At 65.0% G+C, this 53,566-nt stretch carries 64 protein-coding genes and 3 tRNA genes (2 of these 67 running past the window's edge); 46 read left to right on the top strand and 21 right to left on the bottom strand.

Translation table 11 applies throughout. The features are described 5' to 3' along the window. From D7252_RS13910 to D7252_RS14005, 20 genes are all read left to right on the top strand, one after another. On the top strand, nucleotides 1-796 hold the 3' portion of the coding sequence (locus D7252_RS13910) for a major capsid protein (protein ID WP_120775929.1). Its footprint begins 161 nt before the window's first position; 796 of the gene's 957 nt are visible here — the last part of the coding sequence; its start codon lies beyond the left edge, outside the window; the stop codon is at nucleotides 794-796. A gap of 17 nt (nucleotides 797-813) precedes the next feature. Then, a complete protein-coding gene (locus D7252_RS13915) occupies nucleotides 814-1,125 on the top strand; it encodes a hypothetical protein (RefSeq protein WP_120775930.1) in 312 nt (103 codons plus the stop codon). Nucleotides 1,126-1,144: 19 nt separating this feature from the next. Beyond that, nucleotides 1,145-1,540: a hypothetical protein gene (locus D7252_RS13920; RefSeq protein WP_120775931.1), complete on the top strand. Its 396-nt coding sequence runs from the start codon at nucleotides 1,145-1,147 to the stop codon at nucleotides 1,538-1,540. Nucleotides 1,541-1,578: 38 nt separating this feature from the next. After that, the gene (locus D7252_RS20600; RefSeq protein WP_374225789.1) at nucleotides 1,579-1,938 is read left to right on the top strand and encodes a DUF6093 family protein; all 360 of its coding nucleotides are present in this window, start codon (nucleotides 1,579-1,581) and stop codon (nucleotides 1,936-1,938) included. Between the two features lie 136 nt (nucleotides 1,939-2,074). Next, nucleotides 2,075-2,338 carry a hypothetical protein gene (locus D7252_RS19845; protein WP_147406745.1) on the top strand — a complete coding sequence of 88 codons (264 nt, stop codon included), beginning with the start codon at nucleotides 2,075-2,077 and terminating at the stop codon, nucleotides 2,336-2,338. Then, nucleotides 2,335-2,754, top strand: a complete 420-nt coding sequence (locus D7252_RS13935; protein ID WP_120775934.1) for a hypothetical protein — start codon at nucleotides 2,335-2,337, stop codon at nucleotides 2,752-2,754. The genes D7252_RS19845 and D7252_RS13935 overlap by 4 nt, the downstream gene beginning before the upstream one ends. Then, nucleotides 2,751-2,948 carry a hypothetical protein gene (locus tag D7252_RS13940; RefSeq protein WP_120775935.1) on the top strand — a complete coding sequence of 66 codons (198 nt, stop codon included), beginning with the start codon at nucleotides 2,751-2,753 and terminating at the stop codon, nucleotides 2,946-2,948. The genes D7252_RS13935 and D7252_RS13940 overlap by 4 nt, the downstream gene beginning before the upstream one ends. A gap of 3 nt (nucleotides 2,949-2,951) precedes the next feature. Beyond that, nucleotides 2,952-3,467 carry a hypothetical protein gene (locus D7252_RS13945; RefSeq protein ID WP_120775936.1) on the top strand — a complete coding sequence of 172 codons (516 nt, stop codon included), beginning with the start codon at nucleotides 2,952-2,954 and terminating at the stop codon, nucleotides 3,465-3,467. 125 nt (nucleotides 3,468-3,592) lie between these two features. After that, nucleotides 3,593-4,186, top strand: coding sequence for a hypothetical protein (locus D7252_RS13950; protein ID WP_120775937.1), 594 nt, complete (start codon nucleotides 3,593-3,595; stop codon nucleotides 4,184-4,186). A 62-nt stretch (nucleotides 4,187-4,248) separates the two neighbouring features. Continuing rightward, on the top strand, nucleotides 4,249-4,479 hold the full coding sequence (locus D7252_RS13955) for a hypothetical protein (RefSeq protein WP_120775938.1): 231 nt from the start codon (nucleotides 4,249-4,251) through the stop codon (nucleotides 4,477-4,479). A 26-nt stretch (nucleotides 4,480-4,505) separates the two neighbouring features. Continuing rightward, nucleotides 4,506-7,379: a phage tail tape measure protein gene (locus D7252_RS13960; protein ID WP_120775939.1), complete on the top strand. Its 2,874-nt coding sequence runs from the start codon at nucleotides 4,506-4,508 to the stop codon at nucleotides 7,377-7,379. After that, nucleotides 7,379-8,119, top strand: coding sequence for a hypothetical protein (locus tag D7252_RS13965; RefSeq protein ID WP_120775940.1), 741 nt, complete (start codon nucleotides 7,379-7,381; stop codon nucleotides 8,117-8,119). Before D7252_RS13960 ends, D7252_RS13965 begins: the two co-directional genes overlap by 1 nt. Before the next feature lie 14 nt (nucleotides 8,120-8,133). Continuing rightward, entirely contained in the window at nucleotides 8,134-9,207 is a 1,074-nt protein-coding gene (locus D7252_RS13970; RefSeq protein ID WP_147406746.1) for a hypothetical protein, read from the top strand. Next, the gene (locus D7252_RS13975) at nucleotides 9,207-10,226 is read left to right on the top strand and encodes a hypothetical protein (RefSeq protein ID WP_120775942.1); all 1,020 of its coding nucleotides are present in this window, start codon (nucleotides 9,207-9,209) and stop codon (nucleotides 10,224-10,226) included. Before D7252_RS13970 ends, D7252_RS13975 begins: the two co-directional genes overlap by 1 nt. A 163-nt stretch (nucleotides 10,227-10,389) precedes the next feature. Further along, nucleotides 10,390-11,055, top strand: a complete 666-nt coding sequence (locus D7252_RS13980) for a hypothetical protein (protein WP_147406748.1) — start codon at nucleotides 10,390-10,392, stop codon at nucleotides 11,053-11,055. Between the two features lie 19 nt (nucleotides 11,056-11,074). Further along, nucleotides 11,075-11,449, top strand: coding sequence for a hypothetical protein (locus D7252_RS13985; protein WP_120775944.1), 375 nt, complete (start codon nucleotides 11,075-11,077; stop codon nucleotides 11,447-11,449). A 183-nt stretch (nucleotides 11,450-11,632) separates the two neighbouring features. Next, complete coding sequence (locus D7252_RS13990) at nucleotides 11,633-12,037, top strand: hypothetical protein (RefSeq protein ID WP_120775945.1); 405 nt, start codon at nucleotides 11,633-11,635, stop codon at nucleotides 12,035-12,037. Then, the gene (locus D7252_RS13995; RefSeq protein WP_120775946.1) at nucleotides 12,034-12,372 is read left to right on the top strand and encodes a holin; all 339 of its coding nucleotides are present in this window, start codon (nucleotides 12,034-12,036) and stop codon (nucleotides 12,370-12,372) included. Before D7252_RS13990 ends, D7252_RS13995 begins: the two co-directional genes overlap by 4 nt. 14 nt (nucleotides 12,373-12,386) lie before the next feature. Next, nucleotides 12,387-12,848: a hypothetical protein gene (locus D7252_RS14000; RefSeq protein ID WP_120775947.1), complete on the top strand. Its 462-nt coding sequence runs from the start codon at nucleotides 12,387-12,389 to the stop codon at nucleotides 12,846-12,848. Nucleotides 12,849-12,857: 9 nt separating this feature from the next. Beyond that, a complete protein-coding gene (locus D7252_RS14005; protein ID WP_120775948.1) occupies nucleotides 12,858-14,462 on the top strand; it encodes an SGNH/GDSL hydrolase family protein in 1,605 nt (534 codons plus the stop codon). A 55-nt stretch (nucleotides 14,463-14,517) separates the two neighbouring features. Here D7252_RS14005 and D7252_RS20115 read toward each other — a convergent pair whose 3' ends face one another. The 4 genes from D7252_RS20115 to D7252_RS14015 all read right to left on the bottom strand — a co-directional run bounded on the left by D7252_RS20115 (nucleotide 14,518) and on the right by D7252_RS14015 (nucleotide 16,645). Next, nucleotides 14,518-14,661 (bottom strand): hypothetical protein, encoded by a 144-nt coding sequence (locus D7252_RS20115; protein ID WP_183055303.1) that lies wholly within the window; start codon nucleotides 14,659-14,661, stop codon nucleotides 14,518-14,520. After that, entirely contained in the window at nucleotides 14,658-16,097 is a 1,440-nt protein-coding gene (locus D7252_RS14010) for a hypothetical protein (protein ID WP_120775949.1), read from the bottom strand. Before D7252_RS14010 ends, D7252_RS20115 begins: the two co-directional genes overlap by 4 nt. A gap of 29 nt (nucleotides 16,098-16,126) precedes the next feature. Next, entirely contained in the window at nucleotides 16,127-16,249 is a 123-nt protein-coding gene (locus tag D7252_RS20430) for a hypothetical protein (protein ID WP_259461104.1), read from the bottom strand. An 81-nt stretch (nucleotides 16,250-16,330) separates the two neighbouring features. Next, nucleotides 16,331-16,645 carry a hypothetical protein gene (locus tag D7252_RS14015; protein ID WP_120775950.1) on the bottom strand — a complete coding sequence of 105 codons (315 nt, stop codon included), beginning with the start codon at nucleotides 16,643-16,645 and terminating at the stop codon, nucleotides 16,331-16,333. A gap of 60 nt (nucleotides 16,646-16,705) precedes the next feature. Here D7252_RS14015 and D7252_RS14020 point away from each other — a divergent pair, with 60 nt between their 5' ends. Continuing rightward, nucleotides 16,706-16,936, top strand: a complete 231-nt coding sequence (locus D7252_RS14020; RefSeq protein ID WP_215110953.1) for a DUF3263 domain-containing protein — start codon at nucleotides 16,706-16,708, stop codon at nucleotides 16,934-16,936. Between the two features lie 9 nt (nucleotides 16,937-16,945). Then, on the top strand, nucleotides 16,946-17,128 hold the full coding sequence (locus tag D7252_RS14025) for a hypothetical protein (RefSeq protein WP_120775951.1): 183 nt from the start codon (nucleotides 16,946-16,948) through the stop codon (nucleotides 17,126-17,128). A gap of 236 nt (nucleotides 17,129-17,364) precedes the next feature. On the opposite strand, the gene D7252_RS14030 is transcribed toward D7252_RS14025, so the two are convergent. From D7252_RS14030 to orn, 5 genes are all read right to left on the bottom strand, one after another. Beyond that, nucleotides 17,365-18,585 carry a site-specific integrase gene (locus D7252_RS14030; protein WP_120775952.1) on the bottom strand — a complete coding sequence of 407 codons (1,221 nt, stop codon included), beginning with the start codon at nucleotides 18,583-18,585 and terminating at the stop codon, nucleotides 17,365-17,367. Beyond that, nucleotides 18,578-18,781, bottom strand: coding sequence for a hypothetical protein (locus tag D7252_RS14035; protein ID WP_120775953.1), 204 nt, complete (start codon nucleotides 18,779-18,781; stop codon nucleotides 18,578-18,580). The genes D7252_RS14030 and D7252_RS14035 overlap by 8 nt, the downstream gene beginning before the upstream one ends. 184 nt (nucleotides 18,782-18,965) lie before the next feature. Beyond that, nucleotides 18,966-19,271, bottom strand: a complete 306-nt coding sequence (locus D7252_RS14040) for a hypothetical protein (RefSeq protein WP_183055304.1) — start codon at nucleotides 19,269-19,271, stop codon at nucleotides 18,966-18,968. Between the two features lie 467 nt (nucleotides 19,272-19,738). Next, nucleotides 19,739-19,814 (bottom strand) — tRNA-His (locus D7252_RS14050). 36 nt (nucleotides 19,815-19,850) lie between these two features. After that, on the bottom strand, nucleotides 19,851-20,477 hold the full coding sequence (gene orn, locus D7252_RS14055; RefSeq protein WP_120775956.1) for an oligoribonuclease: 627 nt from the start codon (nucleotides 20,475-20,477) through the stop codon (nucleotides 19,851-19,853). 60 nt (nucleotides 20,478-20,537) lie between these two features. Here orn and D7252_RS14060 point away from each other — a divergent pair. Then, nucleotides 20,538-20,610, top strand: a tRNA-Arg gene (locus tag D7252_RS14060). Nucleotides 20,611-20,666: 56 nt separating this feature from the next. On the opposite strand, the gene D7252_RS14065 is transcribed toward D7252_RS14060, so the two are convergent. After that, entirely contained in the window at nucleotides 20,667-20,936 is a 270-nt protein-coding gene (locus tag D7252_RS14065; RefSeq protein WP_120775957.1) for a hypothetical protein, read from the bottom strand. Between the two features lie 206 nt (nucleotides 20,937-21,142). Between D7252_RS14065 and D7252_RS14070 the strand changes: the two genes are divergently transcribed. The 4 genes from D7252_RS14070 to D7252_RS14085 all read left to right on the top strand — a co-directional run bounded on the left by D7252_RS14070 (nucleotide 21,143) and on the right by D7252_RS14085 (nucleotide 24,495). Continuing rightward, the gene (locus D7252_RS14070) at nucleotides 21,143-21,673 is read left to right on the top strand and encodes a single-stranded DNA-binding protein (RefSeq protein ID WP_120775958.1); all 531 of its coding nucleotides are present in this window, start codon (nucleotides 21,143-21,145) and stop codon (nucleotides 21,671-21,673) included. A gap of 76 nt (nucleotides 21,674-21,749) precedes the next feature. Then, complete coding sequence (locus D7252_RS20120) at nucleotides 21,750-22,250, top strand: DUF6993 domain-containing protein (RefSeq protein WP_308162500.1); 501 nt, start codon at nucleotides 21,750-21,752, stop codon at nucleotides 22,248-22,250. A gap of 63 nt (nucleotides 22,251-22,313) precedes the next feature. Further along, entirely contained in the window at nucleotides 22,314-23,993 is a 1,680-nt protein-coding gene (gene ettA, locus D7252_RS14080; RefSeq protein WP_120775959.1) for an energy-dependent translational throttle protein EttA, read from the top strand. A gap of 7 nt (nucleotides 23,994-24,000) precedes the next feature. Further along, the gene (locus D7252_RS14085) at nucleotides 24,001-24,495 is read left to right on the top strand and encodes a thioesterase family protein (protein ID WP_120775960.1); all 495 of its coding nucleotides are present in this window, start codon (nucleotides 24,001-24,003) and stop codon (nucleotides 24,493-24,495) included. Nucleotides 24,496-24,540: 45 nt separating this feature from the next. Here the strand turns inward: D7252_RS14085 and D7252_RS14090 are convergent, their stop codons facing one another. Then, a complete protein-coding gene (locus D7252_RS14090; RefSeq protein ID WP_120775961.1) occupies nucleotides 24,541-25,437 on the bottom strand; it encodes an acyl-CoA thioesterase II in 897 nt (298 codons plus the stop codon). Nucleotides 25,438-25,488: 51 nt separating this feature from the next. Between D7252_RS14090 and D7252_RS14095 the strand changes: the two genes are divergently transcribed. After that, the gene (locus D7252_RS14095; protein ID WP_120775962.1) at nucleotides 25,489-26,154 is read left to right on the top strand and encodes a hypothetical protein; all 666 of its coding nucleotides are present in this window, start codon (nucleotides 25,489-25,491) and stop codon (nucleotides 26,152-26,154) included. A gap of 5 nt (nucleotides 26,155-26,159) precedes the next feature. Here D7252_RS14095 and D7252_RS14100 read toward each other — a convergent pair whose 3' ends face one another. The 4 genes from D7252_RS14100 to pepN all read right to left on the bottom strand — a co-directional run bounded on the left by D7252_RS14100 (nucleotide 26,160) and on the right by pepN (nucleotide 31,981). Further along, nucleotides 26,160-27,818, bottom strand: coding sequence for an FAD-binding dehydrogenase (locus D7252_RS14100; RefSeq protein ID WP_120775963.1), 1,659 nt, complete (start codon nucleotides 27,816-27,818; stop codon nucleotides 26,160-26,162). Next, nucleotides 27,815-28,264: a globin gene (locus D7252_RS14105; protein ID WP_120775964.1), complete on the bottom strand. Its 450-nt coding sequence runs from the start codon at nucleotides 28,262-28,264 to the stop codon at nucleotides 27,815-27,817. Before D7252_RS14105 ends, D7252_RS14100 begins: the two co-directional genes overlap by 4 nt. Continuing rightward, nucleotides 28,261-29,334, bottom strand: a complete 1,074-nt coding sequence (locus D7252_RS14110) for a mechanosensitive ion channel family protein (protein ID WP_120775965.1) — start codon at nucleotides 29,332-29,334, stop codon at nucleotides 28,261-28,263. The genes D7252_RS14105 and D7252_RS14110 overlap by 4 nt, the downstream gene beginning before the upstream one ends. Before the next feature lie 94 nt (nucleotides 29,335-29,428). Then, nucleotides 29,429-31,981 carry an aminopeptidase N gene (pepN, locus tag D7252_RS14115; protein ID WP_120775966.1) on the bottom strand — a complete coding sequence of 851 codons (2,553 nt, stop codon included), beginning with the start codon at nucleotides 31,979-31,981 and terminating at the stop codon, nucleotides 29,429-29,431. Nucleotides 31,982-32,105: 124 nt separating this feature from the next. Here pepN and D7252_RS14120 point away from each other — a divergent pair, with 124 nt between their 5' ends. The 6 genes from D7252_RS14120 to D7252_RS14145 all read left to right on the top strand — a co-directional run bounded on the left by D7252_RS14120 (nucleotide 32,106) and on the right by D7252_RS14145 (nucleotide 38,571). Then, complete coding sequence (locus D7252_RS14120) at nucleotides 32,106-33,290, top strand: ferrochelatase (protein ID WP_120775967.1); 1,185 nt, start codon at nucleotides 32,106-32,108, stop codon at nucleotides 33,288-33,290. Between the two features lie 37 nt (nucleotides 33,291-33,327). Beyond that, entirely contained in the window at nucleotides 33,328-33,813 is a 486-nt protein-coding gene (locus D7252_RS14125; RefSeq protein WP_120775968.1) for a ribose-5-phosphate isomerase, read from the top strand. A 1-nt stretch (nucleotide 33,814) separates the two neighbouring features. Beyond that, nucleotides 33,815-34,813, top strand: a complete 999-nt coding sequence (locus D7252_RS14130; RefSeq protein WP_120775969.1) for an Fpg/Nei family DNA glycosylase — start codon at nucleotides 33,815-33,817, stop codon at nucleotides 34,811-34,813. Between the two features lie 98 nt (nucleotides 34,814-34,911). Beyond that, nucleotides 34,912-36,396, top strand: coding sequence for a sodium:alanine symporter family protein (locus D7252_RS14135; RefSeq protein ID WP_120775970.1), 1,485 nt, complete (start codon nucleotides 34,912-34,914; stop codon nucleotides 36,394-36,396). Between the two features lie 40 nt (nucleotides 36,397-36,436). Beyond that, nucleotides 36,437-37,078, top strand: a complete 642-nt coding sequence (locus D7252_RS14140) for an FMN-binding negative transcriptional regulator (protein ID WP_120775971.1) — start codon at nucleotides 36,437-36,439, stop codon at nucleotides 37,076-37,078. A 137-nt stretch (nucleotides 37,079-37,215) separates the two neighbouring features. Then, entirely contained in the window at nucleotides 37,216-38,571 is a 1,356-nt protein-coding gene (locus D7252_RS14145; RefSeq protein ID WP_120776982.1) for an amidohydrolase, read from the top strand. 69 nt (nucleotides 38,572-38,640) lie between these two features. Here the strand turns inward: D7252_RS14145 and D7252_RS14150 are convergent, their stop codons facing one another. Beyond that, entirely contained in the window at nucleotides 38,641-39,126 is a 486-nt protein-coding gene (locus D7252_RS14150) for a Dps family protein (RefSeq protein WP_120775972.1), read from the bottom strand. A 128-nt stretch (nucleotides 39,127-39,254) separates the two neighbouring features. Here D7252_RS14150 and D7252_RS14155 point away from each other — a divergent pair, with 128 nt between their 5' ends. The 3 genes from D7252_RS14155 (at nucleotide 39,255) to D7252_RS14165 (ending at nucleotide 40,277) form a co-directional block, all read left to right on the top strand. Beyond that, nucleotides 39,255-39,791, top strand: coding sequence for a gamma carbonic anhydrase family protein (locus D7252_RS14155; RefSeq protein ID WP_120775973.1), 537 nt, complete (start codon nucleotides 39,255-39,257; stop codon nucleotides 39,789-39,791). A gap of 30 nt (nucleotides 39,792-39,821) precedes the next feature. Further along, a tRNA-Ile gene (locus tag D7252_RS14160) sits at nucleotides 39,822-39,895 on the top strand. A 121-nt stretch (nucleotides 39,896-40,016) separates the two neighbouring features. Further along, nucleotides 40,017-40,277 carry a DUF6458 family protein gene (locus D7252_RS14165; RefSeq protein WP_120775974.1) on the top strand — a complete coding sequence of 87 codons (261 nt, stop codon included), beginning with the start codon at nucleotides 40,017-40,019 and terminating at the stop codon, nucleotides 40,275-40,277. A 44-nt stretch (nucleotides 40,278-40,321) separates the two neighbouring features. Here the strand turns inward: D7252_RS14165 and D7252_RS14170 are convergent, their stop codons facing one another. The 3 genes from D7252_RS14170 to D7252_RS14180 form a co-directional block, all read right to left on the bottom strand. Continuing rightward, nucleotides 40,322-40,639 carry a hypothetical protein gene (locus D7252_RS14170; RefSeq protein ID WP_120775975.1) on the bottom strand — a complete coding sequence of 106 codons (318 nt, stop codon included), beginning with the start codon at nucleotides 40,637-40,639 and terminating at the stop codon, nucleotides 40,322-40,324. A gap of 169 nt (nucleotides 40,640-40,808) precedes the next feature. After that, nucleotides 40,809-41,738, bottom strand: coding sequence for a helix-turn-helix domain-containing protein (locus tag D7252_RS14175; protein ID WP_120775976.1), 930 nt, complete (start codon nucleotides 41,736-41,738; stop codon nucleotides 40,809-40,811). A 45-nt stretch (nucleotides 41,739-41,783) separates the two neighbouring features. Next, nucleotides 41,784-42,509, bottom strand: coding sequence for a 3'-5' exonuclease (locus D7252_RS14180; RefSeq protein ID WP_120775977.1), 726 nt, complete (start codon nucleotides 42,507-42,509; stop codon nucleotides 41,784-41,786). Between the two features lie 65 nt (nucleotides 42,510-42,574). Between D7252_RS14180 and D7252_RS14185 the strand changes: the two genes are divergently transcribed. Beyond that, complete coding sequence (locus D7252_RS14185) at nucleotides 42,575-43,474, top strand: alpha/beta fold hydrolase (RefSeq protein WP_120775978.1); 900 nt, start codon at nucleotides 42,575-42,577, stop codon at nucleotides 43,472-43,474. Here D7252_RS14185 and D7252_RS14190 read toward each other — a convergent pair. After that, nucleotides 43,446-43,919, bottom strand: coding sequence for an Lrp/AsnC family transcriptional regulator (locus tag D7252_RS14190; protein ID WP_120775979.1), 474 nt, complete (start codon nucleotides 43,917-43,919; stop codon nucleotides 43,446-43,448). The genes D7252_RS14185 and D7252_RS14190 overlap by 29 nt on opposite strands. Nucleotides 43,920-44,091: 172 nt before the next feature. Between D7252_RS14190 and pdhA the strand changes: the two genes are divergently transcribed. Genes pdhA through D7252_RS14205 form a run of 3 tightly spaced genes read left to right on the top strand, consistent with a single transcriptional unit; the run spans nucleotide 44,092 to nucleotide 47,596 of the window. Beyond that, a complete protein-coding gene (pdhA, locus tag D7252_RS14195) occupies nucleotides 44,092-45,207 on the top strand; it encodes a pyruvate dehydrogenase (acetyl-transferring) E1 component subunit alpha (RefSeq protein WP_120776983.1) in 1,116 nt (371 codons plus the stop codon). A 2-nt stretch (nucleotides 45,208-45,209) separates the two neighbouring features. Beyond that, the gene (locus tag D7252_RS14200; RefSeq protein WP_120776984.1) at nucleotides 45,210-46,220 is read left to right on the top strand and encodes an alpha-ketoacid dehydrogenase subunit beta; all 1,011 of its coding nucleotides are present in this window, start codon (nucleotides 45,210-45,212) and stop codon (nucleotides 46,218-46,220) included. Then, nucleotides 46,217-47,596, top strand: a complete 1,380-nt coding sequence (locus D7252_RS14205; RefSeq protein ID WP_120775980.1) for a dihydrolipoamide acetyltransferase family protein — start codon at nucleotides 46,217-46,219, stop codon at nucleotides 47,594-47,596. Before D7252_RS14200 ends, D7252_RS14205 begins: the two co-directional genes overlap by 4 nt. Here D7252_RS14205 and D7252_RS14210 read toward each other — a convergent pair. Beyond that, the gene (locus tag D7252_RS14210) at nucleotides 47,589-48,212 is read right to left on the bottom strand and encodes a TetR/AcrR family transcriptional regulator (protein ID WP_120775981.1); all 624 of its coding nucleotides are present in this window, start codon (nucleotides 48,210-48,212) and stop codon (nucleotides 47,589-47,591) included. The two genes, D7252_RS14205 and D7252_RS14210, sit on opposite strands and share 8 nt — an antisense overlap. Before the next feature lie 112 nt (nucleotides 48,213-48,324). On the opposite strand from D7252_RS14210, the gene D7252_RS14215 reads away from it, so the two are divergent. The 5 genes in view from D7252_RS14215 to D7252_RS14235 are tightly spaced (at most 10 nt apart) and all read left to right on the top strand, a layout consistent with a single transcriptional unit that may run on beyond the window. Next, a complete protein-coding gene (locus tag D7252_RS14215) occupies nucleotides 48,325-49,878 on the top strand; it encodes a carboxyl transferase domain-containing protein (protein ID WP_120776985.1) in 1,554 nt (517 codons plus the stop codon). A 5-nt stretch (nucleotides 49,879-49,883) separates the two neighbouring features. Next, nucleotides 49,884-51,791 carry a biotin carboxylase N-terminal domain-containing protein gene (locus D7252_RS14220; RefSeq protein ID WP_120775982.1) on the top strand — a complete coding sequence of 636 codons (1,908 nt, stop codon included), beginning with the start codon at nucleotides 49,884-49,886 and terminating at the stop codon, nucleotides 51,789-51,791. Continuing rightward, nucleotides 51,791-52,942, top strand: coding sequence for an acyl-CoA dehydrogenase family protein (locus tag D7252_RS14225; protein ID WP_120775983.1), 1,152 nt, complete (start codon nucleotides 51,791-51,793; stop codon nucleotides 52,940-52,942). Before D7252_RS14220 ends, D7252_RS14225 begins: the two co-directional genes overlap by 1 nt. Nucleotides 52,943-52,952: 10 nt before the next feature. Beyond that, entirely contained in the window at nucleotides 52,953-53,438 is a 486-nt protein-coding gene (locus D7252_RS14230) for a MaoC family dehydratase (protein ID WP_120776986.1), read from the top strand. Beyond that, nucleotides 53,435-53,566 carry the beginning of a CoA ester lyase gene (locus D7252_RS14235; RefSeq protein WP_120775984.1) on the top strand. It continues 684 nt past the right edge of the window, so only the first 132 of its 816 coding nucleotides appear in the window; the start codon lies at nucleotides 53,435-53,437; its stop codon lies off the right edge, out of view. Before D7252_RS14230 ends, D7252_RS14235 begins: the two co-directional genes overlap by 4 nt.

Below are 53,566 nucleotides of genomic sequence, written 5' to 3' on the forward strand. Positions count from 1 at the left end.
TGTCGCGTTCCGTTCCGTCAACGAGGCCTACACCGAGTCCACCGGCACTGTGGTGCAGGCGACTGAGTCGCTTGTCATCCTCGGTGGTGACGCGGACGTGGACACGTTCATCCAGCGGACCCGCTCGGACCTGAACGACCAGCGTGCCATCCAGACTCGCCTCAAGGTGAAGGCCGCGTCCTACAAGTTCCAGGACACATTCTTCAACGGCGATGTCGAGGTCGACCCGAAGGGATTCGACGGCCTCAAGAAGCGCCTCACTGGCGCCCAGGTCATCGACGCCGGCACGAACGGCATCCCGATCGTCGGCTCCAGCAATACGGACATCTTCGCGTTCATGGACAAGCTCGACGAGCTGATCGCCGCGGTTCCCGGCATCACTGCCGAGAATGGCGCGATCTACGCACCCCGCGCACTGCGCGCGAAGGTGCTGTCCGCCGGACGCCGCGTCGGTGGCACGGATACGGTCGTGGAGGATCTGACCGGGAAGCGCATCGCGACCTGGAACGGCATTCCGCTGCTGGATGCTGGCGACAACCTCGCAGGCACCCCGATTCTCGCGAACAACGAGACCCAGGGTTCCTCGAGCCTCGCCGGATCGATCTACGCCGTTCGCTTCGGTGAGGACGAGACCGATGGCGCTGTCACCGGTCTGACCAACGGTGGTGTGGATGTCCGTGACCTCGGTGAGGTCGACGACAAGCCCGCCTACCGCACCCGCCTCGAGTTCTTCTGCGGCCTCGCGACCTTCGGCGGCAAGGCCGCTGCGCGTCTCCGTGGTGTCCTCAACGGCTGACCCGGAAGGAACCGAGCATGGCAGTCACGAAGAAAACCGAAGAGACCACGACTCTCGATTCGAATGTCACGAAGCCGTCCGTCACCACACCTGGTGACGGACCGGCCGACACGACCGACCCGACCGAAATCGCGGTGTCTGTCACACCTCAGCCCGGTGCTGAGGCAATCGCGGTTGGCACCGTCAACGCGGTGAAGCCGGTCAAGAAGACCGTCGCCGAGCGTGAGGGGTCCAACGACCGCACCGAGAAGTACGAAGCGGTGAAGCCTGACGGCACGAAGGTGACCGTCACGCGCAACATCGAGACCGGCGAAACGTCGGTCAAGTAACGAAGGAGAGGGGGCGCTCGTGGACAATCCAGTAACTCTCGAAGACGTTCGCGGTTCGATCGAGCGTCCCCTCACTCCTGACGAAGAACGCGTCGTTCCCACATGGCTGGGCGTGGCATGGCGTGAACTAAACCGCGTCGTTCCCGGCATCTCGCTGCGCAACGCTCTTCCTGACACGGACCCGACGTATCTCAGCGCGGACGACGTTGGCGATGTGATCGTGGCGATGGTGGAGCGCAAGGTTCGTCACCCGGATGGCGTTTCTCAGTGGAACGGTGACGACTACGGCGAGAAGGTCGACCCGTCCATGGCATCCGGGCGCATCTACGTAACGGAGAAAGAGCGCGAGTCGCTCATGCCCGCGGCTCCTACTTATGGGGACGGGATTTACTCGATTCCGTTGTCGACCCGCTGATGTTTACCTCGTCCAAGCTCGCCTCTGCGCGTCACAAGATGGAAGGTCTCATGGAGACCACCATCATCATCCGCCGATCAGGCCCACCGGTACGCGATCCTGCCACCGGAACCATGATTCCCTCCATCACAACCATCTACACCGGTCCTGCGCGTGTGCGGTTCCCAACGGGTCAGCCTCGTGACGTCGACCAGTCAGGTCAGCGCGTCACGGAGCAGTCACCAACCGTGTGGGTGCCAGTTCATGCGTCTGGCATTCGACCTGATGACGTCGGTGAGGTGACAGCGAACCCGCATGCACCGGAGGACGTGGGGCTGAAGTTCCGTGTCGCTGGTGTTCACGCGCAGACGCATTCGACGTCACGCCGACTCCCGGTGGAGGTACTGACCTATGCCTGAATCGGATGCAGCAGATTTCTCGAAGCTTGCACGCGATCTTGGCGAGGTGCCGGAACGGTCTGGCCGCACCCTACGTCAGGCGATTGAGGTCACTGCACGCCATGTGCGCGACACGGCCCGCGAGAACGCAACCGGTATGGCGCACGCCCCCGCTTTCCCGTACTCGATCACCTACGACATCGAGGGCAGCGGCAGCCGTTCTGCTGGCTCGCAACTCTCAGCGGAGATCGGCCCGGACAAGGACCGTCCGCAGGGTGCTCTCGGCAACCTGATCGAATTCGGATCGGTGAAGAACCCGCCGCAGGGCATCATGCACGGAGCTCTGCAGGAGAACGAAGCCGACTTCGAACGTGGCGTTGATCGTGCGATCGAGGATGCTCTCAAGGCGGTGGGGCTATGACGCCGGCTGATCTCATCGAGCGTCACGTAGAAGCTGTCCTCGCTCGCATCCGAGCCGACGCGCAATTGTCCGATGACGTGTTCGAGGGTGACGTGACAGGCGACCCGGAACGCTACGTGAACGTCTGGCACGACACGGGGTTCTTCGAGCCTCGTTCGATCCTCGGCGAACATCAGGACGTCGACATCACGTTCACGATCCACTCCGTTGGCGACAACCGCTGGCAGGCGACGTGGGTTGACGGGCGTGTTCTCGCTGCACTCAACGATGTGGTGCTCGAGGTTCCTGGCCGGCGTTGCTGGAAGCTGCAGCCGGCTGGTTCTCAACCCGTCCAGAAAGACGACGACGTACAGCCGGTGAAGTTCTTCGCGGTGCGCCGGTTCGTCCTGCATTCAACGCCTAAGGAGACCCCATGACCACCCATTACATGAGGGTGAAGAACAAGGCCACCGGGCACGAGTTCGACATCCCCGCGCAGAGTTTCGACCCAGAGAAGTACTCGAAGGTCGATCCGAAGCGATACCCGGAGACGACGCGCCCGCGTCGTCCCAAGCCGAACGTCCTCAAGGCCGGTCGGAAAACCGCCCCCGTGAAAACCGACAAGGAGTAACCCATGAGTCTCACCATCCCAGCGGGTGTTCCCAGCATGGGGACGCGCCGCGTCGTCTTCATCCCCGGAACTGTCGCGGACATCGATGCCATCACTGTCACCGAGGTCACGGCAGGAGAGAACGTCTCCTGCTACATCATGAGGTCGAGCGGTCTGAACAAGTCGCTCACTCAGAACAAGATCGTCGACTCGCGGTACTGCTCAGCGCAGGATTTCCAGCGGTTTGGGTCGAAGTCGAAGGACATGAGCCTTGGATACTCGACCAACCTGGGTTCCCCCGAGGACGATGCTGCCCGCCTCGCTCTCGTCGAGGGCACTGACGGAATCCTGGTCGAGCTGTTCCAGGTCGATGAGGATTCCGACACGTTCGACGTCGGCGACTGGTATCAGGCCACCCCGATCAGCCTGGGTGAGCAGTTCTTCCCGCCTGTTGAGGACAACGCGATCGACCGCATCACGCAGGAAGTCGCTGTGTCCGGTGCGTGGACCCAGCTCAAGCAACTCGTCGCAGGCGCGTAACAGATCCCAGGGTGTCCCGGTTTTCACGGGGCGGGACACCCTGGCCTCCCCGTGAACCCCCGTGACCTTTTCTCTTAGGAGCTTTCCCCGTGTCTAACCTTTTGTCCCGTCTCGAATCCGGCCGCATGCCCTCCGAGGATGTGCGTATCTGCCTGGACAAGAATCTGCTCGGTGAGCGTGAATCACTGCTCGCCAACGTGGCGCGCTCTCAGCGCCATAATGCCAACGATGCACGCATGGCAGCACCCGCTGTCGATAAGGACGCACAGGCGCGTCTGACCGCTGTGGAGGATGCTATCGGTGCAGCGTCGATCACGCTGCGCATCACGGGCGTTGATCGGCTCAAGTACAACTCGTGGCTACTCGCGTGCCCACCGCGCAAGGGGAAGGTTGGCGAGTCGTTCGACCCGTCGAAGTTCTTCATGCTCGCGGCGAAAAACAGTGCCAAGTACGTGGACGAGTCTGGCGATGAGCACGACATCAGCCCGGATGAGTGGAAAGAACTCGACAAGACGATCACCGATGGGGAGCATGACCGGATTGCTCAGGCCGTCCTGAATGTGAACCGCACAGCCGGGGCGCAGTCGATCGATTTTTTAGGCTCAGGCTCCGCGACGACACGCGACTCCTTCGGGATCTCCGTGTCGCCCGAAGCCTCGGCATCGCGCCGCGGCGACTCTGGGGCTGGGAGCCGGAAGAAGTCCACCGCGAAGAAGTAGACGCGGAGGGTCGGAAGGTTGTCACGGTTACTCGCGAACCGGAGTTCGATGACGAGCAGTACATGATGCTCGCCGCGCTTCAGGAGCATGAGTCGAGCCTTGGCCCTCATGGTTTGCCGCTCGATGAAACAACGTCTCCGCTCGCTGACCCGGACAACCCGGAGAGGCAGTGGGAGTACGGCGTGCGCGTGATCCGTGATTTTGCGACGTCTGCCGTCGAGGCGCGCGAGTCCGACTTCAAGGACGACCCGTCACGCGCGCGCATCTTTGCCCCGTACCGGATTGACCACTAGCAACTGAACACGATCCGGGAGGTGTCATGGCAGACCGGACAGTGAAAGTCAGCTTGATCCTGCAGGCGCAGTCGTACCTGCAGGGTATGGACGAGGCCGGACGGAAGACAACGGAGCTCGGTTCGAAGACGGAGAAGCTCGCTCAGCAGCAGCAGTCATTCCAGACTCTCGGCACGGCGGCTCTCGGGTTCGGTGCGACGCTCACGGCGGTCACCGGTCTTGCAGTGAAGGCTGCGACGGACTGGGAGTCGTCGTGGGCTGGTGTCACGAAGACTGTCGATGGTACGGCAGAGGAACTGTCGGCTGTTGAGGAAGGTCTGCGCGAGCTGACGGGCGTTCTGCCGGCGACTCATTCTGAGATCGCTGGTGTCGCTGAGGCGGCAGGACAGTTGGGCGTCCAGACGGGCAACGTTGTCGCGTTCACGAAGACGATGATCGACCTCGGAGAGACGACGAACCTTTCCGCCGATCAAGCGGCTACGTCGCTCGCCCGGTTCATGAACGTCATGGGCACCTCGCAGGATCAGGTTTCCAATCTGGGTTCGGCTTTGGTCGGGCTCGGGAACAACTATGCGACCACCGAATCCGAGATCCTCGAGATGTCGATGCGTCTTGCTGGTGCTGGCCGTCAGATCGGACTGACTGAGGGCGAGACGCTGGGCCTTGCTACGGCGCTTTCAAGTGTGGGTATCGAAGCTGAGGCTGGCGGCTCCGCTATGTCGAAGGTCATGATCGATATGGCCGCGTCCGTCGAAGAGGGCGGCGAACGGCTTGAGATGTTCGCTTCCACGGCTGGCATCTCGGCGCAGGCGTTCGCGGATCAGTGGAGGGCTGCACCTTCCGAAGCGATGGCCCTGTTCGTGAAGGGTCTCGCCAACGCCGAGGCGCAGGGTTCTTCCGCACTGGGCGTTCTCGCAGAGTTGGGAATCACCGAAGTTCGGATGCGTGACGCGTTGCTGCGTTCATCCGCGGCGGCTGACATCTTCTCCGAGGCGATGGCGCAGGGAAACTCTGAGGTTGAGGCGAACAACGCTCTGACGGAAGAGGCAGCGAAGCGGTACGAGACTGCAGAGTCGAAGATCCGCATCGCTGGCAATGCGATCAAGGATGCCGCGATCGACTTTGGGGCTGTGTTCTTGCCTGCTCTGGCGGCGGCATCTGAGGCTGTCGCAGGTTTCGCGGGCTTCATGGGTGATCTGCCGGAGCCGTTGCAGGCCGCGGCGGGCATCATGGTCGCAGTTGCGGGCGGTGTCGCTCTTGTGGGTGGGGCCGCGCTGTTGGCCGTCCCACAGGTCGCGCTGTTCAAGACGTCGCTGACCACTCTGGGCATCACGGGGGCAGTTACCCGCGGGAGCCTCGGGCGCATGACCGCGTTTCTCGCCGGACCATGGGGCATTGCCATGGTCGCGGCCGGCACTGTTGTGACTGGCTTGGCTGCGGCACAGGAAGCCTTGACGACCTCAACCGAAGAGTTCCAGAACGTGCTGCAGAACGCCGATTCCGGCAAGGACATTCTTGCGGCTTCCGACAACGCCCTCATCTCGCAACTGGATCTAGCAACGGGAAGCGCAAAGTCCTTCAAGACGGCGTTGGACCAGATTGCAACCAACCAGTTCCTCGCGGGCGTGGGTGGCAGTGCAGCCCTCCGTTCCTCACTGCGGGACATCGGCACAGAGCTCGGCACTCTGGCTCAGTCGGATCTTCCGGCAGCACAGCGGGCGTTCCAGTTGCTCGCAGAAGAGTATGAACTCAACAACGACGAGCAGTTGCAGTTGCTCGATGCGATGGGTCCGTACAAGAAGGCGTTGATCGATCAGGCTAACCAGCTTGGCGTCAACGTCACGGGCATGTCGGATGCGGAGAACGCTCAGGCGCTTCTGAATCTGGCGATGGAGCAGGCGCCGGACGCTTCGGCTGAAGCTGACGCCGCACTGGCCGAGATGCAGGCTGCTGCCGAAGAGGCTGACACGGCCTTGCAGGGAACCGCTCAGGCGCTTGCCGACATCGCCGGGAATGCGCTGACGATGGGTGAGGCGAACGATGCCGCCCTATCGGCGTTGAATGCACTCACTGAGGCAGCTGAGGCTGAGGGTGCGGCGCTCGATGGGACGAACGACGCATCCATTCGACTGCGTGACTCCGTACGCGAGGTTGAAGAGTCTCACCGGCTATCAGCGGAAGCGATCATCCAGAATGGCGGGACTGTCGCTGAGGCTGCGGCCGAGTGGGACAAGGGCCGTGAGGCTGTCGTCGGGATGCTCGAGGCGAAGGGCATGGATCGGGAAGAGGCGATCCTGTGGGCTGACCAGCAGTTGGGGTCTGCGTCTCAGGTGAAGGCGGGCATCGATGAGGTGTACCGGGCGTGGCTGAATCTCCCAGAGAACAAGGAGACGAAGTACGCGGTTGAGGCGGCAGAGGCTGAGGCGAAACTTCAGGCCTTGAAGGAATCCCTCGCAGGGATCCCTTCGTACAAGTCGATCACGCTCGAATCGTTCACCGTGGGCAACTTCGACGTGTCCATTCCTGGCACCACGAACGCGACCGGTAACTACTACCGGGGTGGGAAGGTGAAGGAGTTCGCGGCTGGTGGGTTTGCGTCAGGGATCTACCCGGCTACCAGTGGCGGCATTCACAAGTTCGCCGAGGCTGGTCACGATGAGGCTTTCATCACCATGGACCCGGCGCACCGGTCGCGATCGTTGGATATCCATGCGGAGGTCGGACGGCAGTTGGGCGCGTTCCAGCCGGCACCGTATTCGGTGGGCGCGTCAGGTTCTGCTCCGGTTGAGCGGCGTCCGATCAACAACACCCAGAACATCTACGCCCAACCGGGCATGAGTGAGGGTCAGGTCGCGTCGATCGCGGTCGACAGGTTTGATCGAGCACTCAGGGAGGCGTGATGGAACGCATTCACTGGGCGGGTCTGACGTTCGAGGGCACAGGTCGCGACGAGACGTACACGATCGAATCTGATTCGGTGCGTGGCTGGCTTGTCGACGGTGTGGATATGCGGATGGAGCAGATCGAGCGTCCCGCCGATCATGGTTCCTTTTCGCTACCGGGCTACCTCACGGGACGTTCAATCTCGTGGGGTGGCCTGATCCTCACCGACAACCCGCAGGAGCAGGATCATGCGATGCGCCGGCTGTCTGGTGCGGGCGCGGGTGGTCTCATCGGTCAGATCTCGGTGGAGAACGCGGGCAGTCGCTGGGCAAATGTTCAGCGTGCCAGCGAGTTCGACATGAAGATGCTGTCGTACGGGCGGGTGGCGAGTTACCGGGTGCAGTTGTGGGCTCCGAACCCGCGCATCTTCGGCGAGGTTCGCGAGTACAGCGGAGGTATTCCGGCTGTCCATTACGGCAACTTCCCGGCGACTCCGCGTCTCCTTGTTGGTGCTGGTTCTGGTGGCTATACGGTCTCGGGTCCAGATGGGCGGCTGATCGTTGTTGCTACGGCGCCGGCTGCAGCTCATTACATCGACTTCATTAACGGCGGCTTGTATTCGGCTGCTGGTGTGCGTCAGATCAACGCGATCACGACGTATCAGCCATGGTCGATTCCGCCTGGTCTTCCGGGTGTGACGGCGACGATTTCGGGTTCTCGTTCGTTGACTCAGCGGGTCACTGATACGTACATCTAGCTTGAGGGGGCCGCATGGCTGAGCTTCAGGCGTACTCGTGTGAGTCGATTTCAGGTGCGGTCCTTGATCGCATTCCGACGTCCGCATGGTCGTACAATCGTTTGCTTTCGGCGGGTGGGGACGGGTCTATAACGATCCCTCTCGATGGAACGTTCACACGGGCACAACTCGACAATCTGACGATGGAGTGGGCACGCCTGATCGTTCTTGAGCGCAATGGGGTTGTTGAGTTCATCGGCTACCCGTTGGGTGAGAAGTATGTACGCGGTCAGGGGCATATCACGCTCGAGTTGCAGGATGTGTGGAAGCTTCTGGATCGCCGTGGCGGGTGGAACCATAGCGCCCCGAACGTCGAGGACTGGTCTATCACACTCGAGGCCAGCCTTGCTGCTATTGGTGCGGGTGTAATCAACCGGGCACGTTTGGGTCCGGAGCTTCCGGCGATGGGCTACCCGGTCACTTTGGATGGGAACTATCCGGGTCCGACTGTGACGCGTTCTCTTTATGGCTACAACGTGGAGACTGCGGGTGACATTTTCTCAGATCTGATGGCTGAGGGTTTGGATGTCTATTTCAAACCGCGGTGGCACGGTGGCGGTCAAGCTGATTGGCTGTACCGTTCGGGTCCGGCTTGGTCGTCGGGTGTCACGCATGAGTTCTTTGTGACTGCTGAGGCTTCGACGGTTGTTGGGTTCTCGGCGTCTTCGGATGCTTTGCGGGTGACGAACAATGCCCGCTATTTGGGCGAGGGTTCTGAGCAGGACATGCTTGTTCGTTCGGAACGCAACATGGCATCCCCGTATCCGCTGCTTGATCGTGCGACGTCGGCTAAGCATGTGAACAATCCGGCGCAACTTTCGGCTATGGCAGCGAATGACCTGGTCATGTATAGCGGCCCGACGCGGCAGTGGGATTTCACAATCGATGCTGACATCCCTGTTGATGTGGGGGATGCTGTGCGTTTGCATTTCGATGGCGACCCGTGGATTGCGGATGGTTGGCATCAGCGGCGGGTGGTGAAGGTTAGTGCGCGTGTTCCTGGCCCTGATGTCAAGACGATTGGCGTTCAGCCGACTGGGGGTGCCTGATGGGCGTTGATCACCCGGGCCGGGGCATGTCTATCGCTGAGTTGAAGCGCGACATCCGCCGAGAATCCAAGGCGACCATCCGGAACGCGTCTGTTGGCGGCGATGGCATTCGCATTCATGGTGGCGGGTGGCTGCGAATCGAGAATGGCGGGCTTTCTGTCACTGGGTCCGGTGTTGTTTCGGGGACGTTGACTGTCTCTGGTCGCCTTGAGGGTGATGGCACACTCGAATGGGATGGTCCGTCCTATTTCAACGGGACGACCACGGTTCGCGGGAACTTCGGCACTACGGGCAGTGCGATCATTGCAGGGTCTACGACGATCTCGGGTGACCTGGATGTCACGGGAAACGCAACCTTTGGTGGGTCGCTGGATATTGATGGTCCTACTCAGATTGACGGCGCGACCACTCTGAACTCCACGTTGACCGTCTCGACTGGGCAGATCAAAGCCGGCGCCGTGACGATCACGCCGTCGGGTGGCGGGTCCGTGAAGGTGGGGACGGTCACTGTTGATGGTGGTGGTTCAACCGGTGGTCGCGTGTATTCGTCTGACCAGTTGGAGCTTACGGGCGCGAACGGCGTTCGTACTGGTGGAACCCTGACGACTAGCGATGTGATCGCTTTGGGTGTCATCACTGCGGCCGAGTTGAACGTGGTTGGCCCGAAGAACTTTCGGATGCCGCACCCGTCAAAGCCTGGATTCTGGTTGCGTCACGGGTCGACTGAGTCTCCGGTTTCGGGGACTGAGTACACGGGGCGCGCGAAGATCGGCGCGAACGGTTCGGTAGTTGTCGACCTGCCTGAGTACTTCGAGGCGTTGAACAAGCCCGCGAATCGCACCGTGCAACTCACCCCGATTGGTCAGCCTTTCGCGGTTGGTGCCGGCGATGTGCTCAACGGCAAGTTCACCGTGTACGGCACACCGGGACGAGACGTGTTCTGGCTGGTGAAGGCTGAACGGTTCGGCGGGGACTTCCTGCTTGAAGAAGAGATCCCGGCAACTGAGGAGGAAGCATGATTCCTGAATCCATCCCGGATCACGATGCGCTCAGGGCCATCCTGAGCGCCCCAGACGGGCCTCCACGACTCACTCTGGACATTGGTGGAAGCGCTGACCTAGACGGTGACGGTGTTGTGACGGTCCGCCTGGACGATGGCGGCGAGCTCCTCTTTGAGGACGCATGATGGGCGGCGCTGTGCAGAGGATTGTGAACCTCGGCGGTGGGCGGGGCTTCCTCCGCGAAAATGCGGCGAAGTCGCTGCATCGCATCGATAAGCGCATCGGTCACCGCTGCCAGATCACCGAAGCTCTCCGATCATGGGCGCAGCAGAACGAGCATTGGCTCACCTACAAGCGCAACGGCCACCCGATCGCGCTTCATCCGGACACACCGAGCGTGCATCAGAAAGGCGAAGCTGTCGACTCCGACGAGCTGCAGCGCTTCATCGCGATTGCCGCAGATCACGGTTTCATTCGCACGGTCTACCGCTGGGTCAACGGCGTTTGGACGCTCGTCGAACGCTGGCACTTCGAATACTTCACCGAGCGCGACAACCACCGCCATGAAGTCATCACACTCGTGCAGACCTCGTCGGGCGCGTGGCACCTACCCAACCCCATCGGCCCCAAGACCAAGCCCAAGCCGAAACCAATCGAGTCCGAGGAGGACGACATGGAACCGCTCTACCTGTACAGCGAAGCTCACGACCGGGCTTTCATGATTCATCCGGTCACCGGCAAAAAGCGCGCCCTGCCAACCGCGGAGTATGAGGCAGCGAAGGCTGCGGGGCGTAAGTTCGCGCGCGGGCTGACGAAGGCTCAGGTCGACCAGATCCCCAACGGCTGATCGCCCAGGAGGGGGAACCATGGACGCTCTGACAGAAGTGGCGGAGACGTTCGAACTCCCCGGCATCTGGAACCTCACGCCGTACGGAGCTGTGCTCGGCTTGCTGGTGATTCTGTACTGGCTGCTCGCTACGGGGCGTCTCGTTCCCAGGAATGCACATGAGCGGGAGCTGGCCGCTCGCGATGCCGCACATGCCACGAATCTTGCGCTGGCGAACAAGCGTGGCGACGAATGGAAAGAGACCGCCCAACAAGGGCATGTGGTCATCAAGGAGCAGTCGGGGCAGCTCGGCAAGTTCGCTGATGCCGCCCGCGCTCCCGCCGAGTTCTTCGGAACCGTCATACGGGAAGGCGGTGGCGATCGTGTGGCGCAAACGGACAGCCCCAGCACCTAAACCGGTAATCACCGTCCCGAACGACATTCACGAGGCTGTGCAGCTCCGTGAGGAGAACCGCGCCGAGCTGGTAAATCTTCGCCGGAAGGCACCCCTGATTGAACGTTTGACGGGCGTCCAGATCGAACGCCTCGGCAAGAACCACTACCTCGAGACCTTGTACCAGCGAATGGAGGGGGCATCGTGAACAACATCGCCATGACCGCCACCCTCACCACAATCCTGACGCTGCTGTGCCTGGCGTACGTGATCTTCGCGTACCGATACGCACGGTATTCGCCTGCGTTCGAGTCATGGCAGGGCATCACCCTGTTCTCGCAGAAGCTCACGATGGCAGCCCTGGTCGGGTTCTTTGTCATCGACACGCTGGCCCCGGCGAGCTACCCAGGCCGGTACTCGATCCTCGTGGTGCTGCTCACCCTGCTTCTCGTCGAAGCATGGGCCACTCTCGCCGGCCTGCTGCACGTCCAGCGCGCCCGCCACCCCGTACCGAAGCGTCAGGGCGCCGGCTACGCGCCACCCGAAGACATCGAGAAGACCGACCCGAAACGGGTCACCACCATTCACCCCGACAAGGAGAAATCATGAGCAAGTACGCCAACAAGCAGTTCTGGATCGACACGTTCGACCGTGCGGTTGCAACGTTCTCACAAGCGGCGGTTGCAGCACTGACGGCCGATGCGATCCCCGGCCTCTTGGACATGGATCTCACTGCGGTTCTTTCCGTGTCCGGACTGGCGGCGGCAGTGTCTGTCCTCACTTCGGTTGCATTCCGGGGAACGACGAACGACACGGCCGCAGTTGTGATGGCCCAGCCAAGCGGTGAGGGCGTGACGTACAAGTCGGGGGAGATCACGATCACTGGGCCTCTGACCGCGAACGGGTCTGGCACCTTCTCTGGTCCCGCCGAACCCGAGCACTGACCCGAGGAGTACCCATGCCCACCTACGCATACACGGGCACGCTGGCCGATATCGGCCTCGGTGCCCTCACGGCGCTCATGCCGCGCATGGCCGTGCACCCGGAGGTGGAGGCATTCGGCCCTGACGGTCTCATCTCGGATGTGCCAGTGCCGGTGACCGTTGATCCGGTTACTGGTGCTTTCACGATGAACTTGATTCCGTCCGGTGATCTGACACCCACAACGGGCGGGTCTCCTGGCGTGGATTACATCATCGAGGTTGCTCGGTTCGAGCAGACCATCGACGGCACCTACTACGCCGGAACTGACGTCTGGAAGTTCACCGCCGTGGCGGGCGGCGGCAACATCGGTGGGATGAAGGGCGGCTCGCTGCTCGCCGTATGGATTGGTCCACCGTGGCCCCCTGCCCCGCTTCCCGCTGGCCTCTACATCGACACACTGCCCCCGAACCCGTGGGGCGTCGTCACCCGAGCTTAGGAGAATCACATGGCACTTCCCGTAGGGGTGACCCAGTTGGGCACATTCGGTGGCGCTCCCGGCGAGAAGGGCGACCCAGGTTCTATCGACTATGCAGAGGTCGAGGTAATCGCCCCGGACGCTGAGTCGTATGTCGAGATGGTGGGAACGGCTTCAAGCCGTGGCGCCATTTTCCATCTGGCCCGTCCGATCGCGAGCCCTGTTGCGGTTGGCAACGATGTGGCCTTCTCGGAAGCTATTAGCACGCCCACGACCGAAACCGCACAGGCGCTGGCGGCGCGTTACGCTGACGTGTACTCGTCACAGTTGCGTTCGGACCCAGGGATGTCTCGGTTCGCTGGAAAGTTCGCCATGGGTCTGCCGTGCACGTTGCAGATCGCCGGCGACTCGACCGGCAACGACGTGAACGAGTGGGCCTACAAGCTCATGCAGGCGATCGCGGCTCTCGCGCCGAACGCCCGCCTCGAGTACCAGCTGTGGGCCGACGCGACGAAGAACTATCCGACGACGCAGGTGATCCAGGCGGGCACATACGTCCCGCCGTTCGACGGACAGGCGGTGCTTGACACCTTCACCCGAACTGGCGCGCTGGCCGGGTCGGTCGCCGACACTGGACAGACGTGGACAACGAACGGAACCGGAGTGTGGACGCTCGACGGGTCGAAGGCGGTCCTCACGAACAGTGCGGTAGGCGCGGTGCACACTATTGATTCGGGGAAGCGCGGCGAGATGACGTCACGCGCTCTCGCTGTGGAGATCGACACGTCGCCCGGAGCGGTCGCGAAGCAGTTCGCCGTGTATTGTGCGTACGCGACGAACAGCGATCATCTGTGGGTGTACATCAACGTCTCCACGACCGGGGTTGTCACGTGGGGCATCTTCAAGCGGGTCGGCGGCACTGCGGCTCTGATTGCGACCGGCGGCGCCCTTGGCCTCACCCCGAATGCGGTCAACACGTTCGACGTCGAGATCGGAATTAGTGGTAGCACGGTCACGGCAATCGCCAACGGCGTCACCACGACGACCACGCTGAGTGCCACAGAGGTCGAACTGTTCACGTCCGGCAACGCCCGTGGCGGCATCGGCAGCCCCGGCGCAGCGACAGGGTTCAAGGTCGCGGGTTTCTCGATTCACGCGCACGAACTCATGGGTCAGGGGCAACTTATCCGGTTCCGGAACGGCTCGTATCCGGGCGCGTCGATCGCCTATCACCAGACGAACCTCGACGCGGTAATCCCCACCGAGCCGGATGTTGTGTACGTGTCACTCGGACACAACCAGAATGTCATGAGCCCGGTGAACTTCGTCGCGGCGATGGATGCTTACTGGACGTCCGTCAAGGCGAAATATCCGACAACCAAGCCCGTCGCGGTGCCGCAGAACCCGCAGTTCCCACCACTTCCGGCCGCACCGTTCCATGCTCCGCGTGCGGCGGCGCTGCGTGCGCACGCCTTCGAGAAGGGTTGGGGATACATGCCCGTGTTCGAGGCATTCTGGTCGCTACCCGACCACGGCCAATCGCTCATCATGCCGGACGGCGTGCATCCACTCGACACCGGCTCGCAGCTCTGGGCCGATGTCGCGATCGCGCACTTTATCGGCAACGCTCGCTGACAAGAAGACCCCCACCTAGCCTTCGGGCGGGTGGGGGTCTTTCGTTGTATCTGAACTACCAGGCGTGAACATCGTTGTAGGCGTCCGCGTGCTCGATCGAGCAGAAGGCCATATCCTTTTCGATCTGCGCGCCGCACTCAGCGCAACGCGGCTGCAACCAAGCAGTCATGGCGCGGACGAAACGCTCAATCGGAGTCATGATGATGATCGTACCGGGCGTCGCTTGATCGCGCCATGCTTCACCCGTCGCTCTGCCCATGTCTTGGGATTGGCGAGGGGCGTTTCTGCGTTCTCGCGTGGATACAGCGCGAGGAGGACGATCAGGAGGCCGAATCCGTAACTGAGGATCGCGCTGAACGGGCTCCCGTTCGCAAGCGAGAACACGGGCAGGAGACCGGCCGATACGACGAGCGCGGGAGGGAGGCCGCGGCTCGCGCTGTCCACAAGGAATAGCAGCACCACGAGGACTGCCGCCTCGATGATGATGCCCGCGAAGCCGAGGTTTGCGTAACCGTCAGCGAACAGGCTGGCGTTCATCTGCACGTCTGGGCGTCCGATCATGACCGCGCCAACGTGGAAGCCAGGGGAGGTGTCGTATGGTGCGGTGACGAACGGGCTGAGGAACGAGTAGTCCCACAACGCCCACGCACCCCCGTCGTACACCTCACGGTAGAACGGCATGAGATACCCCGCAGTCATGAATGTGCGGGCGACGAGCACGTCGACGACACCGAGAGGCACGATGCGGTCAATGGCGATCGCCAGCCATGCGAGAGCCGCGGCACCGAAGACGACCATTGCGCCGAGAACACTGGTGCGCTTCTTCAGCAGGAACACCAGCAGGAGGCACAGGGGGATCGAGATGAGAACCGTCTTGTATCCGGTGGTGGAGTAGATCAGCAGTTGACCGACGATGCCGAGGGCGAACAGCCAATACTTCCTCTTCAGCAGCCCAAACGCCATGAGGAACGGGTTGATGACGTTGCCCTGGTTGGTGATGAGGTATCCAAGCAGCGGAACGGTGGGGATGACTTCGTCTCGGTAGGAGAGCCGAATGTCGTAGATCTCGAACACGGAGACGATGTTGAATGTGAGCCCGAAGATCGCCGCGAGGTACACGTAGGTGATGACGGAGATCGAGCCTACGACGGTCCAGAAAAGGCCGGAACCACTCGCCTTCACCGGGACCAGCAAGGCGGCGTCCCGGCGCAAGATCAATGCGACACCGATCCACACCGCGGAGCAGAAGAGTGCGAACATGAAAGTGTCCTCGGGTGGTCGGCCGCCACCGTAGAGAGGCAACGTGGTGACTGGAACCAGCAGCGAGGCGTACAAGAACCACACCGCGTACTGAGAGAACTTTCGCGCCGTGTAGGGGAGGAACGCGGATACGCCGAGCAGCAGCGCATATGAGATGAGCATCCACTGCGGGTCGGGCTCGCGGTAGATCCACCCGAGGTATCCGAATCGAGGGGCCATGAACTCCGAGTACGTAACTCGGAGTGCCTCGATATAGACCGCGAGCGACACTGCGAAGAGGGCGAACACTGACGCCCGCTGAAGCAGCGTCGACCGCGCGACCTGTGAACGGACATGGGCGTCGTTGATCGCGCGCGTTGATCGCGTGGAAGACATGAGCTTGATTCTAAGGGCGGGGCCGGCTGCTACTTCTCGTCGCGAGCTGCCATCCAACGCTTCACGGTGTTACGGATGGCGCGTTCGCGGAGGTATGTGCCGATCGAGTCGAACACCGCGATGCCGACGACTGCCAGCGTGATCAGAACCATGATCGCGACCATAAGGGGCGATTCAGTCCAAGTCGCGGCATCCATATGTGCAGGGTACACCGCCAGCCTCTCCCCGCCGCTTCAGCCGAGGCTGCTGTGATTGAGCACGCCCGGAGTCCGATGATGTGGCGACTCGAACCGTTTCCGCCCGAGTGTGATCCACGGTTCGAGTCCGGGCAGTTCCCGCAGCGCCGTGCACAAGATCCGGGTGTAGTCGTCTTCGAAGTACCCGACCCACGCGCCGACCGATTCGGTGAGTATGTCGACCCGGTCTCCGGCCGTGGCGCGCAACTCGGCAATCACCGGTCCCGGGTCTGTCGTGTACCGGTTGCGGGAACAGATCGCGTCGAGGTGGACGGTGAGTGCGACGTCGGGGGAGAGTCCTCGTGATGGCATGACCGGATGCTACGCGACCACACCGACACCGATGTCCGACCCCTCATGGATCATGTACGGATGGACCCCACAGCCCTCCTCGCCTTCGAAACCCGACACCCGTACCAGTCGTCAGCGAAGAACGAACGCATCCGCCGCGAACTCGGCATCACCGAAGTCCGCTACTACGTTCTGTTGGGCCGTGCAGCGCGATCTGCGGAAGGAATCGCCGCACACCCGGTCACCGCACGACTTGTCAGGGAACGGGCCGCACAGAGGGCACAGCAGCGGGAGAGGCGTTCGGCCGCGTAAGGTGCAGCCATGACCAAGAACTCCTACACAACCCTTGCGTGGGCCGGCGTCGGCGCCGGACTCATCCTGTTCGTGTTCAACGTTGCTGCCATGCAGCATCCCAACGTGATCCTCACCTGGGTAGCAGTCGCCCTCGTGGTTCTAGGTATCTGGGCGGCATCACGCGCGAAACGGTTTGAGCGGGACGACTGAGACTGGTGAGACGCGCAGAGAAGCCCCCGCCTCAACACGGCGGGGGCTTCTTCTGCGTATACGGGAGACCTCGTTGTCTCGGTTGTGCTGGGTGCTGATGCTTCTTGCCGTTGGCGGGGTCGTCGTTGACCCCTCATCATCTTCTGGCGATCATCACGACCCGCCGGCCCGAGTAGTTGCTGTCTGCGCTCATGAGACCATTATGTGTCTGTAATTACGGTCATGTCAAGTACGTTTTACGAATCGGCGTGTTCAGTGATCGCTAGAGGCATCCGAACATCGGCGAGAGTCACGTCAATCGCCATCGCCATCTGCTCGTGAGCATCCGGGACAAGGTGCCCGTACACCCCCACGGTGGTCGTGATCGACTCATGCCCCATGCGCGCCTGGATATGGGGGAGCGGCTTCCCTTGAGCGATCAACCACGATGCGTGAGTGTGTCGCAGATCGTGCACAGTCGGCTCCCGACGCAAAGGCTCGAGGCCCATCGCTCGACACCGCTCCACATCGGACGCATCCGCAACCGCCTTCCGCCACACCCGCGTGTAGAACGCGCCGTGCCACATGTGTCCACCCTGCGGTGCGGGGAAGACCCACTCATCCGACTTTCCCGGTTCGCCCATGATCCCCAAGACATTCGCACTCAGCGACACCGAGCGCCGCGACTTAGACGACTTCGGGTAACTCAGGACCGGGGCGCCCTTCGACTTCTTCCACGCGCGCGTGACTCGCACCGTTGGGGGATTGCCGTGGAGGTTCACGTCCCCCCACGTGAGTGCAGTCATTTCACCCCAGCGCAGACCGGTGCCGGCGAGAAACAGCACTACACGCTGATACCTCGCCGGGAGCATGTGAAGGATCGTGGAGAGCTCACTAGGAGTGAGGAACACGTTCTCCCGCTTCACGCCCCGAGTCACACGCATCTTGAACGCGGGGTTATCCGTGCGAAACCCTTCCTCGACAGCAGACTTGAACACCGCGGACAGAAGCGCGTGGTAGTTCCTCACCGTCTTGGCCGACACCAGTTTCTGATCAGCGGCCGGCTTGTGTCGATCACGCCACACGGGTTGACGTTCCTGCCATGCCAACCACGAGCCGACGTCGGGTTTCGTGATGAGGTCGATCGGCACGTCACCGAGCATCTGCAGCCAGGATCGCTCAGCGACAGCCTCGTAGCCCTCCCGCGTGCCTTTCTCCACACCGGTCAGTAGACCACTGTCGGGGGAGAGGTAGCGGTGGGTGTACTCGCGGAGGGTTGGCGTGCCAGCATCGCGGTTCATGCGCGACTTTCGAACCTGCTCGGCAGCTTCCCACCCGACGCGCTCGACCAGCTTCTTGTAGTCCTCGGCACCCTTGTGCTCGAGGAACGTGGTCTGCTTCATGCGGCCCTTGTAGCGCACCTGGACGCGCCAACGCACCTCGCCAGACTTGAGGGTGCGGGAAGAGACGCTAGCCATGGTCGCCGGATGCCTCAATAGCGACTAGCGCGCTCTCTGCGATCTCTAGCAGGTTCACAACGCCGTCGATCAAGAGTGAGTCGTCGGAGTCATCCGGGAGCGTGAACGGGCCATCGTGGCGATCCTCGTACTGTCGCTCGATCTCGGCGCGGATCGCTTTCGCAGTCGCCGTGACGATCTCCTCGCGAGTATTCATGGCCTCTTCCTACCCTGGGGATCGGACACGAGGGAACCATGTTCGATGATTGCCTGAGCGACGCCCCGACCGACTCGAAGCGCAGCAAATGTGTCCGCAGTATCGATGACCTCATCGAGAACGTATGAGGATGAACCAATGGTCAGGCGAATACTGACGGCTTCAGTCGCCACAGCCTCGATACTCACTGTCGGTCCCCGAACCCCGCGGCATGCTCAACGAAAGCCACCTGTGCGGCGCGAGCGGCTTCGGAGAACGAGCCAAAGCATTCACTCTCATCACCATATTGCTCGAACGTCCAGTGGTCACTCCGGCCCTGCGCCGCGCAATCCTGGTGTTGTTCGATCTTGACGGTGGCCTCGGCGCTCACTGTGATACTCGCGCTGCGGGTTGCGTGTGTGGCGTGCACGGACATCTTGAGCTCGCCATCGTCCGTGATGGTCGACCTCAAGTGGTCCGATACCGTTCGTTCGAAGTCGTCCATGGTCACTCCCCATTCCTACGCTGGGGGTCGGACACTGAACCGGTTGCAGGGTCGTGCATGTCGCAGCAACCCTGGTAGTTCATCGATGCGCAGATCTCGGCATCGAGCGCGCGCAACCCCTCGAACGCGCGGATCTGCTTGCTCCTGCGCCACTGGTCGCGGAGGTGTGGGCCGTCCAGCCACCCAAGAAAGGTGCGCCGGGCACGTCCGATGCCGATCCGGACAAGAAGACGAGTCCATCGGGGTGCCTGAACGGGGGTCATTCTGAGACCTCCGTGCCCTGCGGATGGAATCCGCACGTACAGCAGGGCAGATGCCGCGCACAGTGCGTTCCGTACATGCTTATGCACTCGGGTTGCGTCAGCATGGTTTCGCCACTCATGATCACTCCCTCGATTGAGGCGTGATCCGAAGCGATGTAGGCGGGGATGTAGGCGGCGGGGGTTTCATCCCCCGCCTGCCCTACTCCCTACTGGGGTGAGTAACGGGACTCGAACCCGCGACATCCGGCACCACAAGCCAGCGCTCTACCAGCTGAGCTATACCCACCATGTGCCCACCGGAGCGGGCAACCAGATGAGTCTATTACATGTTGGGAGTGAACTCCGACACCGTGCGCGATGCGATCTCGCGGGCGTCGTCGCTCGAGGGGCCCGGCTCATCGACGAAGACCGCGTGACGGTAGTACCGGAGTTCACGGATCGATTCCAGAATGTCGGCGAGAGCGCGGTGACCGCCGTCTTTCGAAGGAGCTTGGAAGAACACTCGCGGATACCAGCGGCGCGACAGCTCCTTGATGCTCGACACATCGACGTTTCGGTAGTGCAGCCACTGATCGACCTGCGGCATGTACTTGGCGAGGAACATGCGGTCGGTGCCGATCGTGTTGCCCGCGAGAGGTGCCTTGCGCTCCAGCGGCACGAACCGCCGGATGTAGGCCAGTGTCTGTGCTTGGGCCTCTTCAAGGGAAACGCCCTGCGGGATCTCGTTGATGAGGCCGGATGTCTCGTGCATGGTGGTGACGAAATCGTTCATGTTCGCGAGTGCGGCATCACTCGGGCGGATCACCGCCTGAAAGCCCGGGTCGATGGGACGCAGTTCGAAGTCGGTGATGACGACGGCGATTTCGACGAGTTCGTCGACGGCGAGGTCGAGTCCCGTCATCTCGCAGTCGATCCATACGAGACGATCGTTCTCGGACGCAGATACCATGCCGCCATACTATCGACGGGCCCGACATCGGCTTCGGGGCGCGGTACGGTAGAGGTATACGCCTCCGTAGCTCAGGGGATAGAGCAGGAGCCTTCTAATCTCTTGGTCGCAGGTTCGAATCCTGCCGGGGGCGCTTATTTCCTCGCCATTGTTCGTCCGGTCGAAACTCTGGTCGCGGGAAGCCGCAGCCTACGAGTATCGGAGTGCCGCAACGGCGTCGTCCGGTCGCCAGAACTCGCCGACGAGGCGGAAGGTGCCGGTGGCCAGATGCAAGCGCTCCGCCCGATACCGCAGGCCGAGCGGGTCGGCGACGATGCGCAGGTGGCCCAGCACGCGCTCTGTCCGGTCTTGGACGCGCCACAGGTGATCGGCGGCCCGGACGAGGTGTTCGCGCGGGGAGGAGAGCCGAGGCGTCGCGTAAGGAACCTCGGGCAGGTAGGTGGTCTTGCTGTCAGACATCGGAACTCCTTTCTGCTTTCGAACATATGACCGACCACCGACATTCTGACCACCTCGGCCGCCCGGACGTTTAGCGACCACTTCTGCACAAGATCACCCGGAGCCGCTGTATCCACCGGTGTCGCATTCGCGGCCGGAGTCGCGTGACGCCGCGGCCCACGATGGATCGACCCGGGCATCTCGTTCGGGCGTCGAGAGGAGCGAACATGATCGATACCGTGACCATCGTGGGCCGCGTGGCCACCGACCCCGTCCAGGGGCAGACCGGGGGAGGCATCCCGGTCACCAACTTCCGTATGGCCAGTACCCACCGGCGCTTCGACACCGCGACGCAGACGTGGATCGATGCCGGCACCAACTGGTTCTCTGTGGCGGCGTTCCGTCAGCTCGGCGAGCATGCGAAGACCTCCCTGCGCACCGGCGACGGCATCATCGTGACCGGGCGCCTGAAGATCCGCACCTGGGAGAACAACGGCAAGCAGGGCACGAGCGTCGACATCGACGCGGATGTGATCGGGCATGACCTTCGTTGGGGCACGACCGCCTATCGCCCGCGGCGGCGTACCGATGCCACCGAAACTGCGGAGGACACCGCTGCGGAGACAGACATCGATCACACCGCGGATGATGAAGCGGACGCGCGAGACGCGACGGAAGACGAGGACCTGCCCGATCTCGATCTCTCGTGGGCGGTGCCGTCAGCAGACGAGGAACGCGCCCACACCGCCGGGGCCTGAGCCATCGCAGTCGATGGCGGGCGCACGCTCATACCGGGCGCCGCGGACGGGACGAGGGGGGCCGTAGACTCGGCACGTGCTTCGTCGACCGGCTTCCTCGATCCTGCGTCCGATGATGTCGCTGATCGTGGGCTCTGCTGCTCTGCTCGCCCTGACCGGTTGTATCTCCGCGCCCGCGCCTTCCGCCACGCCGTCCGTCTCGGCCTCAGGGGCCGCGTCGCCGGGCACGGAGTCGGCGCCGCCGACACTCGTTCCGAGCGGCAGTGCCTCCGAGAACCTCGCCGTGTTCACGGCGGTCGCAGAAGAAGTCTGGAGTTCGGAGGATCGAGGTTCGGGCCGTGCGTACGTCGATGCGCTGACCGCGGCGGGATTCGAACGCACTGCTATGCAGGTCACGCAGGACCAGTCGACGGTGGGGAACCCTGCCGAAAGCCTGCAGTTCTCTGTGCGGTGGGGTGAGGACGAATGCCTCATCGGTCAGGTGGGTCCGTCGACCGGCGAAGTCGTGACCGTCGTGATGCCGCAACTGGCAGAAGGGCGTTGCCTGGTCGGCTCGACTCGGCCGATCGACTGGTGACAAAGGTGCGGGCGGGTAGGCTGGAGTGTCGATCTTCGACGACAACAGAAGGAGCGGTTTTCGGTGGCTGAGTACATCTACTCGATGGTGCGTGCACGCAAGGCTGTGGGCGAGAAGCTCATCCTCGATGACGTCACCATGGCGTTCCTTCCCGGTGCCAAGATCGGCATGGTCGGTCCGAACGGCGCCGGAAAGTCGACGATTCTCAAGATCATGGCAGGACTCGACACCCCGTCGAACGGAGAGGCGAAGCTCTCGCCCGGGTTCTCGGTCGGCATCCTGATGCAGGAACCGGAGCTCGACGAGTCGAAGACGGTGATCGAGAACATCCAGGACGGCATCGCGATCAAGGCGAAGGTCGATCGGTTCAACGAGATCTCGGCGCTCATGGCCGACCCCGACGCAGATTTCGATGCTCTTCTCGCGGAGATGGGCACCCTGCAGGAAGAGATCGACGCGGCCGACGGATGGGACCTCGACTCGCAACTGGATCAGGCGATGGATGCGCTGCGCACTCCGCCGGCCGATGCCGCGATCGCGCCTCTCTCCGGTGGTGAGAAGCGTCGTGTCGCCTTGGCGAAGCTGTTGCTTCAGAAGCCCGACCTGCTGCTCCTCGACGAGCCCACCAACCACCTCGACGCCGAGAGTGTCCTCTGGCTGGAACAGCACCTCCAGGCGTACAAGGGCGCGGTCATCGCCATCACACACGACCGGTACTTCCTCGACCACGTCGCCGAGTGGATCGCCGAGGTCGACCGCGGTCGCCTCATCGGCTACGAGGGCAACTACTCGACGTACCTGGAGAAGAAGGGCGAGCGCCTGGAGATCCAGGGAAAGAAGGATGCCAAGCTCGCCAAGCGTCTCAAGGAGGAGCTGGACTGGGTCCGTTCCAGCGCCAAGGGCCGACAGACCAAGTCGAAGGCTCGACTCGCACGCTACGAGGAGATGGCATCCGAGGCCGAGCGCACCAGAAGGCTCGACTTCGAAGAGATCCAGATCCCTGCCGGCCCTCGCCTCGGCAGTGTCGTCATCGAAGCCAAGAAGCTGAAGAAGGGCTTCGACGAGCGTTCGCTGATCGACGGCCTGAGCTTCAGCCTCCCGCCGAACGGCATTGTCGGCGTCATCGGCCCGAACGGCGTGGGTAAGACCACGCTGTTCAAGACGATCGTCGGGCTCGAGCCTCTCGATGGCGGCGAACTCAAGATCGGTGAGACCGTCAAGATCAGCTACGTCGACCAGTCTCGTTCCAACATCGATCCGAACAAGACGCTGTGGGAGGTCGTCTCGGACGGCCTCGACTACATCACGGTCGGCAAGACCGAGATCCCGTCGCGGGCGTACGTCTCGAAGTTCGGGTTCAAGGGCCCGGACCAGCAGAAGAAGGCCGGAGTCCTCTCGGGTGGAGAGCGAAACCGGCTCAACCTCGCCCTGACCCTCAAGGAGGGCGGCAACCTGCTGCTCCTCGACGAGCCCACCAACGACCTTGACGTGGAGACACTGGGCTCCTTGGAGAACGCGCTGCTCGAGTTCCCCGGCTGCGCTGTGGTCATCACTCACGACCGGTGGTTCCTCGACCGGATCGCGACGCACATCCTGGCGTACGAAGGCACCGACGACAAGCCCGACCAGTGGTACTGGTTCGAGGGCAACTTCGAGGCATACGAAGAGAACAAGATCGAGCGCCTCGGGGCGGACGCCGCGAAGCCGCATCGCTCGACCCACCGCAAGCTCACCCGCGACTGAGGCGGCTGTGTCCGACACCGCGCCCGAGCTCGGGCAGCGCCTGCACATCCCGATCCACCTCCGCTGGGGCGATCTCGACGCGTTCAACCACGTCAACAACACCTCCATGCTCAAGCTTCTCGAGGAGGCCCGCGTGCGGGCTTTCTGGCGCGCGGGGCCGGGGGAGCAGGCTCCGCCCACCGCGGTCATCGACCCGGGGATCGACGAGGGCATCCTCACCCTCATCGCTCGACAGGAGATCGAGTACCTCGCGCCGGTGCCGTATCAGCGCCGCCCGCTCGAGGTGCAGATGTGGTTCGGGAAGCTCGGCGGTTCCAGCGTCGAGGTCTGCTACGAGGTGCACAACGATCCGTCCGCGGAACCGCGGGAGATCTACGCTCGCTCCACCGCGATCATCGTGCTGGTGGACGCGGGGACGGGACGCCCCACCCGCCTCACGCAGGAGATGCGCGAGGCCTGGGCGCCCTACACCGGACCATCGATCGAGTACACCCACCGCTGACACCCAGTGGCATAGCCATGGATGTCCGCGTCAACCGGCTTCGGCTCAGTCGACGTCGGCGACGTCGGGGACGCGGATCATGATCTCCTGCGCGACACTCGCGACGAGCACCCCATCTCGCGAGTAGATCCGCCCGGTCGCGAGACCGCGACCGCCACGGGCGTTCGGCGACTCCTGAACGTAGAGGAGCCACTCGTCCACGCGGGCCGGACGGTGCCACCACATCGCGTGGTCCAGGCTGGCGACCTTGAGGCCAGGAAGCGACCAGTATGCGCCATGAGCGCGGAGGATCGACTCCTGGATCGTCATGTCACTGAGATAGGCGAGTGCAGCGCGGTGCAGGCGAGGGTCGTCGGGCAACGGCGCCCGCAAGCGCATCCACACCGCCTGACGAGGACGACGCTCGTCAGGACTCGGCAGATACAGCGGGGACTCGACATGCCGGATGTCGGCGGCCCTCTCGCTCAGCATGCGGGCCGCGGCCGAGGGGAGACCCTCCACGCGATCTTCGTCCGAGAGAAGGTCCTCGGGCGCGGGGATGCCGGGCGGCATCGGCTCAGCGTGCTCGACGCCGGGATCGCCGTCCTGGAAAGACGCGATCATCGAGAAGATGGGGACACCGTTCTGGTACGCCTGCGAACGGCGGGTGGAGAAAGAGCGGCCGTCGTGAATGCGGTCCACCGCGATCGTGATGCCTTGGCTCGCATCTCCGGGACGCAGGAAGTACCCGTGCATCGAGTGCACTGCGCGGTCTTCGGGAAGAGTACGTTCCGCGGCCAGAAGGCTCTGCGCGAGCACCTGACCGCCGTAGATGCGGCCGGAAGGCATCGGGTGTGATGACCCGGTGAAGATGTCTTCGGTCGTCCTTGCGCGTGTGTCGTCAAGGTCGAGCACCTCGAGCAGCCGTTCGACGGTCTGGATGGCGTGGTCTTCCGGGCTCATTGATTCCTCTCCGCGACCGAGGTCGCCGCTACCGTTGGTAGTTTAGAGCGCGTGCCGCATCACCTTCTCCTCGCCGACCCGGACACCGCCAAGGATGTGCTCACCTTCGTGGGCCGTGCGACGAGGATCTCGGACGAGGGGGTGCGGATGCAAGCTGCGGGCGGCGTCCTCGCCCTCACCACGGCAGCGCTTGCTCCGCACGGACTGTTCGACCAGACCCCGACGATCCTGGCGATGCGCATCGTGCACGCCGACCGCGAGCTCGAATGCGACCTCGTCGTGGATCAGCTGACGGCATCCGACGATCCGCGCGGATTGACACTGCCGGAGACCGGGCTTTCTCCTGCGTGGGCAGGGATCGCGCCGCCGCGCGGAGATTGGCTCCCCGAGACCGCACTTCCGGCGTCGACGATCGCCCAGCGTGCGCAGTGGGGCATTGCGGCGGTCGCGCGAGGCGCGACGCCGGGCGCCGGTGAAGAGGCCGTGCGAGCGCTGCGAGCCGCGATCTGGGGCGAACCGGACGATGACCTCGGCGGTCTCCCACGTGGGGTTGCTTTCGCTGCGGATGCTCTCGGCTTCATCTCCGGAGAGGAGGACGTTCGGGTGATGCGTTCCGGGCGTTGGACGCGCCTCGCCTTCCGTCGGGGCCATGTGCTCGCCCGAGGACCCGTCGCGTCCGGTCTGACGGCGATCCGCGACACCGGTACCGCCGGCTAGGCTCCTCAGCTCGCGGCAGCGCGTCCGGCCTGTCGACCGGAGAACAGACATCCGCCGAGGAACGTTCCTTCGAGCGCGCGATAGCCGTGGACACCGCCGCCGCCGAACCCGCTGGCTTCTCCGGCGGCGAAGAGGCCGGGGATGGGCGTGCCCGCGCTGTCGAGCGCTCGACCGTCCAGGTCCGTGTTGATCCCGCCGAGCGACTTCCTCGTGAGCACATGCAGCTTCACGGCGATCATCGGGCCGGCGGTCGGGTCCTGCAAGCGGTGCGGCGCAGCCGTGCGGATCAGCTTGTCGCCCCGATAGCTGCGCATCGACCGCAGCATCGCGATCTGGGCATCCTTGGTGAACTCGTTGTCCATCTCCCGATCGCGCGCCTCGACCTCACGGCGCACGTTGTCGATATCGAGAACCTCGCCTCCCGGATGCCGTCGCATCTGCTCCAGCAGAGAGTCGAGGTCCGATTCGACGATGAAGTCGGCCCCCTCGTCCAGGAAGGATTGCACGGGACCGGTCGGCCCCTTCGCAAGCCGCGACGTGAGCAGGAGCTTCACGTCTTTGCCCGTCAGGTCAGGGTTCTGCTCGCTTCCGGAAAGAGCGAACTCCTTCTCGACGATGCTTCGTGAGGTGACGAACCAGGAGTGATCGTGGCCGGTCTTGCGCAGGTGTGCGAGCGTGCCGAGCGTATCGAAGCCGGGGAACAGGGGCACGGGCAGCCGGCTGCCCGTCGCATCGAGCCAGAGAGACGACGGACCCGGGAGGATGCGGATGCCATGCGACGGCCATACCGGATCCCAGTTGGCGATCCCCTCGACGTAGTGCCACATCCTGTCGCCGTTGATGAGACGGGCCCCGGCGGCTGCGCTGGCGACCTGCATGGAGCCGTCCACGTAGGCGGGTACTCCGGTGAGCATGTGCTCCGGTGGAGTTCCCAGTCGTGCGGGCCAGGCGGCCCGGACGAGGTCATGGTTGCCGCCGATCCCGCCGGCGGACACGATGGTCGCACCCGCGGCGATCTCGAAGTCGCCGATCACTTCACGGGAGGATGCCACTCCTCGACGCGTTCCGCTGGTGGCGAGAATGCTCCCGCGCGCTCCGGTCACCACACCGTCGGTGACGATCAGTTCGGTCACGCGATGACGGGGGAGGACGGTCAGATGACCGTCACGTTCGCCCTGTTCCACGGCCACGACGAAGGGCGCGACGATGCCCGGCCCCGTGCCCCAGGCGATGTGGAAACGGGGGACCGAGTTGCCGGGGCCCACTGCTCCGTATCCACCGCGTTCCGCCCAGCCGACCACAGGGAAGAATCCGACGCCGCGTTCGCGCAGCCATGCGCGTTTCTCGCCGGCCGCGAACTGCAGATACGCTTCCGCCCAACGACGCGGCCACTCGTCCTCCGGACGGTCGAATGCAGCGTTGCCGAACCAGTCCTGAGATGCCAGCGCGAGGGAGTCCCGGATGCCGAGACCTCGTTGTTCCGGGGAATCGATGAAGAACAGTCCACCGAATGACCACCACGCCTGTCCGCCGAGGTTGGTACGCGGTTCCTGGTCGACGATGATGACCCGGCGTCCTTGTGCGAGCGCCTCCGAAGCGGCCACCAGGCCGGACAACCCCCACCCGATGACCAGAACGTCGGTGGACAGGGGCGTGTTCGTCATGGCTTCTCCGTTGATTCCTGACTGGATCGGGTCTCGAGCGTGGTGCGTCCGTCGGCGGTCGTCCCGATCCCTGACGGCTCGAATGTGTTCACCATGGCATAGGCGGCCCGCTCGAGATAGTCCCACAGCGTCGATTCGTGCAGAGGAGACAACTGCGCTTCGTCCACGGCCGTTCTCATATGTCGAAGCCACCGATCGCGCGCGTCCGGATCGACGTGAAAGGGCATATGCCGCATCCGCAGCCGTGGGTGGCCACGGGTCTCGCCGTAGGTCGTGGGCCCTCCCCAGTACTGTTCGAGGAACATCAGCAGGCGTTCTTCTGCGGGACCCAGATCCTGCTCGGGATACATCGGCTTGAGAACAGGGTCGAGGGAGACTTCTCGGTAGAACACCGAGACGATCTTCGCGAACGTGTCGTGTCCGCCGACCTCATCGTAGAAAGTCATTGCTGCGAGCTCCCGTCATCAGTCGTCTTCTTGCGACGCCAAATCCCGCGCGCCGGGACCACAGGGACCCCGGTCACCGCGTTCGGACGGGTTCTGGGCGGGTTCGCGCCCCGCACTCGACGCGCGCCGTCGAGACCCGTCGGCACCACGTCGACCATGCTCGGGATCGCGATCTCCTTCTCCCTGAGCGCCACGCGGAGCCGGCGACGCAGCTCCTGAGCCACATCGTCTTTCGCATTGGCACGCGCCTTGATGACGATGCGCACGACCAGCGCGTCGCCCTCGATGGACTCGAGCCCCCACAGCTCCGGCTTCTCGATGATGCGCGTGCGCCATTTGGGGTCTTTCGCGAGCTCCAGAGCCGTCTCCAGCATCGTCGTCTCGACCTGCTCCAGATCGGCATCCGCCGGCACTCCGAGATCGGTGATAGCCCGTGCCCAGCCCTGCGACATGTTGCCGATGCGGGTGACCTCACCGTTGCGCACGTACCACAGCGTGCCGTTCACATCACGGACCTGCGTGATGCGGACACTGACGTACTCGACGACACCGCTGGCGAGCCCGAGATCGACGACGTCGCCGATGCCGATCTGATCCTCGGCGACGAGGAACATGCCGTTGAGCACGTCCTTCACGATGTTCTGAGCGCCGAAACCCAGACCGGCGCCGACCGCCGCCGTCAGCAGCGTCAGAGAACCGAGCAGGGAGTTGTCGAGCGCGTTCACGATGAGCACGAGAGCGATGATGACCAGCATCACGTTGACGATGTTCTGCAGGATCGTTCCGAGCGTGCGAGTGCGCTGCACGAGTCGCATGTCGGCCAGCGGGGATCGCTCGAGGGCCTGCGTGTCATCGACGGCGGCTTTGCTCTTCGCGCCGTCGACGATGCGGTGCACGACCCGACGTATCACCACGCGGAGGATGAGCGCGATGATGATGCAGCTGACGATGATGAGGGCGACATGGAGCGCCTTCATCCCGACCTGGCCGAGGACGACGAAGAGGTTCTGCAGCCAGGGCGGGACCTCTGCCGGAACGGTCGGGGGCGTGGTTTCGAGGGGGATCAACATCACCCTCGATACTAACGAGCGGGCCTCTGCACAGGCTGGAAGCACTGCAGGAGAGGCCCGCTCATCGAAGCCTGGAAAACCTTGCGGGAAGGGCTCAGTCGTCCGCGTCGCGAGCCTGTGCAGCCAGAGCCCGCTCGACATCGGCGAGGTTCTCCAGAACGAGACGCCGGAGCGCGGGGGCAGCATCCTGGTTTGCCCCCAGCCACGCACGAGTCGCATCTCGCAACTCGATATCCGCGATCGCCGTCGGGAAGAGTCCCACGATCAGGTACTGGGCGATCTGGTAGGTGCGCGACTCCCAGATGGGAAGAAGCATGTCGAAATACGCGGGCACGAACTCCCGAAGGACAGACGTTCCGGCTGGATGCACGAAGCCCAGAGCCGCAGACCGGACGATCGTGTTGGGTGCATCGTCACGCTCGATGAGTGACGCCCACGCGGCCTGCTTCGACGCCGAATCGGGAAGAGCCGCGCGCGCCTGCGCGGCGAACTCTCCACCCTTGGCTGTGTTGTCTGCGGCCAGCGCGGCATCGATGCTGGCGGCGTCCGTCGCACCGATCGTGGCGAGTCCGACCAGGAGCTGCCAGTTGAGGTCTGCGTCGATCTCGAGCCCGGGGAGGGTCTCTTCTCCGGAGCGCAGGCGCCCGAGGATGCCGGCGTGCTCGGACGTCACGAGACTGTTGGCGAACGCCGTGACGAACTGCAGCTGGCTGTCGCTTCCCGCTTCGGCTGCTTCGGCCAGCGCCCACAGGCCGTCCGCGACCTTGAGCCTGGCCGCCTCACGGTCCTTCGGCGCGACGTAGAGAGTGGCGGCGGTACGAAGCTGTGCCAGAGTCGTCCGAACAGTCGTCGACTCCGTCTCTCGTCCGATGTTGCCCAGCACGAGATCGACGTATTCAGATGCCGGCGTCTCTGCGTCACGCGTCTGGTCCCAGGCGGCGCCCCACACCAGTGAGCGTGCCAGCGGGTCCTGGATGTCGGCGAGGTGCACGATCGCGGTCGCCAGCGACTTCTCGTCGAGACGAATCTTCGCGTACGCCAGATCGTCGTCGTTGAGGAGGACGAGATCGGGCCGCGCGAGCCCCTGCAACTCGGGGATCTCCGTTCGGTCCCCGTCGACGTCGACCTCCACATAGTGCGTGCGGGTGAGCGCGCCGTTCGCCACGTTGTAGAAACCGATACCCAGGCGGTGCGGTCGGATCGTGGGATAGTCCGCCGGCGCCGTCTGCGTGACGGCGAAACGTGAGATCGTCCCATCGCCCGCCTCGACGATGACGGGCTCGAGAGTGTTGACGCCCGCGGTCTCGAGCCACTTCTTCGACCAGGTGCTGAGGTCGCGCCCGCTCGTGGCCTCGAGCTCGGAGAGCAGGTCGCTCAGCTCGGTGTTGCCCCAGGAGTGCTTCTGGAAGTACTGCGAGACGCCGGCGAAGAACTCTTCGATTCCGACCCACGCCGCAAGCTGCTTGAGGACGGAGCCGCCCTTCGCGTACGTGATGCCGTCGAAGTTGACCTGCACGTCTTCCAGATCGTTGATCTCGGCGACGATCGGATGCGTCGACGGAAGCTGGTCCTGGCGGTAGGCCCAGGTCTTCTCCATGGCGTTGAAGGTCGTCCACGCCTCGGTCCACTCGGTCGCTTCCGCAGTGGCGATCGTCGACGCCCATTCCGCGAACGACTCGTTGAGCCAGAGGTCGTTCCACCACTTCATCGTGACCAGGTCGCCGAACCACATGTGAGCCAGTTCGTGCAGGATCGTGACGACGCGCCGCTCCTTGATGGCGTCCGTCACCTTGCTGCGGAAGACATACGACTCGGTGAAGGTGACGGCGCCGGCGTTCTCCATCGCTCCGGCGTTGAACTCCGGCACGAAGAGCTGGTCGTACTTCGCGAACGGATAGGGCACGCCGAACTTGGACTCGTAGTAGGCGAAGCCCTCACGCGTCTTGTCGAAGATGTAGTCGGCGTCCAGGTGCTGCCACAGGCTCTTGCGTCCGTACACGCCCAGCGGGATGACGCGTCCCGATGCGCTCGTCAGTTCCGAGAAGGTCGATTCGTACGGACCGGCGATGAGCGCGGTGATGTACGAGGAGATCCGGGGAGTGGCCTCGAAGCCCCACGTCGCCGTGACGTCGTCGTCATGCACGATCGGCTCGGGCGTCGGCGAGTTGGAGATGACCTTCCACGCGGCGGGCGCCGTGATGGTGAACTGGAAGGTGGCCTTCAGATCGGGCTGCTCGAAGACGGCGAAGACCCGTCGGGAATCGGGGACCTCGAACTGGGAGTAGAGGTAGACCTCGCCGTCGACCGGGTCGACGAACCGGTGCAGTCCTTCACCGGTGTTGGTGTAGAGGCAGTCCGCATCCACGACGAGCACGTTCTCGGCCTGCAGGTTCGCGAGCGTGATCCGGGAGTCCGCGAAGACCTCGTCGGGGTCGAGCTGCTCGCCGTTCAGAGAGATCTCCCGCACTTCGCGAGCGATGAGGTCGATGAAGGTGAAGCTCTCCGGCGTAGCGGTGAAGCGCACGACGCTTCGGGAGCCGAAGACCTCCGCACCCTTGGTCAGATCGAGGGCGATCTCGTACGACTGGGTGTCGACGACGTCGCGGCGCTCCTGCGCTTCGATGCGGGTGAGGTTCTCTCCAGGCACAGCTTTACTCCCAGGGGTGAGGGGACGTCACCGGTGTCGGGCGCCGTTGGCGCCGACGGCAACCCTGACAGCCTACGCCAGTGCGGCACGCCGGCTCGCGCTCCGGAGGTGAAAGAATGGACAGGTGACTGTGACCGAGCCGAACGCCGTTCTCTTTGCTTCGTCTGCTGCTGCCGGAGGTGCGCCGTTCGTGACCACGCCGGTCGCCTACGACGGCATCCTCCTCGCAGGTTTCGGGGGACCGGAAGGGCAGGAAGACGTGATTCCCTTCCTGCGCAACGTGACACGTGGGCGCGGAATCCCCGACGAGCGACTCGAAGAGGTCGCCCACCACTATCGTCACTTCGGTGGCGTGAGCCCCATCAACGGCCAGAATCGCGTGCTGAAGTCGGCGCTGGAGGCAGAACTCGCCGCCCGCGGGATCGACCTGCCGGTCTACTGGGGTAATCGCAACTGGAGCCCGTACCTCGCAGAGGTCGTGACCGAAGCATCCGCCAACGGTCACAACACGCTTCTCGCGTTCGCGACCAGTGCCTACAGCTCCTTCTCCAGCTGCCGCCAGTATCGGGAGGACTTCGCCCGGGTCCTTCAGGACACGGGCCTGGGTGAAACCGTCACCATCGACAAGATCCGTCCGTTCTACGACCACCCCGGGTTCGTCGAGGCCTTCGAGACGGGTGTGCGCGAGGCGGTCGAGATCTTCCTCCAGGAGGGCATCGCCCCCGCCGACATCCAGATCCTGTTCTCGACGCACAGCATCCCGACGGCGGATGCCGAGCGCTCCGGCGCGCGCGACATCGAGTGGGGTGAGGGCGGCGCATACGCCGCCCAGCACCTCGCCGTGGCCGCGTGGGTCATGGACCGCGTGCGCCAGAGCATCCCCGCTGCTGCGGACGTCTCGTGGGAACTCGTCTATCAGTCGCGATCCGGCCCCGCATCCCAGCCCTGGCTCGAACCCGACGTCTGCGACGTGATCGGCGAGCTTGCCGAACGCGGACGCAAGGCCGTCGCCGTGGTGCCCGTCGGCTTCATGAGCGATCACATGGAGGTGCTCTGGGACCTCGACACCGAAGCCGCCGAAGCGGCGGATGAGGCGGGCTTGTCGTTCACGCGGACGCCCACCCCCGGTGTCTCTCCGGCGTTCGTGGCGGGCATCGTCGACCTCATCGAGGAGCGTCTGCAAGGGCTCCCGAACGAGGAGCGTCCCCATGTCACGTCGCTCCCCGGCGGATTCGACGTGTGCCGCCCCGGCTGCTGCGAGAACATCCGCGCAGGTTTCAAACCCGCTGCCGCCGGCGTCGCGCCCTGACCTCACGCCGGTCACCGTCGCTTCTAGGATGGGAGCCATGCGCATCCACATCGCCACCGACCATGCGGGGCTCGACTTCTCCACGCAATTGCAGGACCACCTGCGCGCCGCCGGGCACGATGTCACAGATCACGGCCCGATCGCCTACGACGCGGTCGATGACTATCCCGCGTTCTGCATCCGCGCGGCTCAGGCCGTCGTCGCCGACCAGGCTGCGGGGCTCGATGCGCTCGGCGTCGTCTTCGGCGGATCCGGCAACGGTGAGCAGATCGCCGCGAACAAGGTGCAAGGTGTCCGGGCAGCGCTGGTCTGGAACCTGTCGACGGCGGAGCTCGCCCGTGAGCACAACGACGCCAACGTCATCTCCATCGGTGCGCGGCAGCACACCTACGACGAGGTCACGGCGCTGATCGATCGATTCATCGCGACACCGTTCTCGCAGGATGAGCGTCACGCGCGCCGCATCGCCCAGATCGCCGACTTCGAGCGCGACGGATCTCTCCTGCCCGACCCGAGGAGCTGAGATGCCCGAGGGCCACTCCGTCCATCGCATCGCACGACAGTTCGATCGCAACTTCATCGGCAAGACGCTGCGGGCGTCGAGTCCGCAGGGGCGGTTCGCCGAGGGTGCAGCGGTGCTCGACGGACGGACCGCGCTGAGCGTGCAGGCCGTCGGCAAGCAGATGTTCCTCGAGGCGGAGGGCGACGTCTGGTTGCGAGTGCACCTCGGGCTCTACGGTGCGTGGGACTTCGCCGGCGAGATCCTCCTCGACCCCACGATCGCTTCCGCGAACGGCCGGATGGGGCAGACGAATCAGCGGGGGACCGTCATCGGCGATCCGATTCTCGACGACGCGGGGGAGAACTCGCTCTCCTCGATCGGTGCGCCCCGGCGTGCGCGCGTGCACGTGCGCATGTCAGAACAGACCAAGGGTCTCGCCGACGAAGGCGCGGAGTGGCCGCCGCCGATCGTCGGGCAGGTCAGGTTGCGGCTCATGACTGACATCACCGCCGCCGACCTGCGTGGACCGACCGCGTGCGTCCTTCAGACGCCGGAGGAGATGCTCGCCACCGTCGCGAAGCTCGGCCCCGATCCGCTGGTGGGCGATCTCGTCGAGAACGAGGAGCGGTTCGTGCGCGCGGTCCGCAAGACGCAGACGGTCATCGCGCTGCTGCTGATGGACCAGTCCGTCGTCAGCGGCATCGGCAACGTGTACCGAGCCGAGATGCTGTATCGCCAGCGGCTGAACCCGCACACCCCGGGCCGCGACGTGCCCGAGGAGACGGTTCGGGCATTGTGGCGCGACTGGGTCCGGTTGCTCGCGATCGGGGTGGAGACCGGCCAGATGATGACCATGGACGACCTGTCGGCGGACGACTATCGTGCGGCGATGGCGAGCAGAGACGACCGCCATTGGGTCTACCATCGCGCCGGGCTTCCGTGTCGGGTCTGCGGCACCGAGATCGCCCTGGAGGAGATCGGCGCGCGCAAGCTCTACTGGTGTCCACGCTGCCAGGCCTGAGCGGCGACTGGCGGACACGCGCGGAGCATTCCTCGACGGATGCCGTTTCCTGTGAATAGGGTGAGCGTTGCACGCGCCGCATTCCGACAGGAGCAGACATGGATCTCACCGGTCTCCAGACCTTTCTCGAAACCGTCAGCGGAGTCATCTGGGGTCCGTTCTTCCTCATACCGCTCCTGCTGGGAACGGGACTGTATCTGACCATTCGTCTGGGCGGTCTCCAGTTCGTTCGCCTCGGATCCGCACTGCGGCTCGGACTCCTCACGCGTAAGGATCCGGGAGCGGACGGCGACATCTCCCAGTTCCAGGCGCTCACGACGGCGCTCGCGGCGACCGTCGGGACAGGAAACATCGTCGGCGTCGCCACCGCGATCGGCATCGGCGGACCCGGTGCGCTGTTCTGGATGTGGGTCACCGGGCTCCTCGGCATGGCCTCGAAGTACTCGGAGGCGTTCCTCGGAGTCCGCTACCGCAAGACCGATGACGCCGGTGAGAAGTCCGGCGGTCCTCAGTACTATCTCGAGCGCGGCATCCCGGGGCCGTTCGGCAAGATCCTCGGCCTCTCGTTCGCCGTCTTCGCGGTGCTGGCGTGCTTCGGCATCGGAAACATGACGCAGGGCAACTCGATCGCGCAGAACCTCGAAGCAAGTTTCAGCGTGCCGACGTGGGTCACCGGGCTCGTCCTCACCGTCTTCGCGATGGTGGTTCTCATCGGCGGGATCAAGTCCATCGGACGGGTGACCGCAGGGCTCGTGCCGATCATGATCGTCTTCTACGTGCTCGGCGCCCTCTACATCCTGATCGTGAACGTCGGAGCCCTGCCCGCGGCCTTCGCGCAGATCTTCTCCGAGGCGTTCACCGGTACCAGTGCGGTCGGTGGTTTCGCCGGATCGGCGATCATCATCGCCGTGCAATTCGGTGTCGCACGCGGCATCTTCTCCAACGAGTCCGGTATGGGCTCGGCCGCCATCGCTGCGGCGGCGGCCAAGACGAGCCACCCTGTGCGTCAGGGACTCGTGTCCATGACCCAGACCTTCATCGACACCATCATCGTGGTCACGTGCACCGGGCTCGTCATCGTCACCACCGGAACCTGGAAAGAGATCGATCCCGAGACCGGCGAGCAGATCAGCCCGGCCCTGATGACAGGAGCGGCGTTCTCGCACGGGCTGCCCGGGGAGTGGGGGCACATCATCGTGACCCTCGGACTGGTGATGTTCGCGGGATCCACGATCCTCGGCTGGTCGTACTACGGAGAGCGCAATGTCGAGCGCCTGTTCGGTCGACGGGCGGTGATGCCGTTCCGCATCATCTTCTCGCTGGTGGTCTTCATCGGCTGCACGGTGCAGCTCGGTGTCGTGTGGGCGTTCTCCGATGCGATGAACGGACTCATGGCACTGCCGAACCTGATCGGACTTCTGATCCTCTCGGGACTGGTGGCTCGAGAGACGAAGAAGTACCTCGACAACGACCCGAAGCTGCGCGCGGACAAGGATCAGATCGAGAGCTTCATGGCGGGCACACCGGGCTGGGAAGAATGGAAGACGCAGGCGGTCCCGGTGGTCCGCGGCCGTCGCAACTGACGCGCGCTGCTGTTCCGCGCGCCAGCCGTAGGCTGTCTTCATGCGACAGAACCCGAGTTTCTCGCTGGCCGATGTGACGGAGATGCGTCGCGTCGTCGACGGAAATCCCTGGGCGACGATCGTGAGTGTCGGCCCTGACGGTCCGGTGGCCTCCCACTACGTGGTGCTGCTGGACGAGAACCGCGACGATCTGACGATCGTCGGGCACGTCGGGCGACCGGACGACCTGATCCACGGTTTGGGCGAACGTGAACTCCTCGTCGTTTTCCAGGGGCCTCATGGCTACATCTCGCCCGGCTGGTACGGCGACACACCCGCGGTTCCGACGTGGAACTACACGGCGGTGCACCTGTCCGGCATCCCGGAGATCCTCAGCGAGGCGGAGAACCTCGAGGTGCTCGACCGTCTGGTGGAACGGTTCGAAGGGCGGCTACCGGAGCCCCGGCGGATGTGGCAACGGCCCAACGATGCTCGATTCGTCGAGCGACTTGCCGCGGGGACGGTCGGATTCCGACTGACCCCGACGACCGTCGTCGCGAAACGAAAACTGAGTCAGAACAAGCCGCCGGAGACGATCGAGGCGGTGATCGCCGCGCTGACCGGCGAGGGCCCCTACGCCAATCAGGCTCTCGCGTCCGAGATGCAGCGCGCCCAGGACGCCCGCACGGGGTCCGGCCGGTGACGGCCCGAGACACCGAGATCGGCACCATCCGCGCGGTCCGTGTGGCGGGTCCGGGGCGCGAATATCTCATCGACGATGAGCCGGTGGACATCTTCCTCGCGGACGGGAAGATCGACGACATCGCGCCCACCGGCGCGATGCGTGCCAGAGGAGAGGTGCTCGACGCCGACGGAGATTGGGCGGTACCGGGGCTTTGGGACAACCATGTCCACACCGTCCAGTGGGCACTCGAGACAGAGCGATTGTCGCTTGCCGACGCGCGATCGGCGGCCGAGGCAGCTCATCTAATGCATGGCGCGTCTGTCCTCGCCGACGGGAGAAGAGTGGGCAGTGGCTTCCGAGACGCCCTGTGGCCCGACCAGCCGAGCCTCGAGATCCTGGATACTGCCACCGGCGTGGTGCCCACATATCTCATCAACGCGGACGTGCACAGCGTCTGGTTGAATTCCGCCGCGCTCGAGCGAGAGGGCTACCGGAGCAGCACAGGTGTTCTGCGCGAGACGGACGCCTTCGAGATCTCGCGTCGCCTGAATGCCGTCGACCCCGCGCACGGCGATCGGGCGGTGACGCGCGCGGGCGAGCGGGCCGCGGCACGAGGCGTCACCGGGCTCGTCGATTTCGACATGGCGTGGAACGCCGAGGCGTGGCCGCGTCGGCTGGCGACGGGATTCGCCGCACACCGTGTCGAATTCGCGGTCTACCCTTTCGACCTGGATCGGGCGATCGCCTCCGGCCTGCGTACGGGCGAAGCGCTCGATGACGTGAGTGTTCCGGTGGGAACGGGCGACCTTGTGCACATGGGACCGTTGAAGGTGATCTCCGACGGTTCGCTCGGCACCCGAACCGCCGCCTGCTCGCACGCCTATCCCGGAGACGGCACCGACTTCGGGACGCTGACAGTTCCACCGGAGGAGTTGACCGCACTGCTCACGCGCGCCGCCGGTGCGGGGTTAGCGGTCGCCGTCCACGCGATCGGCGACCGCGCGACGACCTCCGCGCTGGACGCGTTCACGATCTCCGGCGCCGCCGGCACGATCGAACACGCGCAACTGGTTCGCCACGCCGATCTCGCGCGGTTCGCTCGCCTGGGTGTCATCGCCAGTGTGCAGCCTCAGCACGCCCTGGACGACCGCGATCTGGTCGGAGTGCACTGGGCGGGCCAGACCGGGATCAGTCACCCGCTCGCCTCCCTGCTGAACGCGGGTGCAATCCTCCGTTTCGGCTCGGATGCTCCGGTGGCAGCGCTTGATCCGTGGCAGGCCATCGCCGCCGCTGTCGCCCGTACCGACGGCGACCGTGAAGCGTGGCATCCGGAGGAGCGTCTCACTCTCGTCCAGGCGCTCGAAGCGAGTGTGCGCACGTCGCTCCGCCCCGGCGAACCCGCCGACATCGTCCTCTGCGGGGAGGATCCTGCTCGGGCGTCGGTGCAGCGGCTTCGCGAGATGCCGGTCGCCGCCACCCTGCTGGCCGGCCGCATCACCTACGCCCGGTGACACTCGCCGAACAGAGCGAAGGGACTGCCTCCCGGCGAGGCCGAGAGGCAGTCCCTTCGCTGTTGTGTGTCAGGCCGCGATGTGGGAGACCAGGAACCAGCGGTCCTTCTCGAGGCCACGCTGAATCTCGATCGCCACGTCCTGGCTCGTCAGGTCGACCTCGTCGAGTCCGTCGACCGCTGCCTTGACGTCGGCGAGCACGGCGTCGATGTCGGCGATGACCGCGCGGATGAGGTCGTCCGACTGCGTGAAGCCGGCCGGGACGAGAGTCGAACCGGCCTTCGCGGCAACCGCGCTCACCCGGGCGTCGATGGGAAGGCCCAGAGCGACGATGCGCTCGGCAGCGGTGTCGGCGAAGTCGCCGGCGTGCGCCACGATGGTGTCGAGCAGTTCGTGGACGCCGACGAAGTTCGCTCCGCGGACGTGCCAGTGCGCCTGCTTGCCGTTGATCGTCAGGGCCTGAAGGCCGAGCACGACGGGGGAGAGGAACTGTGCCGCACCGGCGGCGACGGTCGGGTCGATGGCGGTGGTGGAAACGGTCTGTGCCTTGCTCATCTTGTGCTCCTCCGAGGGATGTCTCAACGTGTTGAAGACAACGCTACTCACGCTCAGACATTCCGCAAGCAAGCTGAGGCTCCACTCACTTCCGCGTGATTCCGCGGAAGTGAGGGTAGTCTCACCTCATGAGTATCGCCGCAGGAGCATCCGTTCTGGCATTGCCGGGAATGGCGCCTGCCATCGATCCGACGGCCTTCGTGGCTGAGGGCGCCCGCATCGTCGGCGATGTCGAGCTCGGAGCGGGCGCCAGCGTCTGGTACAACGCGGTGCTTCGAGCAGACTCGGCTCGGATCACGGTGGGTCCGGAGACCAACGTCCAGGACAACGTCTCGGTGCATGTGGACGCCGGCCACCCGGTGACCATCGGAGCTCGTGTATCGATCGGCCACAACGCCGTCGTGCACGGTTGCTCGATCGGCGACGGCTCCTTGATCGGGATGGGCGCCGTCATTCTCAGCGGCGCGGCGATCGGAGAGGGCTGCCTGATCGCCGGTGGCGCCGTCGTGCTGGGAGGAACCATCGTCCCCGCGGGCTCGCTGGTAGCGGGGGTCCCTGCGAAGGTCCGTCGTGAGCTCAGCGACGAGGAGCGCGCCGGCCTCATCGTCAATGCCGAGATCTACCTGGAGCACCAGCGCACCCACGCCGCGTCGACTCCGGCGTGATCCGCTCGGCCGCTAGGCTTGGCAGCGTACGGGGCGGTGGCCAAGCTGGTTAAGGCAGTGGGCTCATAACCCAACGATCGCGGGTTCAAGTCCCGCCCGCCCTACAGGAGAATGCGGAATCCGTGGTACCGGCAGAGGCAACGGCCCTGTCAAGCCCTTCCCTGCGGACGCCGTCGTGCGCCAGACTCGACCCATGCGGCACTTTGCCGCGGAACGGGAGGCATCATGAGCATCGGTTCTGGTATCGCGCTCTTCGTCATCGGCGCAATCCTTGTGTTCGCCGTGAACGTCGACGTGCAGTGGGTCGACCTCGACATGATCGGCTACATCCTGATGGGCGCAGGGGTGGTCATCTTCCTGATCGGAATCGTCCTGCTGGCACGGCGGCGCCGCACGGAGACGGTTTCACGCACGTACGTGGACCCGGCCACAGGCGCGCCGACGACACGTCGGTCGGTCAGCGCGAGCAACGACGACGTCGTGTGACGTCGAGCGCTGGCGGCACTCCGAGGAACGACTCCGGGGTGCCGTCAGGGCGCTGAGCCCGCTTCGAGGTGCTCTTCGACCAGCGTGATCCCGCCGCTGGAATTGGCGGAGTGCGCGAGTTCTTCGATCCAGTTCCTGCTGAGTTCCGGTGTCTCGGGTTCCTGGAACACGAAACGCAACGGGATCGACGGGTGCAGCCACAGCGTGGAGCGTCCCGGCGCGTCGCCCTCGGGATGCCGCCAGGACAGAGTGAAGCTCTCGTTGCGCCGGAGCTTGGTCGCGATGACGACCTTGAGATGTGCGAGTGCGCGGTCGTCGATCTGGATCGGATCCTGCGCCTCGCCGTAGTACAGACTTCCCATGCGTCAGCGGGCGTTTCGGGAAAGTTCGGGCGCGTGGCTCATGTGACTCCTCGTCGGGCGTGCCAGGGATCTGGGTAGGCGGGGATAGCTGAACTCTATCCGACCCGGTACCACTCGATTCGCAGGACGGCGACCCGCCGCGGAGGGCGAACGAAGTCTTCGCCCAGTGTCACGCTCGTGCCTTGTCGCGAGCGACGGACGGATGCGTCCCGTACGCCGCCCGGTAGGCCGCCGCGAATCGCGAGGGGTGGCTGAATCCCCACCTGCGCGCGACGACACCGACGGTGTCGCCCGTTCCACGCTCGAGATCGTGGCGCGCACCCTCGAGGCGAGCGCGCCTGAGTGCTTCTGCGGGTGTGATGTCCAGTGCGCGGCGGAAGGCGTACTGCAATCCGCGCGTCGAGATGAAGGCGGCGGCCGCGACGTCGTCGACGGTGATGGCGAGATGCGCGTTGTCGTCGATGTAGGCGAGGGCGCGCCGAACGGTCGCTGGAGCCCCGCTGCGCTGGGCAGGGCGGCGAAGCACGTCGCTGAAAGTCGTCGGGAAAGCAGCGAGCGTCGTCATGAGAGCGTGGCGCTCGAGTTCGGCGCGAAGGATGCTGTCGCCGGAGGGTTCGTCGCCGACCGACGTGTCCAGGTAGCGGAACATGCGTTCCCAACTCCCCGCACCCTCGGGAGAGTGCGGGGACAGGCCGGTGGCACGGAGTTCGACCGCGTCGTGTCCCGTGAGGAGCCGGGCGCGTTCCTGTGCCGCTGTGCGGTCGAACACGAGCGCTCTGACGGTTGCGGAGCGCGGCCACGTCGCTTGCACACGCGTTCCGTCCGAGAGCCAGGGCTCCGCGGGGTCGAGCGCGTCCCGGCCGGACCAGACGACGGCGTCGGGGGAGTCCACACGGCAGACGAGGATCTGCTCGTGCGGTTCGGCTGTCGAGTGGATCTGGGCTGCGAGGTCATACCGGACCAGCGCGACATCGCCCAACTCGGCGGAACGCCAGTCGAACCGGAATCGTCGCGGATCGACCCGTTCCAACGTGGCCGAGGGCACGAACTCTCTCCAGGTCGACTCCACCTCTTCGACATCCCTGGACGTGAACCGCATCGCCTGACACCTCCTACGTGGCCCGACCTCGGGCGACACCAGGATTCAATTATCACCGGGAAAGCACGAACGCACCGGCCAGCTCCCGTCCACGCGCTCCTGCGGATCGAGCCGCCCGATGCGCACGAAATACTCCGTCAGCGAGTCCGCTTGCCAGCGAGCCCACGCGATCTGGCGCGTGTGCAACTCGCGCAACGTCGAAGGCAGAACGAACCGACGGGCAAGGGCTTGAGCGACACGCCCGGCCGCAATCGCATCGGCAGACGCTTCATGAGCACCGTCGAGCTGAACGGCGTAGTGCGCCGCGACGACCGCAAGAGTGCGCTTGCCCGGCCGGTAGCGGTCATACACCTTGTCGATCACGAGCGGATCGATGACCGGTGACGGATCGATCAGGGGTTCGATGCCATGCCGCCTCGCCTCCTGAGAGAGGAGCGAGAAGTCATACGAGGCGTTGTAGGCGACGATCGGGACTCCCTGCCCCAGCAGCGAACGCAGCGCGGACGTGACTTCCGCGACGACCTCCTTCGCCGGTCTGCCATCGGACTGAGCCTGGCGTGTGGTGATGCCATGCACGGCGGTGGCGCCGGCCGGGATCGGGACCCCGGGATCAGCGATCCATGTTCTGGCTGCGATCTCGCGACCGTCACCGTCCAGAACGCCGACGTGAGCGGTGACCAAGCGATCTGTCGCGACGTCGACCCCGGTCGTCTCGAGGTCGAAGACACCGACGCGGGTGAGCCAGGCGGGAAGAAGGGGTCCGGAAAGCATGCGCTCACCGTAAGCGGACCCTCAGACGTTCCAGAGCGGAACCCGGCGACTCGTAGACTCGGAGGATGACCGTCCCCTCGCCGTATGCCGAGCGTCTCCGCCGACTGCCGGTGCGACGATACGAGGTGCCGATCCGCGGCGCTTCGACGGTCTACTGGATCTACGGCCCCGAGGATGCAGCGGTCACCGTCATCGCCGTTCACGGGTTCCGCGGCGAGCATCACGGATTGGAGCCTGTGCTCGCGTACATGCCCGAGGTTCGGGTGATCGCGCCGGACCTCCCCGGATTCGGCGAATCCCTGCCGTTGCCCGGACGCACCCACGATCTCGACGAGTACGCCGGCTGGCTCCGCGATTTCGCAGCCGCTGTCGCCCCCGGCGCCGTCATCCTCGGTCATTCGTTCGGGTCGATCGTGACGGCGGCCGCGGTCGCCGACGGACTGCAGACACCCAGGCTGATCCTGCTGAACCCGATCGGCGCCCCTGCGTTGGAGGGGCCGAAAGGGCTGATGACCCGGCTTGCGGTGCTCTATTACGCGCTCGGGGCGCGGTTGCCGGAGCGCACAGGTACCGCGCTGTTGCGTAACCGGCTCATCGTCCGGGTGATGAGCATCACGATGGCGAAGACGAAGGATGCGGCGCTGCGGCGTTTCATCCACGACCAGCACGACACCTATTTCTCGCGTTTCTCGGACCGCGACGTCCTCCGGGATGCGTTCGTCGCGAGTGTGTCCCACGACGTGCGAGAGTTCGCTCCCGGCATCCATGTCCCCACCTTGCTCGTCGCCGCAGACCGCGACGACATCACGCCGATCGAGGCGGAGCGGATGCTGGCGACCCTGTTCGACGATGCCACCCTCGTCGAGATCGCCAACGTGGGACACCTCATTCACTACGAGACGCCGGCCGAGGCAGCCGGCGCGGTCCGACGTTTCCTCAGGATTCCCGTCGAGCGAGGCCGATAAGGCCGGCGACCCGGAATGGGATCACCTCTCCCATCGCGAGGGACGTCTCGGTACGTTCGACACCTTCGATCGAGAGGATTCTCGCATCGGTGTCGAACAAGTGCCTCGCGTCGCGACACGCCACTCGCGCCAGCAGGTCGACGGACCCGCTCAGCCCATGCGCCTGGACGACTTCCGGGATGCGTGCCAGTTCGTTGATGATGCGGGGGAGCTCGGTCTGGCGGACGCCGATGCTGACGAAAGCCTGAAGGGGGAAACCGAGCACGTCGGGCGAGAACGAATGCTCGTACGACAGGAAGACCCCGGTCTGCTCCAGGCGGGCCATTCGCGCCTGGATCGTGTTGCGCGAGAGCCCGAGGCTTTCGGCGAGAGCGACGATCGTGACCCGGGGGTCGTTGGCGAGCGCTGTCAGAAGCTCGAGATCGATGCGGTCCAATCCAGGCATAGTGCCAAACCCTAGCACCATCCCATTGCCCGCAATTGAGCAACATGCTCAAGCGCGTTCGTGATGCTTGAGCGAGGTGATGAGCAGACGTACCCTCAGATCAGGCCGGCGACGACGCCGGACACCAACGCGCAGTGCCTCACGAGGGCTGCTGCCGAGTGGGAGGACGATGATGTCACCGCAGATCACCCCTATCGCGGACACCGCGCAAGATCTCGAGCTCTCCGAGCGCATTCTGGCGCCCGACGGATCCCGCATCCCGAATCCGCGCCTGGACGCCTTCGTGGCGGACGTCGACGCCGCGCAGCTGCGCGCTCTGCACCGCGACATGGTCATCCTCCGCCGGATCGACGCCGAAGGGGTCGCCCTTCAGCGGCAGGGCCAGCTCGGCCTGTGGGCGCCGTGCCAGGGCCAGGAAGCGACGCAGATCGGCACGGCCAGAGCGCTTGCCCCCCAGGACTACGTGTTCCCGAGCTACCGGGAGACGGGTGTGATCTACGCTCGCGGGGCACAGCCGGGCGACTACGTCAGGATGTGGCGCGGCGAAGAAGGCGCCGGGCACGATCCGGCGACGCTCCGCGTCGCCCCGCTCCAGATCATCATCGGGGCTCAGACGCTCCACGCGGTGGGTTACGCTCTCGGCATCCGTCATGAGGCCACGGACGAGGTCGCGGTGACGTACTTCGGTGACGGGGCGACGAGCCAGGGCGATGTCAACGAGGCGATGATCTTCGCCTCCTCCTACCAGGCCCCTGTCGTCTTCGTTTGTCAGAACAACCACTGGGCGATCTCGGAACCCGTCTCGCTGCAGTCGCAGTACCCGATCGCCGGACGCGCACCGGGCTTCGGGATCCCCAGCCTGCGCGTGGACGGGAACGACGTGCTGGCTTGCCTCGCCGCGATGCGCTGGGCCCTCGACCACGCGCGCTCAGGCAAGGGGCCGGCCTACATCGAGGCCGTCACCTACCGAATGGGCCCGCACACGACTGCGGACGACCCGAAACGGTATCGGGACGAAGCCGAACTGGAATCGTGGCGGCGTCGCGATCCCATCGAGCGCCTCGAAGCTCACCTGCGGGCTGCGGGGCAACTCGACGAGCATCAGCTCGCCGAGACTCAGGCCGCCGCGGACGACGTTGCGAAAGCGATGCGCGCTGCGTGCCTCGGGATGGTCACACGTCCGCCTCTGGCGGTCTTCGACGGCGTCTACGCCGAGCCTCACACCGGACTGGATCGGCAACGCGAGGACTATGCCGCGTACCTCGCGACGTTCGAAGCAGAGGCGTGATCATGACCGAACTCACCCTTGGCAAGGCACTGGGCGCGGGACTGCGTCAGGCGATGCGTGATGACGACAAGGTCGTTCTCCTCGGCGAGGACATCGGCAGGCTCGGCGGCGTCTTCCGCATCACCGACGGACTGCTCGACGAGTTCGGCGCAGCCCGCGTGATCGACACGCCGCTGGCGGAGTCGGGGATCGTCGGGATGGCCGTGGGGCTCGCATTCCGCGGATATCGACCGGTGGTCGAGATCCAATTCGACGGATTCGTCTATCCCGCATTCGATCAGATCGTCGCCCAGGTCGCGAAGCTGCACTACCGCACGCAAGGGCGGGTGAAGATGCCCATCACCATCCGCATTCCATGGGCGGGCGGCATCGGCGCCGCGGAGCACCATTCCGAGTCCCCGGAAGCCTACTTCGTGCATACCGCGGGGCTGCGCGTGGTGGCCGTTTCGAATCCCGCGGACGCCTACCGCAGCCTGCGTCAGGCGATCGCCTCTGACGATCCGGTGATCTTCTTCGAGCCCAAACGGCTGTACCACCACAAGGGTGACGTCGAACTGGAAGCACCGCTCGCCGACGCACCGCCGATGGGGCTCGCCCGGGTCGTGCGCCCGGGGACGGATGTGACGCTCATCGCCTACGGCGCGATGGTCTCGACGGCGCTGGAGGCCGCGGAGGCGGCCGAGGACGACGGTGTCTCGCTCGAGGTCATCGATCTGCGGTCTCTCTCGCCCGTCGACTATGACTCGGTCGCTGCCTCGGTGCGCAAGACGGGTCGCGTCGTCGTCGCGCACGAGGCCTCTCGCGAAGCCGGGGTGGCGGCGGAAGTGATCGCCAGTATCACGGAGCGCTGCTTCGAATACCTCGAAGCAGCACCCCTCAGGGTCACCGGCCACGACGTTCCCTACCCTCCCGCGAAGCTCGAGAAGTACCATCTTCCCGACCTGGATCGACTCCTGGATGCTGTTGATCGCGTGCTAGATCGCCCGAACAGCTTGACGGGGGTGGAAGCATGATCGAGGAATTCCGGCTGCCCGATCTCGGCGAAGGTCTCACCGAAGCGGAGGTCGTCCAGTGGCTCGTCCGGCCCGGTGACGACGTCGCGCTGAATCAGACGCTCGCCGAGGTGGAGACAGCCAAAGCGGTCGTGGAACTGCCGTCGCCATACGCGGGCACGGTCTCGACGCTGCACGCGGAAGCGGGCGACACGGTCGCTGTCGGAGCGCCGCTCATCGCATTCGACGTCGGCGGAGACGATGACGCGTCGCCCCTCGCGGAAGCAGAAGTCGCACAGCCGAATCTCGTCGGATACGGTGCCGCCCCGACCAGCTCGCGGAGACCGGCCCGTCGTGCTCGACGGATCAGCGTCGCCGGGAGCTCCGCCGACACGGCAGTGCTCGAAGCGGCTCCGCACGACGCCACACCGTCGGCCAGTGTCGAGACGATCGTCGAGAGGCCACGGTCGACCCCGCCCGTGCGGGCCTACGCCAAGCGACTCGGTGTCGATCTCGTCCTTGTGGCTGCGGAGCTCGGGGATCGGCCGATCACCCGGCACGATGTGGAGACGTATCTCGAGCGCGTCGCAGCGCGGTCCTCTTCGGGTTCGGCTTCCGGCCCCGTCCGGGCTGACCCTGCTCTCGCGGAGGTCCCCGATGGGCCGACGGCCGCGGTGGATGCTGCCCGCGATGCGGCGCGAGAGACGCGAATCCCTATTCGAGGCGTCCGAAAGCACACCGCGGCGGCCATGGTCCAGAGCGCGTTCACGGCGCCCCACGTCACGATCTTCCACACCGTGGATGTCACCGCCACGATCGACCTCGTGTCGAAGCTCCGTGATGACCCGTCGCTGGGCGGGGTTCGGATCGGTCTGCTGGCTGTCGTCGCGAAAGCGGTGTGCCTCGCTCTGAGCCGCGCACCCGGCCTCAACTCGCGCTGGGATGAGCCGGCCGGGGAGATCGTCCACTACGGGTTCGTCGACCTCGGAATCGCTGCGGCGACCGATCGCGGGCTCATCGTTCCGAACATCCGCGACGCCGAACGGATGACCCTGACAGAGTTGGCGCGCGCACTGAAGGCTCTCGCCGAGACGGCGCGCTCGGGGAAGACGACCCCCGGGGAGCTCGCGGGCGGCACGTTCTCCATCTCGAACATCGGAGTCTTCGGCGTCGATGCGGGGACGCCGATTCTGCCTCCCGGCCAGTCCGGGATTCTCGCGGTAGGGGCCGTTCGCCGGCAACCCTGGGAGCACGACGGCGAGATCGCGCTGCGCCAGCTGCTGACGCTGAGTCTCTCGTTCGACCATCGGGTGGTGGACGGGGCGGAGGGCGCGCGGTTCGTGAAGGATGTCGCCGATGTGCTCGAGGAGCCGGGAAGGGCGATGCTCTTCAGATAGCGGCGCGCAGCGCCGCTTCGGCCATGGCGATCAGCACGCTGGCCGTACCGGCGTGCCGTCGCGCGGCGGCTCGGGTGCTGTGCGGCGTCGAGTTGATGAGACCGAAGCAGGCCTGCACACGGAGGCGCAACTCCTCCTGATCGAGCACCGTATCGTGGCGCGTGCCGGACACCGCTGCGTGCAGTGACTCCAGCGCCATCATCCACAGTTCGATGTAACCGCGCTGCAGCCTCCGCACCTCCGCGCGATCAGGCCCGGAGAGATGGGCGAGGTCACGGTCCTGCACCTGAATCACTTCAGCGTTGCCGAGCGCGAACTCGACATGGAAGCGGATCAGGGCCCGCATCCGGCCGTCCGATGTGGCGACCTCTTCGGCGACCCGCTGCCCACCGGTGATCAGCTCCCGGCTGACCTTCACGAGCACGGCCCCCAGGAGCGCCTGCTTCCCCGCGAAATGCCGATAGACCGCAGGGCCGGAGACACCGACGGCTGCTCCGATCTCCTCAAGGCTGACTCCCGTGTACCCGCGCTCAGCGAACAGGCGCGCGGCAGCGTGGAGAATCGCATCGGAGCGTTCTGCTTTCGCGCGGTCGCGCGCGGTTTCCGGGGTTGTCATCTCAGTTAATCCTCGCTAACCTGAATCCACAGGTTAGTGCACACTAACCGAGGAAGCATGCACTGCGCCAGAGCGGTCGCGCGTGCGGACGTGGGTCGAGGAGGACGTCACGATGCCGACAACCCAGGAGTCCCTCGCGACAGAACTGCGGGAGCGCCTTGCGACAGCTGCGCGCGGAGGCCCCGAAGCCTCTCGCGAACGCCACGTCGCACGAGGCAAACTGCTCCCGCGCGACCGCGTGACCCGCCTTCTCGACGAAGGGAGCCCGTTCCTCGAGGTAGCCCCGCTCGCCGCCGACGGTCTGTACGGGGGAGAGGCTCCTGGCGCGGGGGTCATCGCCGGCATCGGGCTCGTCCATGGCCGGCACGTGATGGTGATCTGCAATGACGCCACGGTGAAAGGCGGCACCTATTTCCCCCTCACGGTGAAGAAGCACCTTCGCGCGCAGGAGATCGCGCTCGAGAACCGGCTGCCCTGTCTGTACCTCGTCGATTCAGGGGGCGCCTTCCTGCCCAGACAGGACGAGGTCTTCCCCGATCGCGACCACTTCGGACGGATCTTCTTCAACCAGGCACGGATGTCTGCGGGAGGCATTCCGCAACTGGCCGCGGTGCTCGGCTCCTGCACCGCCGGTGGCGCCTACGTCCCGGCGATGAGCGACGAGACGGTCATCGTTCGCGGTCAGGGCACCATCTTCCTCGGCGGACCGCCCCTGGTGAAGGCCGCGATCGGCGAGATCGTCAGTGCCGAAGAGCTGGGCGGCGGCGAGTTGCACGCCCGTCGCAGCGGTGTCGTCGATCATCTCGCCGAGGACGACGAGCACGCCCTCGAGATCCTCCGGGACATCGTGGCCACTCTGCCGCCGCCGGCGGCGCCGGCGTGGGAGGTACTCGACAGCCGCGCTCCGGACGAAGCGGCCTCGCTGTACGGCGTCGTCCCCGTCGACGTGAACGAGGCCTATGACGTCCGCGAGGTGATCGCGAGGATCGTGGACGGCGACAGCTTCCACGAGTTCAAAGCCCAGTACGGAACGACGCTGGTCACGGGCTTCGCGCGTCTGCATGGACACCCGGTGGGCGTGGTCGCGAACAACGGCGTGCTGTTCAGCGAGTCCGCCCTCAAGGGCGCGCATTTCATCGAACTCTGCGACCAGCGCGCAATTCCCCTGTTGTTCCTGCAGAACATCACCGGCTTCATGGTCGGATCGGATGCCGAGGCGGGCGGCATCGCCAAGGACGGCGCCAAGATGGTCACCGCCGTCGCCAGTACGCGCGTGCCCAAGCTCACCGTCATCATCGGCGGGTCGTTCGGGGCCGGGAACTACTCGATGTGCGGACGCGCGTACTCGCCGCGCTTCCTCTGGACCTGGCCCGCGAGCCGGATCTCCGTGATGGGCGGCGCTCAGGCGGCTTCGGTCCTGGCCACTGTCAAAGAGGACCAGCTCGCAGCCCGTGGCGAGACCTGGAGCAACGATGACCGTACGTCGTTCGAGGCACCGATTCGCGAACAGTACGAGCATCAGGGCGAACCGTACTATGCCACCGCGCGGCTCTGGGACGACGGCATCGTCGACCCCAACCAGACCCGTGACCTCCTGGGCCTCGCCCTCGACGTCATCTCCCGCAGCCCGCTGCCCGACCCGCGCTTCGGCGTGTTCCGGATGTGAGTCCCATGACCTTCCCCGTCGTCCTCGTCGCCAATCGAGGAGAGATCGCCCGACGCATCATCCGCACTCTGCGGCAGCAGGGGATTCGAAGTGTGGCGGTGTACAGCGACGCGGACGCTTCGGCGCCACACGTCCGCGAAGCCGATGACGCCGTGCGGCTCGGTCCTGCTCCGGCGTCGGAGTCGTATCTCGACATCGATGCGGTGATCGCCGCCGCACGCACCGTGGGAGCAGCAGCGATTCACCCGGGTTACGGCTTCCTCTCGGAGAGCGTCGGACTTGCCGAGGCCTGCGCGGAGACCGGCATCGTGTTCGTCGGCCCTTCCATCGAAGCTCTGAAGATCATGGGCGACAAGGCACGGGCGCGCGAGCACGTGATGCGCTCGGGAGTCCCTGTCGTTCCAGGTTTCGACGCCAAGGGACTTTCCGATCTGGAGATCGCGGAGGAGGCCGAGTCCATCGGATTCCCCCTGCTGGTCAAACCCAGCGCCGGTGGCGGAGGAAAGGGAATGGAGATCGTGGGCGACGCGGCCGCGCTCGCGGGCGCGCTCGCCTCGGCACGTCGTGTCGCGGCGTCGGCGTTCGGCGACGACTCGCTCATCCTGGAACGGCTGATCCGTCGACCTCGTCATATCGAGGTGCAGATCTTCGGCGACACCCAGGGATCGGTGATCGCGCTCGGTGAACGTGAATGCACTCTGCAGCGCCGGCATCAGAAGGTTCTCGAGGAAGCACCGTCCGCCGGTATCCCCACAACCACGCGCGAACGACTCCTCGCCGCCGCGATCCAGGCGGGGGAGAGCGTCTCCTACGTCGGGGCGGGGACGGTCGAGTTCCTCGTCGATGCGGACGCTCCGGAGGAGATCTTCTTCATCGAGATGAACACACGTCTCCAGGTGGAGCATCCCGTCACCGAGGAGGTCACGGGCCTTGATCTGGTCGCCCTGCAGCTGAGCGTGGCGGCGGGCCTGCCGCTGGAGGCCGCGCCGCCGATTCGGGGCCATGCGGTGGAGGCTCGCGTCTACGCCGAGTCCCCGGAACGCGGATTCCTCCCCTCGACGGGCACGGTGCTGCTGTTCGAGCCGCCGATCGGAGTCCGCGTGGACGCGGCGGTGGAGTCGGGGAGCGAGGTGACCGGCTTCTACGATCCGATGATCGCCAAGGTCATCGCCGTCGCGGACGACCGGCGAACCGCGCTCGAACGCCTGGACGATGCGCTCTCGCGCACTGTCGTTCTCGGCGTCGAGACGAACATCGCCTTCCTTCGTCGGCTCTGCCGCGACGCCCGTGTGGCCTCCGGCGACCTCGACACCGGACTCATCGACACATTGCTTCCGTACCACGCCGATCCACCGTCATCGGCGATGCTCGCCGCAGTCCGCAGCGAGGCGCGGACGACCGCGGAGCCGATCCGCACGAGTGCGCTGTGGCGGGAACTGCCCGGCTGGCGGCTGGGTGGCGACGCGGTGGCCCCCCATGGCGCGCGGGCGGTCCTCACCGAGGAGGGCGACATCCTCGAGTCGTCGGACGCGGCGGCTGACGGACCAGCTCCCGATGTCCGCGTCGCCAGAGACGCCGACGGAGCCGTCTGGGTGGCGGAGGCCGGCCGGTCGATGCGGCTTCGCCCGCTCGATCGGCGCCAGCGCATGCGGCACCGCCTCGCCGCTCGCGGTGGCGGCGACGTCGCAACAGATCCGGAGGCGCGCGCCCCGATGCCGGGAACCATCGTGGCGGTGCACGCGATCGACGGCGCGACGGTCACCGCAGGAACGCCCCTCGTGGCTGTCGAGGCGATGAAGATGGAGCATCAGGTGCTCGCGCCGCACGACGGCGTGGTGCGGCTGCTGGTCGCCGTGGGCGACCAGGTGCGGCGCGACCAACCGGTCGCCCGAGTGACGACGGAGGAAAGCTGATGAGGGAAGACCTGTCCGACGAAGAGCGCGAACTGGCCGCCATGGTGCGGGATTTCGCCGACACTGTCGTCGCACCGCAGTCCTACGAGGCCGATCGAACGCACACCCTGTCGATGGATGTGGTCGCGCAGATGGGTGACCTCGGTCTGTTCGGGTTGCCGTTTCCCGAGGAGTACGGCGGGCAGGGCGGCGACTACATGGCGCTGGGCCTCGCGATCGAGGCGCTCGGTCGGGTCGACCAGTCGATCGCCATCACGCTCGAGGCAGGCGTGAGCCTCGGTGCCATGCCCGTCTTCCGCTTCGGCGATGCAGAGCAGCGGCAGGAGTTGCTCCCCGACCTTCTCGCCGGACGCGCGCTGGCCGGCTTCGGTCTCACCGAACCCGAGGCCGGCAGTGATGCAGGCGCCACGCGGACCACCGCTCGCCTCGAGGATGATGAGTGGGTCATCGACGGGTCGAAGCAGTTCATCACCAACTCCGGCACGCCGATCACACGCTTCGTCACCGTCACCGCGGTCACCGGCGTCGAGAACGGCCGCAAGGAGATCTCCACGATCATCGTCCCCAACGGCACCCCGGGTTTCACCGTGGAGGCCCCCTACGACAAGGTGGGCTGGAACGCCTCCGATACCCACCCGCTGACCTTCCAAGGCGCGCGAGTGCCCGCGTCGAACCTCGTCGGCGAGCGCGGACAGGGATTCCGCAACTTCCTCAGCATCCTGGATGAAGGCCGGATCGCCATCGCCGCACTGTCCACCGGCGCAGCGGAAGGCTGCCTGGAAGCGGCGGTCGACTACGCGAAGAGTCGGACCGTCTTCGGGAGCGCGTTGAGCACGCGTCAAAACGCGCAGTTCACGCTCGCCCGTATGCGCGCGCGTGTGCATACCGCGCGGCTCGCGTGGCACCACGCGGCGCGGCTGCGAGATGCTCAGAAGCCGTTCGCGGAGGCAGCGGCGATCGCCAAGCTCGTGGCCGGCGAAGCGGCGATGGACAACGCCAGGGATGCGACACAGATCTTCGGCGGGAACGGGTTCATGAACGAGTTCCCGGTCGCGCGCCACTACCGGGACTCGAAGATCCTCGAGATCGGCGAGGGCACCACCGAGGTTCAGCTCCTCGTCATCGCGCGCGGGCTGGGACTCGCCGGGTAGCGTGAACGGCATGACGGTCAAGGACATCATCCAGCGCGGCCTCTATTACGAGGAGTTCGAGGCCGACGCTCGATATCTGCATCGACCGGGGCGCACGGCCACCGAAGCCGACAATGTGCTCTTCACGACGCTCACCATGAACACGCAGGCGCTGCATCTGGATGCGGCGTTCGCGGATGTCCAGGCCCCGTTCCACGCCAGGCTCATGAACTCGATGTGGACACTGTCGACCATGGTCGGCGCCTCCGTGGCGCAGCTGACGCAGGGCACGCTGGTGGCACAGCTCGGTCTCGAGGGCATCACCTTCCCGCACCCGCTGTTCGCCGGCGACACGCTCTACACGGAGAGTGTCGTCGCGGACAAGAGACTCTCGTCGTCACGGCCCGGTCAGGGCGTCGTGCGGATCGCCCACACCGGACGCAACCAGGACGAGAAGATCGTCGCCACCGCGACCAGGAGCGTCCTCGTGCACTGTCGACCGGCGAGCTCGGCATGAGGCCGTTCGAGTGGGGGCCGGCTCTGCTGTTCTGCCCGGCGGACCGACCGGAGCGGTTTCGTACCGCGTTGGAGCGGGCGGATGCCGTCATCCTCGACCTGGAGGATGCTGTTCTGCCGGCCGACAAG

It is taken from the genome of Microbacterium sp. CGR2 (genome assembly GCF_003626735.1).
In the GTDB taxonomy this organism is placed as follows: Bacteria; Actinomycetota; Actinomycetes; order Actinomycetales; family Microbacteriaceae; genus Microbacterium.

What these genes read in the sequence shown, in the direction of transcription:
- D7252_RS14175 (WP_120775976.1), bottom strand. Translation starts at nt 41,738, where the DNA reads ATGCGGTTCACGTCCAGGGATGTCGAAGAGGTGGAGTCGACCTGGAGA.
- D7252_RS14220 (WP_120775982.1), top strand. Translation starts at nt 49,884, where the DNA reads ATGACCTTCCCCGTCGTCCTCGTCGCCAATCGAGGAGAGATCGCCCGA.
- D7252_RS20430 (WP_259461104.1), bottom strand. Translation starts at nt 16,249, where the DNA reads ATGGTTCTGATCACGCTGGCAGTCGTCGGCATCGCGGTGTTCGACTCG.
- D7252_RS13935 (WP_120775934.1), top strand. Translation starts at nt 2,335, where the DNA reads ATGACGCCGGCTGATCTCATCGAGCGTCACGTAGAAGCTGTCCTCGCT.
- pdhA (WP_120776983.1), top strand. Translation starts at nt 44,092, where the DNA reads ATGTCACCGCAGATCACCCCTATCGCGGACACCGCGCAAGATCTCGAG.
- D7252_RS14140 (WP_120775971.1), top strand. Translation starts at nt 36,437, where the DNA reads ATGCGACAGAACCCGAGTTTCTCGCTGGCCGATGTGACGGAGATGCGT.
- D7252_RS13985 (WP_120775944.1), top strand. Translation starts at nt 11,075, where the DNA reads ATGGACGCTCTGACAGAAGTGGCGGAGACGTTCGAACTCCCCGGCATC.
- D7252_RS14105 (WP_120775964.1), bottom strand. Translation starts at nt 28,264, where the DNA reads ATGACTTTCTACGATGAGGTCGGCGGACACGACACGTTCGCGAAGATC.
- D7252_RS14090 (WP_120775961.1), bottom strand. Translation starts at nt 25,437, where the DNA reads ATGAGCCCGGAAGACCACGCCATCCAGACCGTCGAACGGCTGCTCGAG.
- D7252_RS14205 (WP_120775980.1), top strand. Translation starts at nt 46,217, where the DNA reads ATGATCGAGGAATTCCGGCTGCCCGATCTCGGCGAAGGTCTCACCGAA.
- D7252_RS14215 (WP_120776985.1), top strand. Translation starts at nt 48,325, where the DNA reads ATGCCGACAACCCAGGAGTCCCTCGCGACAGAACTGCGGGAGCGCCTT.
- D7252_RS14125 (WP_120775968.1), top strand. Translation starts at nt 33,328, where the DNA reads ATGCGCATCCACATCGCCACCGACCATGCGGGGCTCGACTTCTCCACG.
- D7252_RS14010 (WP_120775949.1), bottom strand. Translation starts at nt 16,097, where the DNA reads ATGTCTTCCACGCGATCAACGCGCGCGATCAACGACGCCCATGTCCGT.
- D7252_RS14110 (WP_120775965.1), bottom strand. Translation starts at nt 29,334, where the DNA reads ATGTTGATCCCCCTCGAAACCACGCCCCCGACCGTTCCGGCAGAGGTC.
- D7252_RS20600 (WP_374225789.1), top strand. Translation starts at nt 1,579, where the DNA reads ATGGAAGGTCTCATGGAGACCACCATCATCATCCGCCGATCAGGCCCA.
- D7252_RS14020 (WP_215110953.1), top strand. Translation starts at nt 16,706, where the DNA reads ATGGACCCCACAGCCCTCCTCGCCTTCGAAACCCGACACCCGTACCAG.
- D7252_RS13975 (WP_120775942.1), top strand. Translation starts at nt 9,207, where the DNA reads ATGGGCGTTGATCACCCGGGCCGGGGCATGTCTATCGCTGAGTTGAAG.
- D7252_RS14100 (WP_120775963.1), bottom strand. Translation starts at nt 27,818, where the DNA reads ATGACGAACACGCCCCTGTCCACCGACGTTCTGGTCATCGGGTGGGGG.
- D7252_RS13950 (WP_120775937.1), top strand. Translation starts at nt 3,593, where the DNA reads ATGCCCTCCGAGGATGTGCGTATCTGCCTGGACAAGAATCTGCTCGGT.
- D7252_RS14180 (WP_120775977.1), bottom strand. Translation starts at nt 42,509, where the DNA reads ATGCTTTCCGGACCCCTTCTTCCCGCCTGGCTCACCCGCGTCGGTGTC.
- D7252_RS13970 (WP_147406746.1), top strand. Translation starts at nt 8,134, where the DNA reads ATGGCTGAGCTTCAGGCGTACTCGTGTGAGTCGATTTCAGGTGCGGTC.
- D7252_RS19845 (WP_147406745.1), top strand. Translation starts at nt 2,075, where the DNA reads ATGGCGCACGCCCCCGCTTTCCCGTACTCGATCACCTACGACATCGAG.
- D7252_RS14225 (WP_120775983.1), top strand. Translation starts at nt 51,791, where the DNA reads ATGAGGGAAGACCTGTCCGACGAAGAGCGCGAACTGGCCGCCATGGTG.
- D7252_RS13960 (WP_120775939.1), top strand. Translation starts at nt 4,506, where the DNA reads ATGGCAGACCGGACAGTGAAAGTCAGCTTGATCCTGCAGGCGCAGTCG.
- D7252_RS13995 (WP_120775946.1), top strand. Translation starts at nt 12,034, where the DNA reads ATGAGCAAGTACGCCAACAAGCAGTTCTGGATCGACACGTTCGACCGT.
- D7252_RS14005 (WP_120775948.1), top strand. Translation starts at nt 12,858, where the DNA reads ATGGCACTTCCCGTAGGGGTGACCCAGTTGGGCACATTCGGTGGCGCT.
- D7252_RS14065 (WP_120775957.1), bottom strand. Translation starts at nt 20,936, where the DNA reads ATGTCTGACAGCAAGACCACCTACCTGCCCGAGGTTCCTTACGCGACG.
- orn (WP_120775956.1), bottom strand. Translation starts at nt 20,477, where the DNA reads ATGGTATCTGCGTCCGAGAACGATCGTCTCGTATGGATCGACTGCGAG.
- D7252_RS14000 (WP_120775947.1), top strand. Translation starts at nt 12,387, where the DNA reads ATGCCCACCTACGCATACACGGGCACGCTGGCCGATATCGGCCTCGGT.
- D7252_RS14170 (WP_120775975.1), bottom strand. Translation starts at nt 40,639, where the DNA reads ATGGGAAGTCTGTACTACGGCGAGGCGCAGGATCCGATCCAGATCGAC.
- D7252_RS13965 (WP_120775940.1), top strand. Translation starts at nt 7,379, where the DNA reads ATGGAACGCATTCACTGGGCGGGTCTGACGTTCGAGGGCACAGGTCGC.
- D7252_RS14155 (WP_120775973.1), top strand. Translation starts at nt 39,255, where the DNA reads ATGAGTATCGCCGCAGGAGCATCCGTTCTGGCATTGCCGGGAATGGCG.
- D7252_RS13940 (WP_120775935.1), top strand. Translation starts at nt 2,751, where the DNA reads ATGACCACCCATTACATGAGGGTGAAGAACAAGGCCACCGGGCACGAG.
- D7252_RS14145 (WP_120776982.1), top strand. Translation starts at nt 37,216, where the DNA reads ATGCGTGCCAGAGGAGAGGTGCTCGACGCCGACGGAGATTGGGCGGTA.
- D7252_RS14150 (WP_120775972.1), bottom strand. Translation starts at nt 39,126, where the DNA reads ATGAGCAAGGCACAGACCGTTTCCACCACCGCCATCGACCCGACCGTC.
- D7252_RS14200 (WP_120776984.1), top strand. Translation starts at nt 45,210, where the DNA reads ATGACCGAACTCACCCTTGGCAAGGCACTGGGCGCGGGACTGCGTCAG.
- D7252_RS13955 (WP_120775938.1), top strand. Translation starts at nt 4,249, where the DNA reads ATGATGCTCGCCGCGCTTCAGGAGCATGAGTCGAGCCTTGGCCCTCAT.
- D7252_RS13980 (WP_147406748.1), top strand. Translation starts at nt 10,390, where the DNA reads ATGATGGGCGGCGCTGTGCAGAGGATTGTGAACCTCGGCGGTGGGCGG.
- D7252_RS14165 (WP_120775974.1), top strand. Translation starts at nt 40,017, where the DNA reads ATGAGCATCGGTTCTGGTATCGCGCTCTTCGTCATCGGCGCAATCCTT.
- D7252_RS14035 (WP_120775953.1), bottom strand. Translation starts at nt 18,781, where the DNA reads ATGAATACTCGCGAGGAGATCGTCACGGCGACTGCGAAAGCGATCCGC.
- D7252_RS14025 (WP_120775951.1), top strand. Translation starts at nt 16,946, where the DNA reads ATGACCAAGAACTCCTACACAACCCTTGCGTGGGCCGGCGTCGGCGCC.
- D7252_RS14030 (WP_120775952.1), bottom strand. Translation starts at nt 18,585, where the DNA reads ATGGCTAGCGTCTCTTCCCGCACCCTCAAGTCTGGCGAGGTGCGTTGG.
- D7252_RS14185 (WP_120775978.1), top strand. Translation starts at nt 42,575, where the DNA reads ATGACCGTCCCCTCGCCGTATGCCGAGCGTCTCCGCCGACTGCCGGTG.
- D7252_RS14190 (WP_120775979.1), bottom strand. Translation starts at nt 43,919, where the DNA reads ATGCCTGGATTGGACCGCATCGATCTCGAGCTTCTGACAGCGCTCGCC.
- D7252_RS13915 (WP_120775930.1), top strand. Translation starts at nt 814, where the DNA reads ATGGCAGTCACGAAGAAAACCGAAGAGACCACGACTCTCGATTCGAAT.
- D7252_RS14070 (WP_120775958.1), top strand. Translation starts at nt 21,143, where the DNA reads ATGATCGATACCGTGACCATCGTGGGCCGCGTGGCCACCGACCCCGTC.
- D7252_RS14015 (WP_120775950.1), bottom strand. Translation starts at nt 16,645, where the DNA reads ATGCCATCACGAGGACTCTCCCCCGACGTCGCACTCACCGTCCACCTC.
- D7252_RS14230 (WP_120776986.1), top strand. Translation starts at nt 52,953, where the DNA reads ATGACGGTCAAGGACATCATCCAGCGCGGCCTCTATTACGAGGAGTTC.
- D7252_RS14135 (WP_120775970.1), top strand. Translation starts at nt 34,912, where the DNA reads ATGGATCTCACCGGTCTCCAGACCTTTCTCGAAACCGTCAGCGGAGTC.
- D7252_RS13945 (WP_120775936.1), top strand. Translation starts at nt 2,952, where the DNA reads ATGAGTCTCACCATCCCAGCGGGTGTTCCCAGCATGGGGACGCGCCGC.
- D7252_RS14210 (WP_120775981.1), bottom strand. Translation starts at nt 48,212, where the DNA reads ATGACAACCCCGGAAACCGCGCGCGACCGCGCGAAAGCAGAACGCTCC.
- D7252_RS20115 (WP_183055303.1), bottom strand. Translation starts at nt 14,661, where the DNA reads ATGACTCCGATTGAGCGTTTCGTCCGCGCCATGACTGCTTGGTTGCAG.
- D7252_RS14130 (WP_120775969.1), top strand. Translation starts at nt 33,815, where the DNA reads ATGCCCGAGGGCCACTCCGTCCATCGCATCGCACGACAGTTCGATCGC.